Source organism: Brassicibacter mesophilus, assembly GCF_050433385.1.
GTDB lineage: Bacteria > Bacillota > Clostridia > Tissierellales > Proteiniboraceae > Brassicibacter > Brassicibacter mesophilus.
On the sequence record NZ_JBNPXI010000004.1, the window covers coordinates 1 to 57,671 of the forward strand.

At 33.7% G+C, this 57,671-nt stretch carries 54 protein-coding genes (1 of these 54 running past the window's edge); 53 read left to right on the plus strand and 1 reads right to left on the minus strand.

Features of this window, described 5'->3' with window-relative positions:
- From HNR33_RS06670 to spoIID, 31 genes are all read left to right on the plus strand, one after another.
- A partial coding sequence (locus HNR33_RS06670; RefSeq protein WP_429081503.1) for an acetyl-CoA C-acyltransferase occupies positions 1-516 on the plus strand: 516 nt, incomplete at its 5' end.
- A gap of 20 nt (positions 517-536) precedes the next feature.
- Positions 537-1,190 carry an acetate CoA-transferase subunit alpha gene (atoD, locus tag HNR33_RS06675; RefSeq protein ID WP_429081505.1) on the plus strand — a complete coding sequence of 218 codons (654 nt, stop codon included), beginning with the start codon at positions 537-539 and terminating at the stop codon, positions 1,188-1,190.
- Positions 1,190-1,849 (plus strand): CoA transferase subunit B, encoded by a 660-nt coding sequence (locus tag HNR33_RS06680; RefSeq protein ID WP_429081508.1) that lies wholly within the window; start codon positions 1,190-1,192, stop codon positions 1,847-1,849. Before atoD ends, HNR33_RS06680 begins: the two co-directional genes overlap by 1 nt.
- Before the next feature lie 82 nt (positions 1,850-1,931).
- Entirely contained in the window at positions 1,932-3,281 is a 1,350-nt protein-coding gene (locus HNR33_RS06685) for a TIGR00366 family protein (protein ID WP_429081509.1), read from the plus strand.
- A gap of 254 nt (positions 3,282-3,535) precedes the next feature.
- On the plus strand, positions 3,536-3,760 hold the full coding sequence (locus tag HNR33_RS06690) for an AtpZ/AtpI family protein (protein WP_429081512.1): 225 nt from the start codon (positions 3,536-3,538) through the stop codon (positions 3,758-3,760).
- Between the two features lie 4 nt (positions 3,761-3,764).
- Positions 3,765-4,163 (plus strand): ATP synthase subunit I, encoded by a 399-nt coding sequence (locus HNR33_RS06695; protein WP_429081515.1) that lies wholly within the window; start codon positions 3,765-3,767, stop codon positions 4,161-4,163.
- A 50-nt stretch (positions 4,164-4,213) separates the two neighbouring features.
- A complete protein-coding gene (gene atpB / locus HNR33_RS06700) occupies positions 4,214-4,891 on the plus strand; it encodes a F0F1 ATP synthase subunit A (RefSeq protein ID WP_429081518.1) in 678 nt (225 codons plus the stop codon).
- Between the two features lie 81 nt (positions 4,892-4,972).
- Positions 4,973-5,242: an ATP synthase F0 subunit C gene (gene atpE / locus HNR33_RS06705; RefSeq protein WP_429081520.1), complete on the plus strand. Its 270-nt coding sequence runs from the start codon at positions 4,973-4,975 to the stop codon at positions 5,240-5,242.
- A gap of 248 nt (positions 5,243-5,490) precedes the next feature.
- A complete protein-coding gene (locus tag HNR33_RS06710; RefSeq protein ID WP_429081522.1) occupies positions 5,491-6,003 on the plus strand; it encodes a F0F1 ATP synthase subunit B in 513 nt (170 codons plus the stop codon).
- The gene (locus tag HNR33_RS06715) at positions 5,991-6,542 is read left to right on the plus strand and encodes a F0F1 ATP synthase subunit delta (protein WP_429081523.1); all 552 of its coding nucleotides are present in this window, start codon (positions 5,991-5,993) and stop codon (positions 6,540-6,542) included. Before HNR33_RS06710 ends, HNR33_RS06715 begins: the two co-directional genes overlap by 13 nt.
- 13 nt (positions 6,543-6,555) lie before the next feature.
- Entirely contained in the window at positions 6,556-8,058 is a 1,503-nt protein-coding gene (gene atpA, locus HNR33_RS06720; protein ID WP_429081525.1) for a F0F1 ATP synthase subunit alpha, read from the plus strand.
- A 44-nt stretch (positions 8,059-8,102) separates the two neighbouring features.
- Positions 8,103-8,960 (plus strand): ATP synthase F1 subunit gamma, encoded by an 858-nt coding sequence (gene atpG / locus HNR33_RS06725; RefSeq protein WP_429081527.1) that lies wholly within the window; start codon positions 8,103-8,105, stop codon positions 8,958-8,960.
- A 34-nt stretch (positions 8,961-8,994) separates the two neighbouring features.
- Positions 8,995-10,392, plus strand: a complete 1,398-nt coding sequence (atpD, locus tag HNR33_RS06730) for a F0F1 ATP synthase subunit beta (RefSeq protein ID WP_429081529.1) — start codon at positions 8,995-8,997, stop codon at positions 10,390-10,392.
- A gap of 164 nt (positions 10,393-10,556) precedes the next feature.
- Positions 10,557-10,955 (plus strand): F0F1 ATP synthase subunit epsilon, encoded by a 399-nt coding sequence (locus HNR33_RS06735; RefSeq protein WP_429081531.1) that lies wholly within the window; start codon positions 10,557-10,559, stop codon positions 10,953-10,955.
- Between the two features lie 212 nt (positions 10,956-11,167).
- A complete protein-coding gene (locus HNR33_RS06740) occupies positions 11,168-11,932 on the plus strand; it encodes a YwmB family TATA-box binding protein (RefSeq protein WP_429081534.1) in 765 nt (254 codons plus the stop codon).
- A gap of 76 nt (positions 11,933-12,008) precedes the next feature.
- The gene (murA, locus tag HNR33_RS06745) at positions 12,009-13,265 is read left to right on the plus strand and encodes a UDP-N-acetylglucosamine 1-carboxyvinyltransferase (RefSeq protein ID WP_429081536.1); all 1,257 of its coding nucleotides are present in this window, start codon (positions 12,009-12,011) and stop codon (positions 13,263-13,265) included.
- A gap of 179 nt (positions 13,266-13,444) precedes the next feature.
- On the plus strand, positions 13,445-15,253 hold the full coding sequence (locus HNR33_RS06750; RefSeq protein ID WP_429081538.1) for a 5'-nucleotidase C-terminal domain-containing protein: 1,809 nt from the start codon (positions 13,445-13,447) through the stop codon (positions 15,251-15,253).
- 257 nt (positions 15,254-15,510) lie between these two features.
- Positions 15,511-16,908 (plus strand): sigma-54 interaction domain-containing protein, encoded by a 1,398-nt coding sequence (locus tag HNR33_RS06755; protein ID WP_429081540.1) that lies wholly within the window; start codon positions 15,511-15,513, stop codon positions 16,906-16,908.
- Positions 16,909-17,105: 197 nt separating this feature from the next.
- Positions 17,106-18,014: a glycyl-radical enzyme activating protein gene (locus tag HNR33_RS06760; RefSeq protein WP_429081898.1), complete on the plus strand. Its 909-nt coding sequence runs from the start codon at positions 17,106-17,108 to the stop codon at positions 18,012-18,014.
- A 4-nt stretch (positions 18,015-18,018) separates the two neighbouring features.
- Complete coding sequence (hypD, locus tag HNR33_RS06765; protein WP_429081542.1) at positions 18,019-20,379, plus strand: trans-4-hydroxy-L-proline dehydratase; 2,361 nt, start codon at positions 18,019-18,021, stop codon at positions 20,377-20,379.
- A gap of 298 nt (positions 20,380-20,677) precedes the next feature.
- Positions 20,678-21,610 carry an ABC transporter permease gene (locus tag HNR33_RS06770; RefSeq protein WP_429081545.1) on the plus strand — a complete coding sequence of 311 codons (933 nt, stop codon included), beginning with the start codon at positions 20,678-20,680 and terminating at the stop codon, positions 21,608-21,610.
- Between the two features lie 12 nt (positions 21,611-21,622).
- Complete coding sequence (locus HNR33_RS06775; protein WP_429081547.1) at positions 21,623-22,561, plus strand: ABC transporter permease; 939 nt, start codon at positions 21,623-21,625, stop codon at positions 22,559-22,561.
- Between the two features lie 18 nt (positions 22,562-22,579).
- Positions 22,580-23,599 (plus strand): ABC transporter ATP-binding protein, encoded by a 1,020-nt coding sequence (locus tag HNR33_RS06780; protein WP_429081549.1) that lies wholly within the window; start codon positions 22,580-22,582, stop codon positions 23,597-23,599.
- Positions 23,599-24,555 carry an ABC transporter ATP-binding protein gene (locus HNR33_RS06785; RefSeq protein ID WP_429081551.1) on the plus strand — a complete coding sequence of 319 codons (957 nt, stop codon included), beginning with the start codon at positions 23,599-23,601 and terminating at the stop codon, positions 24,553-24,555. The genes HNR33_RS06780 and HNR33_RS06785 overlap by 1 nt, the downstream gene beginning before the upstream one ends.
- A 72-nt stretch (positions 24,556-24,627) precedes the next feature.
- Positions 24,628-26,373, plus strand: a complete 1,746-nt coding sequence (locus HNR33_RS06790) for a peptide ABC transporter substrate-binding protein (protein WP_429081553.1) — start codon at positions 24,628-24,630, stop codon at positions 26,371-26,373.
- A 109-nt stretch (positions 26,374-26,482) separates the two neighbouring features.
- Positions 26,483-29,953: an immune inhibitor A domain-containing protein gene (locus HNR33_RS06795; RefSeq protein WP_429081554.1), complete on the plus strand. Its 3,471-nt coding sequence runs from the start codon at positions 26,483-26,485 to the stop codon at positions 29,951-29,953.
- A gap of 232 nt (positions 29,954-30,185) precedes the next feature.
- Complete coding sequence (gene modA / locus HNR33_RS06800; protein WP_429081555.1) at positions 30,186-31,004, plus strand: molybdate ABC transporter substrate-binding protein; 819 nt, start codon at positions 30,186-30,188, stop codon at positions 31,002-31,004.
- A gap of 15 nt (positions 31,005-31,019) precedes the next feature.
- Positions 31,020-31,802 (plus strand): ABC transporter permease, encoded by a 783-nt coding sequence (locus HNR33_RS06805; protein ID WP_429081557.1) that lies wholly within the window; start codon positions 31,020-31,022, stop codon positions 31,800-31,802.
- A 27-nt stretch (positions 31,803-31,829) separates the two neighbouring features.
- Positions 31,830-32,543: an ABC transporter ATP-binding protein gene (locus tag HNR33_RS06810; protein WP_429081559.1), complete on the plus strand. Its 714-nt coding sequence runs from the start codon at positions 31,830-31,832 to the stop codon at positions 32,541-32,543.
- 4 nt (positions 32,544-32,547) lie between these two features.
- Positions 32,548-33,276: a Rossmann-like domain-containing protein gene (locus tag HNR33_RS06815; protein ID WP_429081560.1), complete on the plus strand. Its 729-nt coding sequence runs from the start codon at positions 32,548-32,550 to the stop codon at positions 33,274-33,276.
- Between the two features lie 118 nt (positions 33,277-33,394).
- A complete protein-coding gene (gene spoIID, locus HNR33_RS06820) occupies positions 33,395-34,465 on the plus strand; it encodes a stage II sporulation protein D (RefSeq protein WP_429081563.1) in 1,071 nt (356 codons plus the stop codon).
- Positions 34,466-34,596: 131 nt separating this feature from the next.
- On the opposite strand, the gene HNR33_RS06825 is transcribed toward spoIID, so the two are convergent.
- The gene (locus HNR33_RS06825; RefSeq protein WP_429081565.1) at positions 34,597-35,004 is read right to left on the minus strand and encodes a hypothetical protein; all 408 of its coding nucleotides are present in this window, start codon (positions 35,002-35,004) and stop codon (positions 34,597-34,599) included.
- A gap of 173 nt (positions 35,005-35,177) precedes the next feature.
- Here HNR33_RS06825 and HNR33_RS06830 point away from each other — a divergent pair, with 173 nt between their 5' ends.
- From HNR33_RS06830 to HNR33_RS06935, 22 genes are all read left to right on the plus strand, one after another.
- Positions 35,178-35,987 carry a peptidoglycan DD-metalloendopeptidase family protein gene (locus HNR33_RS06830; RefSeq protein ID WP_429081567.1) on the plus strand — a complete coding sequence of 270 codons (810 nt, stop codon included), beginning with the start codon at positions 35,178-35,180 and terminating at the stop codon, positions 35,985-35,987.
- A gap of 128 nt (positions 35,988-36,115) precedes the next feature.
- Positions 36,116-36,370 carry a sporulation transcriptional regulator SpoIIID gene (spoIIID, locus tag HNR33_RS06835; RefSeq protein WP_429081570.1) on the plus strand — a complete coding sequence of 85 codons (255 nt, stop codon included), beginning with the start codon at positions 36,116-36,118 and terminating at the stop codon, positions 36,368-36,370.
- Between the two features lie 206 nt (positions 36,371-36,576).
- The gene (gene mreB, locus HNR33_RS06840; protein WP_429081573.1) at positions 36,577-37,608 is read left to right on the plus strand and encodes a rod shape-determining protein; all 1,032 of its coding nucleotides are present in this window, start codon (positions 36,577-36,579) and stop codon (positions 37,606-37,608) included.
- Between the two features lie 11 nt (positions 37,609-37,619).
- A complete protein-coding gene (locus HNR33_RS06845; RefSeq protein ID WP_429081575.1) occupies positions 37,620-38,693 on the plus strand; it encodes a flagellar hook-basal body protein in 1,074 nt (357 codons plus the stop codon).
- Positions 38,694-38,760: 67 nt separating this feature from the next.
- A complete protein-coding gene (gene flgG, locus HNR33_RS06850) occupies positions 38,761-39,558 on the plus strand; it encodes a flagellar basal-body rod protein FlgG (protein WP_429081576.1) in 798 nt (265 codons plus the stop codon).
- Positions 39,559-39,571: 13 nt separating this feature from the next.
- On the plus strand, positions 39,572-39,895 hold the full coding sequence (locus HNR33_RS06855; protein ID WP_429081579.1) for a rod-binding protein: 324 nt from the start codon (positions 39,572-39,574) through the stop codon (positions 39,893-39,895).
- 67 nt (positions 39,896-39,962) lie between these two features.
- Entirely contained in the window at positions 39,963-40,913 is a 951-nt protein-coding gene (locus HNR33_RS06860) for an AEC family transporter (protein WP_429081580.1), read from the plus strand.
- Positions 40,914-40,941: 28 nt separating this feature from the next.
- Entirely contained in the window at positions 40,942-41,373 is a 432-nt protein-coding gene (gene fabZ, locus HNR33_RS06865) for a 3-hydroxyacyl-ACP dehydratase FabZ (RefSeq protein ID WP_429081582.1), read from the plus strand.
- 101 nt (positions 41,374-41,474) lie between these two features.
- Entirely contained in the window at positions 41,475-42,788 is a 1,314-nt protein-coding gene (locus HNR33_RS06870; RefSeq protein WP_429081583.1) for a GumC family protein, read from the plus strand.
- Between the two features lie 32 nt (positions 42,789-42,820).
- Complete coding sequence (locus HNR33_RS06875) at positions 42,821-45,799, plus strand: O-antigen ligase family protein (RefSeq protein ID WP_429081584.1); 2,979 nt, start codon at positions 42,821-42,823, stop codon at positions 45,797-45,799.
- 254 nt (positions 45,800-46,053) lie between these two features.
- The gene (locus HNR33_RS06880) at positions 46,054-46,677 is read left to right on the plus strand and encodes a sugar transferase (protein WP_429081586.1); all 624 of its coding nucleotides are present in this window, start codon (positions 46,054-46,056) and stop codon (positions 46,675-46,677) included.
- A complete protein-coding gene (locus HNR33_RS06885; protein WP_429081587.1) occupies positions 46,625-47,572 on the plus strand; it encodes an NAD-dependent epimerase/dehydratase family protein in 948 nt (315 codons plus the stop codon). Before HNR33_RS06880 ends, HNR33_RS06885 begins: the two co-directional genes overlap by 53 nt.
- A gap of 14 nt (positions 47,573-47,586) precedes the next feature.
- The gene (locus tag HNR33_RS06890; RefSeq protein ID WP_429081590.1) at positions 47,587-48,684 is read left to right on the plus strand and encodes a glycosyltransferase family 4 protein; all 1,098 of its coding nucleotides are present in this window, start codon (positions 47,587-47,589) and stop codon (positions 48,682-48,684) included.
- Positions 48,685-48,761: 77 nt separating this feature from the next.
- Complete coding sequence (locus HNR33_RS06895) at positions 48,762-49,910, plus strand: ATP-grasp domain-containing protein (RefSeq protein WP_429081592.1); 1,149 nt, start codon at positions 48,762-48,764, stop codon at positions 49,908-49,910.
- A 47-nt stretch (positions 49,911-49,957) separates the two neighbouring features.
- Positions 49,958-50,635, plus strand: coding sequence for a GNAT family N-acetyltransferase (locus tag HNR33_RS06900; RefSeq protein ID WP_429081593.1), 678 nt, complete (start codon positions 49,958-49,960; stop codon positions 50,633-50,635).
- 14 nt (positions 50,636-50,649) lie between these two features.
- Positions 50,650-51,393, plus strand: a complete 744-nt coding sequence (locus HNR33_RS06905; protein ID WP_429081595.1) for a DUF2334 domain-containing protein — start codon at positions 50,650-50,652, stop codon at positions 51,391-51,393.
- The gene (locus HNR33_RS06910) at positions 51,386-52,513 is read left to right on the plus strand and encodes a glycosyltransferase family 1 protein (RefSeq protein WP_429081597.1); all 1,128 of its coding nucleotides are present in this window, start codon (positions 51,386-51,388) and stop codon (positions 52,511-52,513) included. The genes HNR33_RS06905 and HNR33_RS06910 overlap by 8 nt, the downstream gene beginning before the upstream one ends.
- Before the next feature lie 2 nt (positions 52,514-52,515).
- Entirely contained in the window at positions 52,516-53,604 is a 1,089-nt protein-coding gene (locus tag HNR33_RS06915) for a polysaccharide pyruvyl transferase family protein (RefSeq protein WP_429081600.1), read from the plus strand.
- Positions 53,605-53,632: 28 nt separating this feature from the next.
- Positions 53,633-54,832, plus strand: a complete 1,200-nt coding sequence (locus tag HNR33_RS06920; protein ID WP_429081601.1) for an O-antigen ligase family protein — start codon at positions 53,633-53,635, stop codon at positions 54,830-54,832.
- A gap of 61 nt (positions 54,833-54,893) precedes the next feature.
- The gene (locus tag HNR33_RS06925) at positions 54,894-56,078 is read left to right on the plus strand and encodes a Coenzyme F420 hydrogenase/dehydrogenase, beta subunit C-terminal domain (RefSeq protein WP_429081604.1); all 1,185 of its coding nucleotides are present in this window, start codon (positions 54,894-54,896) and stop codon (positions 56,076-56,078) included.
- A gap of 14 nt (positions 56,079-56,092) precedes the next feature.
- Positions 56,093-57,493, plus strand: a complete 1,401-nt coding sequence (locus HNR33_RS06930; RefSeq protein WP_429081606.1) for a lipopolysaccharide biosynthesis protein — start codon at positions 56,093-56,095, stop codon at positions 57,491-57,493.
- Between the two features lie 10 nt (positions 57,494-57,503).
- On the plus strand, positions 57,504-57,671 hold the 5' end (the start) of the coding sequence (locus tag HNR33_RS06935) for a glycosyltransferase family protein (RefSeq protein WP_429081609.1). The gene runs 1,110 nt beyond the window's last position; only the first 168 of its 1,278 coding nucleotides appear in the window; the start codon lies at positions 57,504-57,506; the stop codon falls past the right edge of the window.

Below are 57,671 nucleotides of genomic sequence, written 5' to 3' on the forward strand. Positions count from 1 at the left end.
CATGGAACAACAATAGAGAAGCTGACAAAACTAAGACCAGCATTCAAAAAAGATGGAACAGTAACAGCAGGAAATGCATCAGGAATAAATGACGGAGCAGCAATGCTAATAGTAATGTCAAAAGAAAAAGCAGAAGAGCTAGGACTAAAACCATTAGTAACAATAAAATCATATGCATCAGCAGCATTAGATCCAAAGATAATGGGATATGGACCAGTACCAGCAACAAAAAAAGCACTAGAAAAAGCAGGAATAACAGCAGAACAGTTAGATCTAATAGAAGCAAACGAAGCATTCGCAGCACAATCATTATCAGTAGTAAAAGATTTAGGATTAAATCCAGAAAAAGTAAACGTAAATGGTGGGGCAATAGCAATAGGGCATCCAATAGGAGCATCAGGAGCAAGAATACTAATAACACTAATATATGAAATGATGAAAAGAGATGCAAAAACAGGCTTAGCAACTCTATGTATAGGTGGAGGACAAGGAACAGCACTTATAGTAGAGAGATAAAATATACGGAGGTGTGCATTATGAACAAATTAGTATCCATCGAACAAGCAGTAGATCAAATTAAAGATGGCATGACAGTAATGATAGGTGGATTCCTAGGAGTAGGAAATCCGCACAAGGTTATTGATGCATTAGTAGCAAAAGGAGTAAAAGACTTAACAATTATCGCTAATGATACAGCATTCCCAGAAATAGGTATAGGCAAGCTTGTAGTAAATAAGCAAGCTAAAAAAATAATAGCGTCACATATAGGTACAAATCCTGAAACAGGAAGACAGATGAATGAAAAAGAAACAGAAGTAGTGCTAGTACCTCAAGGTACTCTAGCTGAGCAAGTAAGAGCTGGTGGAGCAGGATTAGGTGGATTCTTAACACCAACAGGAATAGGAACAGTAGTAGAAGAAGGAAAACAAAAAATCGAAATAGATGGGAAAGAATACTTGCTAGAGCTTCCATTAAAAGCAGATATTGCATTAGTAGCAGGTTCAATAGTAGATAAAAAAGGAAATGTATATTATAGCAAATCAACAAGAAACTTTAATCCACTAGTAGCTATGGCTGCAGATGTTGTAATAGTAGAGGCTGAAAAAGTAGTGGAAGTAGGAGAACTAGATCCTAACAATGTTATGACTCCTGGCATTTTTGTAGACTATATAGTAAGGGGTGAAGAATAATGGATAAAGGTCAAATAAGAGAAGTTATAGCTAAAAGAGTAGCACAAGAATTAAAAGATGGTGATGTAGTTAACCTAGGTATTGGATTGCCAACATTAGTAGCTAACTATATACCAGAAGGAATGGATATTACATTTCAATCAGAAAATGGTTTCGTAGGCTTAGGACCTGCACCAGAGGCAGGAAAAGAAGACAAAGATATATCGAATGCAGGTGGACAGCCAGTTACTATATTACCAGGTGGAGCATTCTTTGACAGTGCGACGTCATTTGCAATAATCAGAGGAAGACACGTAGATGCAACAGTACTAGGTGCTCTTCAAGTAGATGAAAAAGGAAATCTTGCTAACTGGATGATTCCAGGCAAGATGGTACCAGGTATGGGTGGCGCTATGGATCTTGTAGTAGGAGCTAAAAAGGTTATAGTTGCAATGGAGCATACAGCAAAAGGAAATCCAAAGATATTAAAAGAGTGTAAGCTTCCACTTACAGCAGCAGGTCAAGTGGATTTGATAATAACAGAGATGGGAGTTATAGAAGTAACAGATAAAGGACTAGTTTTAACCGAGCTTGGTCCAGAAGCTACAGTAGAAGATGTAAAAGCAGCTACAGAAGCAGAATTAATAGTATCTGAAAATCTTAAAAAGATGGAGTTGTAATATCATTTTAGATTTAGTGTTGCTGAGGGGCGCATGCCTTTCAGCGACACTAAATAAAACAGGACTTTAAAGGAGGGAAACTATGTTTAAAAAATTCACTAATGGTTGCGTTACTATAGTACAAAAGTATTTACCAGATCCGTTCTTATTTGCTGTTTTTCTAACTCTTTTTGTTTTTGTAATGGGTATATTTGCTACATCCCAAAGTCCAATACAAATGGTAACACACTGGGGAGATGGTTTTTGGAGCTTATTACAATTTTCAATGCAAATGGCGTTAGTATTAGTTACTGGACATACATTAGCAAGTGCTCCAATCATCAAAAAAGGACTATCAAAACTTGCATCATTTAGTAAAACACCTACACAAGCAATCTTAGCAGTTTCTCTAGTTTCTGCAATCGCTTGCTGGATTAACTGGGGATTTGGGCTAGTTATTGGTGCATTATATGCAAGAGAAATTGCAAAACAAGTAAAAGGTGTAGATTATAGACTTTTAATAGCAGCTGCATACTCAGGCTTTCTTGTATGGCACGGTGGAATATCAGGCTCAATACCACTTACGATAGCTACACAGAGTCCTGATCTTGCAAAAGTAACTTCTGGGGCTATTACAACAGCTATACCAACTACTCAAACAATATTTTCATCAACAAATCTTATAATATCTGCTCTAATAATATTTACACTACCATTTGTAAATAAGGCAATGCACCCTGAAGCAAGTAAAGTGGTTTCAATAGATCTAAAGCTTCTTGAAGAGGAAGAAGAAGTGACACTTGCAAGAGATCAGATGACTCCTGCTGAGAAAGTAGAAAATAGTCCAATACTTTCAATTATAATAGGAGCATTAGGATTTGTTTATATTATATATCATTTCATGAATAAAGGCTTTGACTTGAATCTTAATATAGTTAACTTCATTTTCTTGTTTACTGGAATTATACTTCATGGAACACCTAAGAGATTCCTTGGTGCATTAGGGAATGCTGCAAAAGGAACTGCTGGAATCATACTTCAATTCCCATTTTATGCAGGTATAATGGGTATGATGGTTGGGAAAAATGCGGTAGGATTATCGCTTGCAGGACAAATGTCAAATATGTTCGTATCCATCTCTACACCAAGAACCTTTCCATTATTCACTTTCTTAAGTGCAGGACTAGTTAATTTCTTTGTACCTTCAGGTGGTGGCCAATGGGCAGTACAAGCTCCTATAATGATGCCTGCAGGGCTTGAACTAGGGGTGCCAGCTGCAAAAACAGCTTTAGCTATATCATGGGGAGATGCGTGGACAAACATGATTCAACCATTCTGGGCTTTGCCAGCACTTGGTATAGCAGGACTTGGTGCGAGAGATATCATGGGATTCTGTATAATTGACTTAATCTATACTGGAGTTATAATAGCTTTAGGGTTAGCATTCCTATAATAATCTTTGCTCACAAAAAATGGGGCTATAGTCACAATAGCTCCATTTTTTCATTTGTAAAATATTCATAACTATACACTTATATTTGCTTTTAGATGAAAATTAGTTCATAATATATAGGGTACGATATAAATAAATATAACGACTATACAAAATATTTGGATTATATAGTATGTATTTATGGGGAAAAATTAATATGTATCCAAATAAACTGTAAATTTATACTATTGAAAAAAATTCGTGGAGTGATAAAATTGAAGGTAAAAGATAAGTCGAAAATACTCGAAAACCTTGTACTTGTTTCACAAATAGGTATTTCCATGACAGTTCCAATCCTAGGAGGAATAATTTTAGGTAAATATTTAGATGATTTATTAGGGACTAAAGTAGTGTTTTTAGCCATATTTTCAATTTTTGGAATCATAACATCGTTTATAAGTCTTTTTAAGATTACTACTAGAGGAACTAAAAGGAAGTGAGTCTATGAGCCTTGAAGGAAACTATCAAAATAGGATAATAAAACGAATAATTATATTAGTACTAATAGTGTCAGGAATAATTTTCATGACACTTTCAAATCCTAAGCAGTATGTATATGGATTAGTATTTGGAGCTTCAATAAATATACTTAATTTTAGACTTATGTCACTCACCCTTGAAAAATCCGTGAAGATGTCTCCACAAAAGGTCATGCCTTATGTTGCAGGCAACTACATGATTAGATATATTATTTATGGAATAGTTTTGGGTATTTCAGCTATTGCAGATTATATCAGTTTATATACAGTAATTTTAGGTTTTTTTATGGTGAAAATTGTTATAATTTCTGATACACTATATGATATGGTAAAAAATAAGTCAAAAAGAAAAACAGATAGTTAAATTTTTAATTAGTAATACAAAATTTTATAACTAACGAAAGGAGGTTAAATATGGAAAAGGGTATTATTTTTACAATGTTTGGTGAACAGATATATATACATGATTCAGTCGTCAATTCATGGGTTATAGTCATCCTTCTCTCAATATTTGCACTTGTAGTAAATAGCAAAGTGAAGAAGGCCAAAGTTGACGAAAAGCCATCAGGATTACTTAATGTTATGGAAATTTTTGTTGAAGCTATAGAATCATTAGTTAAATCTACAATGGGTCCAAACAGATTAGGTTTTGCGCCTTACATAGGTACTTTAGCAATATACCTAGCAGTTGCAAACCTATTTGGGCTAATAGGCTTCACACCTCCCACATCAGACTACAACGTTACACTTGCTTTAGCGATAATGACCTTCGTACTAACTCAATACTATGGTTTAAAAACAAGAGGGTTGGGAGGATATATTAAAGGATTTTTTGATCCAGTTCCATTCCTAGCTCCACTAAATATAATAGGAGAATTGGCAAACCCTGTTTCATTGTCATTCCGTCTTTTTGGTAACATACTAAGTGGAGTTATAATAATGGGATTGATTTATCAAGCACTAGGATTTATTTCACCACTTGTAACACCTGTGTTCCACGCATACTTTGACGTGTTTGCAGGCTTGATCCAAACATTTATATTCATAATGCTTACAATGGTATTTATATCAGGTGCTATGGCGGATGAATAAAAATTCATTAAAGAAGTAACCTCGAACCAATATTTTGGTTCCATATAAAAAATAAAAAACAATATTAAAGGAGGATATAAAATGATACAAGGAATTACAAACGAAGCTTTTATATTAGGATGTTCAGCAATAGGTGCAGGATTAGCAATGATCGCAGGTATAGGACCTGGAATTGGACAGGGATACGCTGCTGGTAAAGCTGCAGAAGCAGTTGGTAGACAACCAGAAGCACAAGGTGATGTTATCAAGACTATGATCCTTGGTCAAGCGGTTGCAGAGACAACTGGTATCTACGGATTAGTTATAGCTATCATCTTGCTATTCGTAAGACCATTATTAGGAGCTCTATAGGAGAGATTAGGAAATGTAAAGAGGTGGGTACACCACCCATCTCTTGTTTCTCCCATGACTTACAAATCTAAGCTTCCGCTATTAAGTGGAAGTTAAGATTTGGATAGTCCTTGGATAGGTTCAATTGCGATTTAGATGGAAGAAAGATTCCATCTGAATCAAGTTTCACTTTATGCATAATTATGATGTAAATATATGGGAAACCATTTAAGGATATATACCTCACAGCAAAAGAAAGGAGGCTAATCATGACCCCAACAGTAAATGTATTACCGGATCTGTATAACTTTTCATTGCAGATAATAGCCACAATATTACTATTTGTTATTCTTAGACACTTCTTGTTTAAGCCAGTGTCAGACATGTTAAATGCCAGAAAAGAAGGTATAGAAAAGGACATTAATGAGGCTAAATCTCAAAGAGAAGAAGCTATGAATCTTAAAAATGAATATGAGGTTAAGATACAAGAAGCGAAAGACGAGGCAAGAACAATAGTCGAAGCGTCAAAGAAAAGAGGAGACCAGCTAAGGGAAGAAATAGTATCAGAAGCTAAGAAAGAAGCAGAAGGTGTTTTAGTAAAAGCTAAAAATGAAATCGAAAGAGAAAGAGAGAGAACTATGGAGGACTTAAAGTCTGAGGTAGTTACGATAGCTATGTTAGCAGCTACAAAGGTAGTAGAGAAGAACTTGGATGACGATGCTCATAAGGATATGATAAACAAGTTCATTGATGAGGTAGGGGAAGCGAAATGGCAAAATTAATTGGAAAAAGATACGCTGAAGCATTATTTGAAGCAGCAACTGAGCTAGATAAACTAGATCAGTTTAAGCAAGAGATAAAAGCGGTATCTGATGTTTTTGAAAATGAGCCACAATTAAAGACTATCTTTGAGCATCCTAAGCTTTCAAAAAATGAGAAAAAAGACATAATCAAATCTATTTTTGGTGGCAAGGTTTCACAAGAAATATTGAACCTATGCTACATCGTTGTAGATAAGAGTAGAGAAAAACATATGAAGGATATTAGTGAACAATATATAAAGCTATCTAACAAAAAGATGGGTATAGTTGAAGCTCAAGCTGTAACAGCAGTGCCTATGGATGAAGAAGAAAAACTTAAGCTTCAAAGCAAATTATCAGAAAAATTGGGCAAAAAGGTTCTTCTTTCAAACATCGTAGACGAGAAACTCATGGGTGGAGTACTTGTGAAAATAGAAGACAAAGTTATAGACTCAAGTATAAAAGGTAGACTCGAAGATATCTATAAGAATCTTAACAATGTAAGAGTAAGAATAGGATAGGGGTGAAGAACTAATGAATCTAAGACCTGAAGAAATCAGTTCTATCATAAAAGAACAGATTAAAAGGTACGAAAAAAAGCTAGACGTAGTAGATGTAGGTACAGTTATCCAGGTTGGTGACGGTATCGCGAGAATTCACGGCTTAGAGAACTGTATGGCTGGTGAGCTTTTAGAGTTCCCAGGTGAAGTATACGGTATGGCACTTAACCTTGAAGAAGATAACGTTGGTTGCGTTCTTCTAGGTTCAGATGACAATATAAAAGAAGGCGACATTGTAAAAAGAACAGAAAGAATAGTTGAAGTTCCAGTTGGAGATGCATTAATCGGAAGAGTTGTAAATTCATTAGGTCAAGCAATAGATGGCAAAGGACCTATAAATACAGATAAATTCAGGCCAGTAGAAGCAAATGCTCCTGGTGTTATTGAAAGAAAATCAGTTTCTGTTCCACTACAAACAGGTATTAAAGCAATAGACTCAATGATTCCTATCGGAAGAGGACAGAGAGAGCTTATAATCGGTGACAGACAAACTGGTAAAACAGCTATAGCAATAGATACTATCATTAACCAAAAAGGTCAAGATGTTATATGTATCTATGTAGCTATAGGCCAAAAAAGATCAACTGTTGCTCAAATAGTTAATACACTTGAAGCAAAAGGAGCTATGGATTACACAATCATAGTATCTGCAACAGCAAGTGAGCTTGCACCACTTCAATACATCGCACCTTATGCTGGAGTTGCAATGGCAGAAGAATTCATGTACAACGGAAAAGATGTATTAATAATATATGATGACTTGTCTAAGCACGCCGTTGCATATCGTGCAATGTCATTGTTACTTCGTCGTCCACCAGGACGTGAGGCTTATCCAGGAGATGTATTCTATCTACACTCAAGACTTCTAGAGAGAGCCGCAAGATTAGATGAAAAATACGGCGGTGGTTCAATCACTGCACTTCCAATAATAGAAACACTTGCAGGAGATATATCTGCATATATCCCTACAAATGTTATATCAATAACAGACGGTCAGATATTCCTAGAGTCAGAGCTATTCTTCTCAGGACAAAGACCAGCAGTTAACTCTGGATTATCAGTATCTCGTGTTGGTGGTTCAGCACAGATAAAAGCTATGAAAAAGGTATCTGGAGGACTTAAGCTAGAGCTTGCACAATATAGAGAGCTTGCAGCATTTGCACAGTTCGGTTCAGAGCTTGACAAAGAAACTCAAGAGAGACTAGCTCAAGGTGAAAGAATAATGGAGATACTTAAGCAGCCACAATATCAGCCAATGTCGGTAGAGAAACAAATTATGATAATATATGCTGTATCTAAAAAGTATCTATCTGATATCCCACTAGAGAGAGTAAAAGAATTTGAAAATGAATTCTTAAGCTTTATGGAAGCTAACTATCCTCAAGTAGGAAAGAAAATAGTTGAAGAAAAGCAACTTACAGAAGACATAGAAGCTGAACTAGTAAAAGGTATAGAAGAGTTTAAGAAGAGCTTCTAGTCTGATAAAAGACTATTATCCTAAAGAGGAAGAGAGGTGAAAGCATGGCTCAATCAATGGGAGACATTAAAAGAAGAATTCGTAGTGTAAGCAGTACAAAGCAGATAACAAAAGCTATGGAACTTGTTTCATCAGCTAAGCTTAGAAAAGCTAGGGAAAAGCTTGAAAGAACAAGACCATACTATGAGACTATAGTAAGAAGTATACAAGAAATACTGTCTTCAACAACAGGAATAAGACACCCATTCCTAACGAAGCGTGAAGTTAAAAATAGAGCATATATAGTATTGACTGGAGATAGAGGTCTTGCAGGAGGCTATAACGGTAATGCTATAAAACTAGCAGAAAGTCAAATAACTGACAAAGAAAACACAACTATCATAGCAGTAGGACAAAAGGGTAGAGATCACTTCAAAAAAAGAGGATACAAAATAGCAGGAGAATATCTTCACATAGCAGAAGATCCTCAGTTTCTAGATGCACAAAGCATAGGAAATCTAGTTGTAGAGTTGTATAAAAAAGGAGAAGTAGATGAGGTAAGTCTTGTATATACACGATTTAAGAGTGTTATATCTCAAGAACCAAAAGTTATCAAGCTTCTTCCAGCAGAAAGCATAAAAGAAGGCGATGAAAAGAAGAAGACTACTCTTATTGAATATGAACCATCTCCAGAAGAGGTGCTTGATTATTTGATACCGAAATATATCCAAAGTGCTATATACGGTGCGCTTATAGAGTCTTCAGCAAGTGAGCAAGGAGCAAGAAGAACAGCTATGGAGTCGGCTACAGATAATGCTGAAGAAATGATAGATGATTTGAAGCTTGTATATAATAGAGCTCGTCAGGCTTCTATAACTCAAGAGATATCGGAAATAGTAGGTGGAGCAGAAGCGCTTAAATAATTAAGAATTACGCAAAAGCAAAGGAGTGAAATAAATGGCCGAAAAAAACATAGGTAAAGTTGTCCAAATAATCGGACCTGTGTTAGATATAAGGTTTAGCGAAGAGAACCTGCCAAAGCTTCTAAACGCTATAGAAGTACAAGGCAAAGACAATAAAATAGTTGTAGAAGTAGCCCAACACATCGGCGATGATACAGTTAGATGTATAGCCATGTCATCAACAGATGGTCTAATCAGAGGCATGGATGCAATAGATACAGGAAAAGCTATCAGTGTTCCTGTAGGGAAAGGTACATTAGGAAGATTATTCAATGTACTTGGTGAAACAATAGATGAGCTTGGAGAAGCAAACACAAATGATAACATGCCAATCCATAGACCTGCTCCATCGTTTGACGAACAGGAAACAGCCACAGAGATATTTGAAACAGGTATCAAGGTTATTGACCTTATCGCACCATATGCTAAGGGTGGTAAAATAGGTCTATTTGGAGGAGCTGGGGTTGGTAAAACAGTTCTTATACAGGAGCTTATAAACAATATAGCAAAAGAGCACGGTGGACTTTCAGTATTTTCTGGTGTTGGTGAAAGAACCAGAGAAGGAAATGACCTTTACCATGAAATGAAGGATTCAGGAGTTATTGACAAGACAGCACTAGTGTTTGGTCAGATGAACGAGCCACCTGGAGCGAGAATGAGAGTTGCGTTAACAGGACTTACAATGGCTGAATATTTCAGAGATAAAGAAGGTCAGGACGTACTTCTATTCATAGACAACATATTCAGATTTACACAAGCGGGTTCAGAGGTTTCTGCCCTTCTTGGACGTATGCCTAGTGCCGTTGGCTATCAGCCTACACTAGCTACAGAGATGGGACAGCTTCAAGAGAGAATCACATCTACAAAAAGAGGCTCTATAACATCAGTTCAGGCTGTATATGTGCCTGCCGATGACTTAACTGACCCTGCACCAGCTACAACATTTGCTCACTTGGATGCTCAAACGGTTCTTTCACGTCAGATATCAGAGCTTGGTATCTATCCAGCGGTTGACCCACTAGATTCTTCATCAAGAATACTAGATCCATTAGTAGTTGGAGAAGAGCACTATAAAGTAGCTCGTGGAGTTCAAGAGATACTTCAAAGATATAAAGAGCTTCAAGATATCATCGCTATACTTGGTATGGACGAATTGTCTGAAGATGATAAAATAACTGTTGCTCGTGCAAGAAAGATTCAGCGTTTCCTATCCCAGCCATTTACAGTAGCTGAGCAGTTTACAGGTATGACAGGTAAGTACGTGCCACTTAAGGAAACAGTAAGAAGCTTTAAAGAAATACTAGAAGGAAAGCATGATGACCTTCCAGAAGCAGCATTCTTCTTCGTTGGAGCAATAGAAGAAGCAGTAGAAAAAGCTAAAAACATGAAGTAACAATGTCACGCTTACCCTATAGCTCAAAGTGAAACTCATTCAGATGGAATCTTTACTCCATCTGAAGCTTAGTTGAACCAATCCAGGGGCTATACAACTCTTATCTTCCACTTATAAAAGTGGAAGTTTTGAGTTGTTAGCCATCGGACAAAGGGAGGTGCAATATGTCAGAATTTACATTAGAGATAGTAACTCCTGATAGAAAATTCTTTGAAGATCAAGTTGAGATGGTCATAGTCAGAGGAGTAGAAGGAGATATAGGTATATTAAAAAACCACATACCACTAGTAACTCCACTTGATATAGGTAGAATAAAGATAACACAAGCAGGCAAAGTAAAAGAAGCGGCATTAGCAGGTGGATATATAGAGGTATCAAAAGAAAAAGCTACAATAATTACTGACTCAGCAGAGTGGCCTGATGAAATAGACGTAGAAAGAGCTGTGGAAGCCAAGAAAAGAGCTGAAGAAAGACTTAAGAAAAGAGAAAATATCGATACAATAAGAGCAGAAGTAGCTTTAAGAAAGGCACTAAATAGAATTAATGTAGCACAAAATAAATAAAACACTAGGGGGACCAGACTTGGTCTCCTTTTGTTTTCGTATTTTCGTCTGTAAATTTAATTTTAAAAAAATATAAAAAAATGAGTGTATAAAACATGCCCTCTGTGGTCAATACTTGATAGTGAGGAAAGGGTAATGCGGTAGAATTGTTTTGTCCCCCTTTACAGTTTTACTTGCACCTTTCCTCGATTTATTATAACGGAGGGTTAAGCATGAAAGCTTTAAAGAACATTATTTCAATCGCACTCATAATATTATTATCCATATTGAACTATGTATCAGCAGATGAGATGAATTTAAAAAACGAGGATTTAATTGTACAAGCCTTTAAAAGAACAGAAGCAGATTTTTATCAGCTAGACCTTAATTTTAATGGGAAAATTTACGAAGAATATATAGGTATTGACGAGATAGAAAAGCTAGGATGTGATATAATAAGAGAGTTGAATATAACAGAGGTCAAAAAAGAAATTGACAGTGTGCACAATGACTTCGGAGAAACAAGTCAAATGACTATATACGGGAAAGATAGTACCGAAGCATTGATAACTATAATATTGTATTCATTCTATGACAAATATAATGATAAAGGTGAGACAAATCTAGCTGTAGACTTTGTTCACGACCATAGTTATAAGCAATTTAGAGAAATTTCAAGTAAAATCAACGGATTATATGATAATCACAACATAAAAGCAGAAATTACCTGTTGCATTATAGGTACATTTGAGGGAAAATTATATAGTGATGTTAGAATCAAAAAAATTACAGAAGTTCTTCAAATAGTAAATGGCAGTAAAATAGAAGGATTATTTGATGATTCACTTATTAGTGTTTCTGCATACTCACCAGATATAGATACATTTATCTTTACAGGAAATAAAAAGATGAATTTAAATATAGCAATGAGTTATAATGAGTATGAGGGGAAAACTTATATTTGGATTGGATCCCCAATAATAGCAATAGGATACTAAATTAGATAAAAAAACGAGAGCGTGAAGGTACGGTCTCGTGAGTTAAAAACACAGACACGAAAAGGGAGGAACAGCTGTGCCGAAGATTATAGTCGAAAAAAGCCCCCCATTAAAAGGGAATATAAGGATAAGCGGAGCAAAAAACTCAACACTTCCTATAATAGCGGCTTCACTTTTAGCAACTGAAACATGCTTTTTGGAAGACATACCAGCACTTGACGATGTAGACGTAATCAGTGAGGTATTGGCATCTTTAGGTGGAGACGTAAAAAGAGTAAGCAAAGAAAAGCTTGAAATAAACTCTTCTAAAATAAGTAGCATTGAAGCACCATATGAACTGATGAGAAAAATGAGGGCTTCTTTTTTAGTGATGGGACCTTTATTAGCCAGGATGGGTAAAGCAAGAATTTCACTGCCTGGAGGATGTGCAATTGGAACTAGACCAATAGATCTGCACTTAAAAGGATTTAAAGCTTTAGGAGCAGAGATTGAACTAGGTCATGGATACGTTGAGGCATCAGCACAGAAATTAATAGGAGATAGAATATATCTAGATTTTCCTAGTGTAGGAGCTACAGAAAATATCATGATGGCTGCAACTATGGCTGAAGGAGAAACTATCATTGAAAATGCGGCAATGGAGCCAGAGATAGTGGATTTAGCTAACTATTTGAACAAAATGGGTGCAAATGTAAAAGGAGCAGGAACAAGTGCTATAAGAATAAGAGGAGTAGAAAAACTAGGTGGAGCAAGACACTCTGTTATCCCAGATAGAATAGAAGCTGGGACATATATGATAGCAGCAGCTATGACAGGTGGAGACGTACTCGTTGAAAATGTTATAACAAGTCATATAAAACCTATCATTGCAAAGCTTATAGAAGCAGGTGTAGAGATAATCGAGCAAGGAGAAAATGTAAGAGTTATAGCAAAAGAGCCTATTAAGTCAGTAGACATCAAAACATTACCTTATCCTGGATTTCCTACAGATATGCAGTCGCAGTTTATGGCACTGATGAGTATAGCTAAGGGAACAAGTGTAATGATAGAAACAGTATTTGAGAACAGATTCATGCACGTAGATGAGCTTAAAAGAATGGGTGCAGACATAAAAATAGATGGAAGAAGTGCAATCATACAAGGAACTAATAATTTAATGGGAGCGCCTGTAAAAGCAACTGATTTAAGAGCAGGGGCAGCACTTATACTTGCAGGATTAGTTTCAGAGGGAATAACAGAAATAACTGATATCTATCATATAGATAGAGGGTATACTGACATAGAGCAAAAGCTTTCAGCACTAGGAGCTAAAATAAGAAGAGTAGAAGATTAATGAGTTAGGGGACGGTCCTCTGACTCATTTTTATTTTCGAGTCATGAGATTATATCTTGATTGGTCTAATTGTCTTACTCAAGCAAACGATTGCATAATTTCTTCAATTTAGAAGGATTTACTAATTATATGTAGAATATTCTATATAAGTAAAAATACTTATAAGGAGGATTTACGGTATGAATTTTAAGACAAAAAGAACTTTTAGTCTGTTAGTAATGCTTACAATGGTACTTGGGCTAGTATTTGCTCCTATATCAGGTGCCTATGCAGAGGAAACAGCAAACAATACTGTAGACATTGTTTCTTTTAATGATTTTCACGGCAATGTAACTGATTCAGGCAAAGATATTGGTATGGCGAAAATGATAGCTTATTCAAAGACACTTTTAGAAAAAAATCCTAATACTATATTTGTATCAGGCGGAGACAGCTATCAGGGTACTGCTATGTCAAACCTTACATACGGTGCACCTGTAACTGCCATGATGAAGGCAATGAATGTTGTTGCCTCAGCAGTAGGTAACCATGAGTTTGACTGGGGAGTAGACCATATTAAAAAGTGGTCAGAAGAAGGTGGTTTTGACTTTTTAGCTACAAACATTATAGATACAAAAACTGGTGAAGCGGTAGAATGGGCAAAACCATACAAAATAGTAGAGAAAAATGGAATTAAGATAGCTTTTTTAGGATTAGCTCATCAAGACACAACTACTCTTACTAAAGCACAATATGTAGAAGGACTAGAATTTAGTGACCCAGTAGAGGCAGCAAAAACTTGGGTAAAATATTTGAAAGACGGAAAAGCAGCAGAAGGTGCTCCAGACGTTATAATAGCACTTACTCATATTGATTCTTCACAAGATAAAGAGACTAAGGAAATCACAGGTAATGTTACTGATTTAACAGCTGTAGAAGGTATAGACGCAATAATATCAGCTCACAGCCATAAACCAGTAGCTGGAGAAGTAAATGGTATTCCAATAGTTCAAGGTTACAAGAATGGTCGTGCCCTTGCAGTGTTATCTATAGAACTAGATAAAGATAACAAGGTAGTAGATATAGTAGCTAAGGTTGATGATTTATCTAGTAAAACAAATGATATAGTGCCAGATCCTGAGGGAGTTAAGCTATACGATACTTTTAAAGCAGAAGCAGCACCAATATTAGAAGAAGTAATAGGTGAAGCAGCTGCAGATTTTACTCATGAAAGTAAGGTAGATAATGTTACACTACTAGGAAGATGGTCATCTGAAGTTATGAAGGAAAAGACAGGAGTTCAAGTAGCTATACAAAATGGCGGAGGACTTAGAAGAACTCTAGAAAAAGGTGTTATTACAATGGGAGATATGTATGAAATCATGCCATTTGATAACACACTAGTAACTATGGAGCTTAAAGGATCTGACTTAAAGAAAGCTATAGATCATGGTATAAGCAATCCAGAAGTAGGAAACGGACAATTTGCAGGACTTATCGTAGAGTTTGATAAGAATGCAGAATTTGAAAATAGAATTACAAAGATTACTCTTGAAGATGGTACACCAATAGATATGGAAGCGTATTACACAGTAGTTACTAATGATTTCCTTCTAACAGGTGGAGATAAATACGACTTTTCAAATGCTAAAAACGTGGTAGACACATTTATACCAATCAGAGATGTATTAGTAGAAGCTATAAAAGAAGCTAAGGTAATTACACCAGTTGCTGTAGATTACCTAAAAGAAGCTGTGGTTGAAGAGCCAGCAGTGGAAGAACCAGTAGTGGAAGCTCCGGTAGTAGAGGCGCCAGTGGTTGAGACTCCAGTAGTAGAACAACCAACAGCAGAAGCTCCAACACAAACATATGTAGTGAACCCTGGCGATGTATTATGGAAAATAGCTAAGCAATTTGGTTTAGCATGGGAAAAGGTAGCTGAATTTAATGGCTTAAAAAATCCTCACTTAATATTCCCAGGTCAAAAAATTCTTATACCAGCAAATTAAAATAATAAGTTAGGAATTTAAACGAATCAAATAGTTGTCACAATTTGAAAACATTGTATAAGTAGAGAAATTACATGAGAACAGTCCTTCAGTATGAGGGACTGTTTTTTTGCATAAAAACCTTGTCAATATTATTTACTATTTACTTAGAAATAGAGTTAAGAGTTTATAAGTCAATAAAGCAAATATAAGATGGCAAATTATTCTGAAATATTGTACAATTTACATATGGCATTGAATAGAAAAGGGTGGGTTATATGGATTATAAAAAGATTATTGAATTGATGATAAATCATCTTGAGGAGGGTGTAATAGTAGTAGATTCATATCTAAATATTATCTATTTCAATGAACCATCCATAAATATTTCAGGATTTGACCCTCGAGAAGCAATAGGAAAGAATATTTTCGAGGTTTTCCCAAATATCAACAAAGAAAGCAGTACCTTTTGTAAAGTAATAGATACAGGTAAGCCCATAATTGATTATGTCCAGAATTATGTGAACTGTAGAGGCAAAAGCGTTTCCATTGTTACCTCAATAATACCAATAATAAAAGGAAATAAAGTAGAAGGTGCTATAGAAATTTTTAAAGACTTTACACATGTAAGAGAATTGTCAGAGAAGATACTTATGCTTCAAAGTACATTGCATGGAAAGGGTACACGAGAGAATAAGTTTTTGCCAAATGGTACTCAATATAGTTTTGCAGATGTAATCGGTAATAGTGAATCTATAGTCAAATTGAAGACAAAAGCTCATAAAGTTGCGAATAGCGACTCACCAGTGTTTGTTTATGGGGAAACGGGAACCGGAAAGGAGCTTATGGTCCAAAGCTTGCATAATTTAAGTAATAGGAGAGATAAACCATTTATTGCTCAGAACTGCGGAGCATTACCAGAAAACCTGCTTGAAAGTATCCTTTTCGGGACAGTGCAAGGCAGCTTCACAGGAGCTAAGGATAAGCAAGGATTATTCGAACTAGCCGATGGAGGAACATTATTTTTAGATGAGTTAAATTCTATGAACCTAGAGCTACAGTCAAAGCTTCTCCGCGTAATAGAGGATGGAGTTATTAGAAGAGTGGGAAGTGTTAAAACAAAGGTTGTAGACGTAAGAATAATTGCAGCTTCAAACATAGAGCCTAGAAAGCTGGTTGAGCAACGAATACTACGAGAAGACTTATACTATAGATTAAATGTAATATATTTTCGCATACCGCCTCTTAGAGAAAGAAAAGAGGACATACCTTTACTGGTAGATTATTTTGTTAACACCTGTAATAATAAAATGCATAAATCTGTTAAAGGTGTAGATAAAAAAGTCATAGAATATTTTTATAATAACGATTGGTCAGGTAATGTAAGAGAGTTACAGAATATTATTGAGTCAGTTATGAACTTTGTAGAGGGGGAATTCATAACCTTAGAGGATTTACAGACCCATACTGAATCTTGTACTAACGATAGAAATGCAAAAACACCAGAACCACAGATACCAAGAGGAAAAAGCTTAAAGGACGCTGTAGAAAAATATGAAAAGAATTTAATAAAAGCAGCTCTTGAAGAAGCTGGTCAAAATTGCGCAAAGGCAGCTCGGGCCCTTAAAATTCCTAAACAAACTCTTCATGGCAAAATGAAAAGATACGAATTATAATATTTAATATTTACATAGAAAATGTCTCAAAAACCAGACGTTTAATAAAATAGTTAAGCCTAAGGTATCAAGAATGATACTTAGGCTTAATTACTTTTATTTATCAAGCAAGAACTGCTCCCACTTGTGTAAAGTTAAATTTTGGCATAATAATTGCTATTGAAATATATAACATATTAAGGAATAAGGCAGAGGTGATGATTTTGGAAGGTAAAGTATTTAATATCATGAAATATTCTATACATGATGGGCCTGGAATTAGAACAACAGTTTTCTTAAAAGGCTGCCCTCTAAGCTGTTGGTGGTGTCACAATCCTGAAAGTCAAGAAACAAAAGAGCAGCTTATGCTATTCCCAAATCGTTGCATTGGATGTAAAGTCTGTATAGAGATATGTGAGTATGATGCCATAAAAGAAACAAATGGTATAATTTGTACAGACAAAAAAAAGTGTATAAATTGTGGCGACTGTACTGTAGAGTGTTATGCAGAAGCTAGGGAGATGGCAGGAAGGACTATGACTGCTAGTGATGTACTAGCCCAAGTATTAGGAGATAAGGATTTTTATCAGCAGTCTAAGGGTGGTGTAACATTTTCTGGAGGAGAACCTTTGATGCAGTCTAGTTTTCTAATCATGCTTCTAGGCGAATTGAAAAAGCTGGGGATACATACAACAGTTGATACTAGTGGTTTCACATCAAGACAAACAATAGAAGAAGTAAGTCCGCTAGTTGATTTATTCCTATATGACTTAAAGCATATGGATCCTGTTAAGCATGAAAAGTACACTGGAGTACCAAACCAAATAATATTAGAAAATCTTAGATATATTATCAGTATAGGGAAAGAGGTAATTATCAGAATACCTATTATACCAGGAATAAACGATAGCAAAGAAGATTTAGAGGCTTTTAGAGACTTTATCAAAACCCTGCATAACGTAAAAGAAGTAGCCTTGTTACCTTATCACAAAATCGGCCAGGAAAAATACAATAGACTTGGAAAGTCATATAAGATGTTAGATGTTCAAGAACCCACTCAGGAAGCGATGGAGCTTGCTGTTCAAATAATCAAAAACTGTGGTGCAAATGTCAAGATAGGGGGATAACTTCATGAATGAAAGAGTAAAAATTTTGAGACAAAAGAGCTTAGATGCTGTTCCTACTATATCTGTGGAAAGAGCACAAATAGTAACAAATGCTTACAAGAAATATTATGGAAAGGTTTCAATTCCTGTTCTAAGAGCATTAACATTTAAAGAACTTATGGAGAAAAAGACTATATGCATAAATGGAGGAGAGCTTATTGTAGGAGAAAGAGGTCCACGGCCTAAAGCTACTCCAACGTATCCAGAACTGTGCTGCCATACAGTAGAAGATTTTGATACTATTGATAAAAGAGAAAAAGTATTTTTTAGAGTAAACGACTTGTCAAAAAAGATTCAAGAAGAAGAGATAATACCTTTCTGGAAAGGTAAATCAATGAGGGACTTACTTTTTGCTCAAATGTCAGAAGATTGGAAAGATTGCTACGATGCAGGAATCTTTACCGAGTTTATGGAGCAAAGAGCCCCTGGGCATACAGTAGGAGATGAAAAAATATTTAACAAAGGTTTTTTAGAGTTTAAAAGAGAAATACGGCAAGAAATTGAAAAGCTTGATTTCATCAATGATTTAGATGCGTATGACAAAAATGAACAGCTTAAAGCAATGGAAATATGCTGTGATGCCATAATTACTTTTGGCAAAAGACATGCAAAAGAAGCAAAAAAACTTGCTGAGCTAGAAGAAAATCCAGAGAGAAAAAAAGAGCTAATGGAAATATTTGAAATATGCAACCACGTTCCAGCCAATAGTCCAAGAGATTTTCGGGAAGCACTTCAGGCCTACTGGTTTGTACATCTTGCTGTAATAACTGAGCTTAACACATGGGATGCATTTAACCCAGGCAGACTCGATCAACATCTTTACCCATATTATAAAAAGGGAATAGAAGAAGGAACCTTAACTGCAGAGAAAGCAAAAGAGCTTTTACAGCTTTTCTGGGTTAAATTTAATAACCAGCCAGCTCCTCCTAAAGTAGGCGTAACACTGAAAGAGAGTGGCACCTATACAGACTTTGCAAATATAAATTGCGGGGGATTAAAAATAGATGGCAGTGATGGAGTAAATGACATCAGCTATATGATGCTTGAAGTAATAGATGAAATGAGACTTTTACAGCCAAGCTCAAATATTCAGCTAAGTAGAAAAAGTCCAGACCACTTCCTTAAAAAAGCCAGTGAAATAATAAAAAAAGGATGGGGACAGCCATCAATATTCAATGCTGACTCTGTAATAGAGGAAATGTTAAGGCAAGGTAAGTCTATTGAAGATGCAAGATGTGGAGGTACTAGTGGCTGTGTAGAAACAGGAGCCTTTGGAAAAGAAAGCTTTATACTAACAGGTTACTTTAATTTAGTAAAAGTATTAGAAATAACCTTAAACAATGGTTTAGATCCTATGACTGACAAGAAAATAGGTCTAGATACAGGAAAACCAAGAGAATTTGAAAGCTTTCAAGAGCTTATGTATGCATTTAAAGAGCAAATACATCACTTTATAGAAATAAAGATGCGAGGAAATAATATTATTGAAAAACTATATATGAAGTATATGCCTTCACCATTTTTATCAATTATAATAGACGATTGTATAGAAAATGCCAAGGACTATAATGCTGGTGGGGCAAGGTATAACACAATGTATATACAGGGTGTAGGTATAGGTACACTAACAGATAGCTTAAGTGCAATAAAATATCACGTATATGATAATAAGACATTGACTTTAGACGACCTTTTAGATGCTCTGAAGAACAATTTTGAAGGAAAGGAACGTATTAGACAGCTACTCTTAAACAAGACACCAAGGTATGGAACCGATAATGACTATGCAGACGACTTGATGAGAGAAGCCTTTAATGCCTTTTATGATGCAGTAAATGGAAGGCCAGCTGTAAAAGGCGGGACCTATAGGATAAATATGCTTCCTACTACCTGTCATGTGTATTTTGGTTCTGTAACGGGAGCAACACCAGATGGAAGAAAAGCTTTCACACCTCAGTCAGAGGGTATATCACCAGTTCAGGGCACTGACAAATTAGGACCAACAGCAGTCATTAAATCTGCATCAAAAATGGATCACCTAAGAACTGGAGGAACTCTATTGAACCAAAAATTCTCACCATCATTACTAAACAATGACGAAGGAATAGAAAACCTAATGCATCTTGTTAGAGCGTATTTTAAACTAGACGGACATCATATACAGTTCAATGTCATAAATGCTGATACCCTAAGAAAAGCACAGAAAAATCCTGAGCAGCATAAGGATTTAATAGTAAGAGTTGCAGGTTATAGTGATTATTTCAATGATTTGACCGAGGAGCTGCAAAATGAAATCATAGCAAGAACAGAACACAAAGGATTTTGATGACTAGGGCTTGATTAGGTGGAAGGCACTAATTTATTAGAATAGAGATTAGCAGTCCTTTTTTTGAGACACAATATGTACCAGTTTTGGTACATATTGTGTCTTTTGTTCGTAAAATCCTCAGAATTCTTGAATTTAATATTGGCAAGGATATTGCAAATAAATTATAGGAAAACGATTTCAAAAATTAATACATTTTAAAGGGGGATACTATGAAATAAGTTTTTGAAGTAATTTTTTTAACAATTATAAAGTTATGCAACTGACTAATTATACTTTAACTATAGGGGGGAAGAGGATGGCAAAATTTATATTAAAGAGGCTTACTTACGGTATTTTTACTATATTCATAATAATTACAATAACCTTCTTTTTAATTCATGCAGTTCCTGGAGATCCAATGGGGGCTGGTGCAAAACATTTGCCAGAAAATGCTTTGAATGCATTTGAAGCAAAGTATGGACTGGATAAGCCAGTAATTGTACAGTACGGCATGTATCTCAAAAGATTAATTCTTAAGGGAGATTTAGGAGATTCATTAGTATATGTAGGAAGATCAGTAAATGAAAGCATAAAGAAATACGCTCCTATTTCAGCTGTAATAGGAGGCCAAGCTTTCGTGTTTGAGATTATTCTCGGACTAGGGCTGGGAATTATTGCTGCTCTGAAAAGAGGTAAGTGGTTAGATCAACTAATAATGTTTTTGGTAATACTCGGAATATGTATACCGGGGTTTGTTTTTGCATCTTTACTTCAGTATGTTTTTGGAGTTAAAGCAGGGATACTCCCTATTTTCGGATGGGGAGAATATAGGCATACTATATTGCCTTCTTTGGCATTAGCATTAGGAGGTATAGCATCTTACACAAAATACATGAGAAATAGTACCCTTGGAGTAATAGGAGAGGACTACATATTAACTGCTGAAGCAAAAGGGCTTAAGTCTATAACTATAATCTGGAAGCATGTAATAAGGAATGCTATTATTCCGATTATTACTTTAATAGGACCTCACATTTTATTTATCTTTACAGGAGCTTTTGTAATAGAGTCAATCTTTGGAATACCCGGATTGGGAGCTTATTTTGTACTATCTGTAAATGATAGCGACTATACTATGATTTTAGGACTAACTATTTTTGTAGCGATTTTGTATATTCTTTCTCTCATATTAGTTGACATATTATATGGGATAGCAGATCCAAGAATAAGAGTAGGAAAGAAAAAGTAAGGAGGTTATACCATGATTGAAGCTATAGAGCAAGACATAAAAGTTACAGAAGATAAATTCGTAATCATAGGCTGTGAAGATCAAGACTCAGAAAAGATATCGCGGCCTAGTATTACTTATTGGCAGGATGCATGGAGAAGATTTAAAAGTAATAAAGTTGCTATAGGTGCAGCAATATTGCTTGCATTAATTATATTATTGACTATATTTGGTCCAGCTATTTCTAGCTATAAATTTGATACTATGAATCCCGATGCTACTAATTTACCTCCTAGCAGTGATCATTGGTTTGGAACAGATGATATGGGAAGAGACATTTTTACTAGAGTATGTATGGGAGGAAGGGTTTCTATAATAATTGGACTCTTATGTACTTTGGTAATGATTACTCTTGGAGTTATTTATGGTGGTGTAGCAGGATATCTTGGAGGAACAGTTGATGATGTCATGATGAGAATAGTGGAAATAATAGGAAGTGTACCATATCTGGTTTTAGTTATACTCATATCATTGATACTTGGAAGAGGAATGTTTGCTTTAGTTATTGCTATGACTATAACATCATGGGGTGGAGTTGCACGATTAGTAAGAGGCCAAGTCTTACAGCTAAGAGAAAAAGAATATATTCTTGCTGAACAAGCACTAGGAGCTAGTCCAAGCAGAATTATCCTAAAACACTTACTGCCTAATACATTTAGCTTAGTAATAGTTCAAATATTATTTGCAGTTCCAGGTTTTATATTTAGCGAGGCTTTTTTAAGCTATATAGGATTAGGAATTCAGCCTCCTGATACTAGCTGGGGGGCTTTGGCATCAGGGGCTCAACAATTTTTGATGTTTTATCCTTATCAATTGTTTTTCCCTTGTTTATTTATAAGCTTGACTATGCTTTCATTTAACCTTATGGGTGATGGATTGAATGATGCACTTGATCCAAGATTACGCCAGTAGATTGAGGGGGAGAACTGAATGGAGAAAATATTAGACGTAAAAGATTTAAGAGTGTCTTTTAAGACATATGCTGGAGAAGTTCAAGCAGTAAGAGGGGTAAGCTTTCATTTAAATAAAGGTGAGGTTTTAGCTATTGTAGGGGAATCAGGATGCGGAAAAACAGTTACTTCTAAAGCTATTATAAAATTATTACACACTCCTCCTGCTGAAATTAAAAAAGGTTCACAAATAATATTTCAAGACAAAGATATATTGAAAATGGATAAAAGGGCAATAAGAAGTATTAGAGGATCTGAAATATCTATGATATTTCAAGATCCAATGACATCTCTTAACCCAACTATGAAGGTAGGTAAGCAAATAGCAGAAAGCCTTATTACACATAGAGGACTGAATAAAAAAGAAGCATTGAAAAAAGCGGTAGAAATGCTAGAGACTGTTAATATCCCAAATGCAAAAGAACGTGCTAATCAATACCCACATGAATTTTCAGGTGGAATGAGACAGCGTGCTATGATTGCTATTGCACTAGCGTGTAATCCTAAAATACTTATTGCGGATGAACCAACTACAGCTCTTGATGTTACTATTCAAGCGCAAATAATGGATTTGATAAAAGAACTACAAAGAAATCTTGATATGGCTGTTATACTAGTAACTCATGATCTAGGTGTTGTAGCAGGTTCCGCTGATAGGATTCAAGTTATGTATGCAGGCAAAATAGTCGAGGAAGGAACTACAGAGGAGATATTTTTTAATCCTCAGCACCCTTACACTTGGGCATTATTAATGTCAGTGCCAACTATAGAAATGGGCAACAAAGAATTATTATATTCAATTAAGGGAACGCCTCCTGACTTGACAAATCCTCCTAGGGGATGTTCGTTCGCACCTAGGTGTGAATATTGTATGCCTATTTGTAATGAATTAAGTCCACAGATTACAAAAGTAAGCGAAACTCAACAGGTTTCATGCTGGTTAAAGCATGTAATGGCTCCTAAAGTAGAAACTCCAAGAGTTGTAAAGGAGGGTATCTAATGTCTAATAATGCTTTAGTTGAGGTTAAGAACTTAAAAAAATATTTTAAAGTAGGCAGAAAATCTATATTAAAAGCAGTTGATGACGTAAATTTTACTATAGAAAAAGGAAAAACATTGGGTTTAGTTGGAGAATCTGGATGCGGTAAAACTACTTGTGGTAGGACAGTTTTAGGGCTTTATGAAGCTACTTCGGGGGAAATTTTATTTGATGGATCAAATGTTCATGATTTAAACAAAGCTAACAAGAAAAAATTTGCTAAAAGAGCACAAATAATATTTCAAGATCCATATGCATCATTAAATCCTAGGATGACAGTTGGAGACATAGTTGCCTCTGGTATAGATATACATAATCTATACAAAGGCAAAGACAGAATGGATAAGATATATGAAATGTTAAACTTAGTAGGGTTAAATAAAGAACATGCATCAAGATTTTCTCACGAGTTTTCTGGAGGACAAAGACAGAGAATTGGTATAGCAAGAGCACTTGCTATAGAGCCAGAATTTATTGTTTGCGATGAACCCATATCTGCTTTAGATGTCTCCATACAAGCACAAATAGTAAACTTGCTGATTAAGCTCCAAAAAGATTTAGGCTTAACTTATCTTTTTATAGCTCATGACCTTTCTATGGTAAGACACATATCTGATAATGTAGGTGTAATGTATCTAGGACAAATAGTTGAGATAGCAAGCAGTGAAGAACTATATCAACATCCTTTACATCCATACACGAAAGCGTTGATGACAGCTATACCTATTCCTAATCCAAGGATAGAGAGGGATAAGACACGTGTGAAATTAGAAGGAGAAGTACCTAGTCCTATTAATCCTAAACCTGGTTGTAGGTTTGCAGCAAGATGTAAATATGTAAAAAAAGAATGTCATGAAGTTTTACCTGAACTAAAAGAGATAGAAAGTGGTCATTTTGTTGCTTGTCATATATTTTAATTTTAAAATTTATTATGTTTTTAACAGCCAAATAATAGCTGTTAATAAATAAAAAAACAGGGGGTAAAAATTATGAGTGGTAAAAAAATCATAGTATTTTTTCTAGTAGCTATTATGATTATGACCACATTACTAGCTGGATGTGGTAGTCAAAATGTATCAAATGATGTACCTAAAGGTACAGAAGAATCTTCATCAGGTTCAAATAGTGAAGGAGAGTCTACAGCTGATGAAGATACACCTAAAATGGATGAAAAACAGTATTTAAATTTACTAGGATATGAGCCCAAAATACTTGATTCAGGAAGATCAAGCACAGATACTTCTTGGGATGCATTTGGGCCTATAATCCAAGGATTAACTAGGGTAGAGGGAACTACCGAAGGTATCGATAATATTAAGCCAGGAATGGCAAAAAAATGGGAACATAATGAAGATGGGACAGAGTGGACTTTTTACTTAAGAGATGCAAAATGGAGCGATGGAGTTCCAGTAACAGCACATGATTTTGAATTCTCAATTAAAAGACTCTTAAATCCAGAAACAGGGTCTCCATATTCTTGGCTATTGCTTCCAGTAATAAAAGGAGCTGATGAATTTAATAGTGGCAAAGCAGGTCCAGAAGCTGTTGGGGTTAAAGCTATTGATGAAAAAACATTAAAGTTTGAATTAGTAGGACCAACACCATATTTTCTACAATTAACTTATTTTCCAGTATTAAAACCTATAAGAGAAGATATAATTGAAAAATATGGAGAAGCTTATGGAACAGAAGCAGATAAAATAGTTTGTAATGGACCATTTATATTAGAGGAATGGCAGCATCGTAGTAAATTAGTATATAAAAAGAATCCAGATTATTGGGATGCGGAAAATGTCTATATAGAAGAAATGGTATGGCATCATATGGAAGAAACAAATGCTCGTATGCAGGCACTACTTATTGGCGATATAGATTCTGCACGTGTTGTTGAGAAAGAGTGGAAAGAAAAATTTGATGCTACAGGTGATTTTAACTACATTTCTAAAAAAGGTGCTGACGTAGGATATCATATGTTCAATTGTAAAGATAAATATTTTAAAAATGCAAAGGTTAGAAAAGCTTTTTCGGCAGCTATAGATAGAGATGCATATGTAAGAGATATAACAAAAGGCACAGCTTTGCCAGGATGGTTCTATGTACCAGATTCATTAATGATTGGTGAAGAAAATTATCAAGATAAAGTAGGAAATCCTCAGTATGTAAAGAAACTATTTGATGAAGTTAAAGATCCAAAGACATTACTAATAGAAGGACTTAAAGAATTAGGAGAAGATCCTGATCCAGCTAAAATGGAAGTTAGTATGATGTTTAGAGGTACAGATGAAAATACCAAGAAAACAGGAGAATGGTATCAGCAGCAATTTAAAGAAAAGTTAGGTGTAAATCTAAAGATAGATCTTTTAAAATATAACATTGCATATGACAAACAAGAAAAAGATGAATATCAGATATTTGATACTGGATGGTTTGCAGATTACAATGATCCTAGTAACTTCCTAGATTTTTGGCACTCGCAAGAAGGGTACTACAATATTGGATGGCAAAATGAAGAATTTGATAACATAATCAAAGAAGCTCAAGCTACACTTGACAATGAAAGAAGAGCAGAGTTATTTAAGAGAGCTGAGGAAATATTAGTATATGAAGATTGTATTATAGCTCCATATGATCATGGTCAAACATCAACTTATAGAAGAAAATACGTTAAGGAATTGTATAATCCGCTATTTGGTCAGCAAGACTTCATAGGGGTATATATTTCAGGAAGAAAATAAATATTAGGGGAGAGGGATGCAAATCCCTTTCCCCCTTCCTTAACAATAAGGCATTTTGTTAAGTACAGTATTGTGCAATAAATATAAGCACTTTTAGAGGGGGATGTCCATGAAAAGAAACAGAGTGTTCAATTTAATATTGTCAATTTTCATAATATTAGGAACATTATCACCTAGTGTTTCTGCTGCTTCGCACTTTGAAGAATTAGGGCAAAGAGCTATTGCACCTGTAGAAAAAGAGGAATTTGATGGGGAAGTTTTTGTTTCAAAGCCATTAGTAATCCTTATGGATTACAAGGATTATAATCACGAACAATTAACAGAGTTTGAAGATTGGACTATAAATGGTTTTGATGGAGCACATTTCACACCAGAATTCTTTGAACAAATGTTTTTTGGGAATAATACTTATACTGGATCTGATGGAAGAGAATTCATAACTATTAACAAATTTTATAAAGAATCATCAGGAGGAAGCTTTTCTGTAGAAGGAGGAGTAGCTGGCTGGTATACTTCTGAACATAATGCTAAATATTATGGTGGAAGTCAATCTGATGCCACATACCTAGTTATGGAGGCTATAGAAAAGGCAGCAGCAGACTCTAATATAGACTTGTCACAATTTGATATTGAAGATAAATGGGATCATGATAAAGATGGGAATTACTACGAATCGGATGGAATAATAGATACATTGATTATAGTACATGCTGGTAAAGGTGAAGAATGGGGAAATTCGCTGGGGGAAGATGCTATATGGCCATTTAGAGCAGGATTAACATGGTATAATACTACAAATTATGAAATGTATGAAGTAACAGATGGACAGGGAAGAAAGTGGTTAGCAGATGATTTTGTAGTAATTGAGCAAGATTTGCCATTAGATTTATTAGCACATGAATATGGTCATGTTTTAGGACTGCCTGATTTATATTCAACTGGAGGAAGCTACCCACCTGTTGAAAATTGGTCACTTATGGGGGGCAGTTATACAGGAATAATACCTGGAACATTTCCAAATGACTATGGTGCATGGTGTAAGCGATATTTGCAGGATAAATTTTCACAAATGTTTGAAAACGATGGCGAAAATAACTTTAAAGCTAATTGGCAGAACAAAGTAGCCTATGATATAGATGAAATTGATTCAGAGGGAGTAGATGTAATCTTAGATCAAACAAGCATAAAAGGTAAGAATAAAGATACTGTAAGAATTGATTTACCACAAAAAGAAACAATTATTACTACACCTCCTAGTGGTGAATATGCATATTTTAGTGGCAAGGGTGATAATCTACTAAATTATATGACTACGGTAGTAGATATGGTATATGCACCTAATACTACAGTAGTTGACTATGTATATGCATCTGATGTCAAATTATCATTTAAAACTTGGTATGATATAGACCCAGGCTTTGATTTCTGTTCAGTACAAGTTAGAGAAAATGATAAAGAAGAGTGGACTGCAATAGAAGGTAATATAACTACAACAGAGGTAGATGATTGGGTAAAAGAAAATGAATCAGAAGAAGAAATAAGAGAAAGAAATCCAGGATACGGCATAACTAATGATTCAGGTGGCCAGTGGGTTGATGCAGAATTTGACTTAAGTCAATATACAGGGAAGAAAATAGAACTAAGATTCCGTTGGCGTACAGATAGCAACACGCCTGAACAAGGCATATATATTGATGATATTAAAATAACAGCAAATGGAGAAGAAATACTGTTTGATGATGCAGATGGAGAAGAGAAATTCACCTTAGAAGGATTCGAAAAAAATGATGGAAAAGTTTCATCGCAACACTACTATTTATTAGAGTGGCGCAACAATACTGGTGATATAGATAAGCTTTATACAAGTTGGAGTGAAACCCAAGTTTATGATCCAGGACTTGTTATATGGTATATAGATGAAATGTGGATTGGCGGTGGGCAAAGACCAGACCAAAATACAGCAGAACATCCAGGGCGTTGCTTTGCTGGCGTGGTAGATGCAGGACAAGAACCAGTGGTGTATGAATATACTTCAGGAGATGGTGGCGTAGATAGAGTTGGATATCAAATGTATGACGCTGCATTTAGCTTAAGAGAAAATTCTGGCTATTATATATCAGGCAGTAACTATGAGGTGTGGGACTCAGATATAACTCCAAAGCCAATGTTTGATGACAGCAGAGACTATAGAAGTTTAAAAGCTTACCCAGAAGCAGGCCTTATCTTGCCTGAGTATGATCTAAGGATTTTTGTTGCAGAAGAAAGCAAGGATAGGAGTACAGCTAGAATTCATATAATGAGATCAGACATAGAGTCTACTTACTCAAATGATCGAGAAGAAGCTATGAAAATTGACAGTGTCGACATTGATGGCGAAAATATAATAGTTGAAGCTACAGGCATAGATGTAGAGTTAAGTGAGAAAGCTTATATAGGATATACTCATGAAGAGACAGATGAAAATAAAGAAATGAAGTTAACATTAGAAGATGGAAAATACAAAGCTCCATTATTTTCTCTCAATGCAGAAAGCGATGGGTTATGGAAAGTTAGCTTCATTATCTTAGAAGATACAGAAGGAAATGCAAGAGCTTTCTATAATTCAAAGTTGTATTCGGGCTATGGAATAGACTTAAGTGGTGGGGATTTTGAAAAATCAGAAGGACAATATCCAGCTAAACTAGCAGATATAAAAATACAATCAACTAAATCAAAGATAACAAAAGGAGCAAGCTTGCAATTAAAATTAACTGGAACAATGGATGATGGCTCAACTGCAACAGAAGAAGATTTATCAGGAGTTAAATGGAGCAGCTCAGATTCAAAGACTGCAACAGTTGACCAAAATGGACTAGTTAAAGGAATATTAGAAGGTACATTAACAGTTACTGCAAAAATTGGAGGTTTGGAAGACAGAATTGAGATAAAAGTAGTTCGAAAAAGCTATGATAAAGAAGATAAAAAAGATAAAGAAAATAAAAAAGAAGAAGTTGATGCCAAAGCTGAAACAAGAAGTGATGAAGAGAGTATAGAGTTTGAAGATGTTGGACCAGATTTTGAATGGGCAAAAGAGGCAATAAATGAATTAGCAAAAAGAAACATAATTGAAGGAGCAGGTAATAATAACTTTAAACCGAAAGACAATATAACAAGAGCAGCATTTGCAAAAATAATAGTAAAAGCATTTGGTCTTGAGAGCACTGAAAATATAACAATATTTAAAGATGTATCAGAAAGGGACTGGTATAGCGAGTTTGTATATATAGCAGCAAGCAAAGGGTTAATAGTTGGGCATAACAATGAGTTTAGGCCTAACGATGAGATAACAAGAGAAGAAATGGCAGTAATCATAGCTAGAACATTACAATGTGTAATGCCAGGTCAATACACAGGAGCTACCTTAGACTTTGAAGACGATGAAGCAATATCAGATTGGGCAAAAGAATCTCTATCAATAGTATCGTCAAATGGAATCATTGAGGGAATAGAAAACGGAAGGTTTGCACCAAAAGAATTAGCAACTAGAGCTCAAGCTGCAGTAATAGTTTATAGATTACTCAAAATTGCTAAATTACTATAGGCTCCATATTATAGGTAACATACACTTAACTTATTAACTTTTGATTTTTTCTTCCCCAAGAAGAGGAAGTCTCTGAATAGAGGCTTCTTTTTCTTTTTATACATTTCAAACTATTGACAAATAAAACAACATGCGTTATATTAATAAAAGTATAACGCGTTAAACGATAAATAAATGCTTTAATTTTTGCCATTGTTATACTACACAAAATATAGCGTATGAGGTGAAATACATGAAAAAGACTAAGAAAGTGATTTGTTGTTTTATGATCATAGCACTATTATTCAGTTTAGCAGCATGTAACACAGACACTCCGAAATCAGATAATACTGCTTTAAAAGAGTCTCCAAGTACAGATACAAGTGAAATAAAAACTTTGCTAGTCTATTGTGGAGCAGGATTAAAAAAGCCTATGACAGAAATAGCAGGAATATTTGAAAAAGAGTACAATGTAAAAATCGACTATACGTTTGCAGGTTCTGCACAGCTATTATCACAAGCAGAGTTAAGTAAAAAAGGAGATATATTCATTGTAGGCTCTATGGATTCATACAATGTAGCACTTGAAAAAGAGTTAGTATTTAAAGGAAAGCCAGTTGCATATCATATTCCTGTCATTGGTGTGCCAAAAGGAAATCCGGCTAATATCAAAACCTTAGAAGACATGACTAAACCAGGTATCAAGGTTATCCTTGGAGATGAAAAGGCTAATGCAATAGGTAAAGCAGCTCAAAGAATAATAAAAAGCTCTAAACTGGAAGGTATCAACACTAATGTAGTCGCAAAAACTGCTACAGTAAACGAACTAGGTGTTCATCTTAGCATGAAAGATGTAGATGCATCTATTGTCACATTAGATTTAGCAGTAAACAATGATGATGTAGAATACATAGAAATACCAGAAGACATAAACTCTATAGAGACAATACCAGTAGGGACATTAAAAAACTCCCAAGACACCGAGTTATCAAATAAATTTGTAGATTTCGTATCATCGGAAGAAGGAAAAACAATTTTCGAAAAGCATGGATTCCCACCAGTAAAAAAATAATGAAGGCTGGTTGACATGAATAGGAGATTAAATAGCATATTTACTATTTTTATCATAACAATATTATCAATAGTAACACTATTTACATTTACCCCTCTTGCACTGATCATAGTAAGAGGGGTAGTAAATCTAAAATCTGCCCTACAGTCTAATGAGATAATATTTTCAATCAATTTAAGCTTTAAAACAGCTATTATATCCACGGTAATATGTTTATTTTTTGCATTGCCGACTTCATATGGTTTATCAAGATATGAATTTCCACTCAAAAAAGCTATTTCAACAATGATATATTTACCAATGTCATTTCCACATCTAGTATCTGGGATAGCTTTGCTACTGATTTTTGCTAACACAAGCATTGGAGCTTTTTTGTCTAAATGGGGCTTAGATTTTGTATTTACGGTCAATGGCATAATAGCAGCACAAATTTTTGTAAACATGCCATACATGGTAAAGATGTTGAAAAACAGCTTTGACAATGTAAATTCTAAAACAGAGTTTATAGCACGAACGTTAGGGTGTAACAAATGGCAATCATTTTTTCATATAACACTTCCATTGATAAAAAAAGGAATGATATCAGCTATTGTCATGACGTGGTCGAGAGCGTTAGGAGAATTTGGAGCTGTAATGATGCTTGCAGGAGCTACTAGATTTAGGACTGAAACTTTACCTATTGCTATATTTTTAAACATATCAACTGGAGATTTAGATATAGCAATAGCTATAGCCACTATACTAATAATTATCTCAACTACTTCAATTTTGATATTTGAGGTACTAGATAAAGAATAATACAATATATATTAAAGAGGTCTTATCATGCTTAATATAAAGAATTTAAAGTTGAAACTAGGAGAATTTCAGCTTAATAATATATGCTTAGACGTAAAATTAAATGAATACTTTATACTTCTAGGTCCCAGTGGCTCAGGCAAAACGGTACTATTAGAGACTATAGCGGGACTGTATAAACCAGCCGGTGGCGAAATACTGTTTAATGCTTCAAACCTGTCAAATCTAGTTCCAGAACAGAGGAATATAGGGTTTGTATATCAGCAGTATGAACTATTTCCACATATGACTGTGGAACAAAATATTGCCTTTGGCTTAAAGATTAGAAAGATAGATAAATATATTATAAAAAGCAAGCTAGATGAATTAGCAGAACTATTTAATATTGGACATTTGCTCAAACGCAGTCCACAAAATTTAAGTGGGGGCGAAAAGCAAAGAATAGCATTAGCAAGAGCACTGATAATATCACCAGATATACTGCTATTAGATGAGCCCTTAAGTGCACTAGATCCATTAAATAGAGACATGCTTAGAAATGAGCTTAAGAAAATTCATGAAAGCTTTAAAGCTACAATAATACATGTAACACATGATTTGAACGAAGCTTTGTATCTTGCAGACAGAATAGGAATAATGTATAACGGGGAACTATTACAAGTGGGTTCAAAAGAAGAAATAATTCAAAATCCAAGCTGTGACTATATTTTAAAGTTTTTAAATATTAATCAAAGGAGATGACTAAATGGAGTTTTATAGGAGCATAAAAGAAACGCTAAATGGAATAGTCATTAAAAACGATCTAATGGACGAGGCGGTAAAAATAACTACTAGAGTACTAAAGCCAATAGAAGCCATAGGAGAAACAGAAAGAAAATATTATCCCCTATTAAAGGGTAAAGAATTCTTGATAAATGCAGAACTAAAAGGATGTGTTGGTCAAGCGTTTACAGATGAACCTACTGATTACAGTGGGAGTATCAAAGATGTTATGTCATTAGACTTAGAATTTAACAGAAATAAAGCCATATTCATAGCATCACTCAATGCTATCTTTAGATACCTAGATATGATAGATAAAACAGTTCACTGTAAAAATGAACAACCAGAGATATGTGCAAAGAAGATAAAAGAATATATAAAGGACAAATATGGTGATGTGAAAATAGGACTCGTAGGTTTTCAGCCAGCTATACTAGACAACATTAGAACTGAATTCTCAGTAAGAGTATTAGACTTAGATGCAGACAACATAGGAAAAGAAAAGTATGGAATAGTAGTAGAAGACGGCAGTATAGCATTTAAAGATGTAATAGAATGGGCAGATATAATATTAGCAACAGGAAGTACAATTGGCAATGGAACTATAGTCAACTTCTTAAACCTAGATAAACCAGTACTGTTTTTTGGCACAACAATCGCAGGAGTAGCACAGATAAAGGGACTAGACAGAGTCTGTTTCTGTGCAGAATAATTTATTAACTTTGAGTCAAGGGGTTTTCTCTTGACTCAACTTCTTTTTTGAGAAAAATTTCCTTTCATATAACCTGTACTTCCTGAATAGAATGTAATTAGCATAATTTAAATTAAATATGAATAAAAAAGAACGTCTATGCGGTGAAGATATTGTAAGTATGTATAAAACAAAAGGAGAAATAAGGGGGAAGGACATGAAGGAAATAGGAGTATACATTATCTTTATATTATTTATCACCATATTGATTCCGTTTGGGTTAGTTAAAGGATGTGATGGTATAGAAGATAAGGATGAACCAGTAAAAAGGATAGAAGTAGAAGAAAATAATGATGCTTTAAAAATATATAATTCAAAAACAAATGAAATAGAGGAGATAGAATTAGAAGAATACATAAAAGGCGTAGTAGCTGCAGAGATGCCAGCAGCATTTGATATAGAAGCACTGAAAGCACAAGCAGTAGCAGCAAGAACATATGCAGTTAGTAGAATAGAACGGTTTGGAGATGGTCATCCAGATCATCCTCAGTCACCGCTTTGTACAGGTATCCATTGTCAAGCATGGCTTTCCTTAGATGAGCTTAAGCAGGCTCATGGTGATAAGTGGGCGAATGAATACTGGCCTAAAATAAGAGAGGCAGTAGATAGCACAAAAGGCGAAGTATTGATGTTCGATGAGGAATTAATAGAGCCATTATTCCACTCCACAAGCGGAGGCATGACGGAAGACTCAGAGGATGTATTTGTATCAGCAAAACCTTATCTAAGAGCAGTTGAGAGTCCATACGAGGAAGATGCACCAAAATTCAAAGATTCAATGAAAATATCTTTTAACGATTTTGTAAAAAAGGTAAATAGTAAGTATCCAAATACAAATATAACTAAGTCTAATATTACACAAATGATAAAAGTAGCAGAAAAGAGTGAAACAGGAAGAATAAAACAGCTGATGATAGGTGACGATCTAGTTAGTGGTAGAGACTTTAGAACATTGTTTAATCTCAATTCAACAAACTTTAAAATCAATATGATAGGAGATCAAATACAAATAGAAACAATAGGCAATGGTCACGGAGTAGGTATGAGTCAATGGGGTGCTAATGGAATGGCCAAAAACGGCAACTCCTACGAACAGATACTAAAGCACTATTATACAGGTGTAGAAATAGAGAATATAGACGAAAAATAAAAAAAGCTTCTATTAAAGCATTAATATATTAAGGTAGCCTTTTTTGAAACTCATTTAACGGAAGGTTTATATTAAGGAAAGCTAGCACTTTCCTATGAGTTATAAAGTGAGTCACGGGACGATCCCGTGACTCACTTTGCTGCTTTTAGTACTTGTAGTCTAATCTCTTGATTTTCAACTTTATCAGATAAGTTTTCTAGCTTTTCTCTTATATCGTTAATGCCCTCAATACTTTGCTTGTAGCCATCGTATAAGGCCTTGATGTCATTCTTTATTTCAACTTCCATTCTAGTCATATTGTTTTCTAGCTTTCTTACATCATCTTTAGTAGCCATGATTTTCTTCATGTCCTGCATCTCGGATTGCATTCCCTGTATATCAGTTTTCATGCCTTGCATCTCGGATTGCATTCCCTGCATATCAGTTTTCATGCCATGCATTTCAGTATAGACTTTTTGAAACTCAGACTTCATATCTTTCTTCATGTCCTGCATTTCAATATACATCTTTTCCATTAGGTCAAAGATTTTTTCTTCCACAACCATCAACCCCAATATAGTTTATTAAGTATCAACACTATTTTATCACTAGCTATATGCTTATGCAAATGAAAACTGAGATATAGTATATTTTTTTAAAAATTTTAAAAAAAATTATAATACATGTATTAAATACTAAATTTTGGTCACAATAACTAATGGAGGTGAGGCACATGGACGAGTTAAATGGAGGTCCAAACCAAAATAATGACAAAAAGCCTCTGTGGAGCAGAGCTTCAAAGGGCTTGAAAAAATTAGTAGATAAAGATGGCTTTTATATTATCTTATTCATTTGCATATGCATAGTAGCAACAACCGCAGTATGGGTTTCAAAAAATAATATAGATAAGTCAAGAGAATATGGCCTTAACGAGTACCCGGATATACAACAAGATATTGAAGACAGCGAAGAAGCAGCTGTAGATAAAGAACCGGATGTAGCACTCGTTGAGATAGATGAAGAAACTAAAGATACAAAAGATAACGGGGCGGCGGCCTCAGAAGAACAGAAGACAAAATCTATACCAGCGTCAACTAGCTTAGCACAACAGAGTAAACAGACCGAGCAAAAAGCTATGATGATCCCGCTGATGGGGAAAGTAAGTTTAGATTATGCAGAAGATAAACTAGTTTACTCAAAGACTCTTGAGCAATGGACAACACACAATGGGATAGATATAGAAGCCAAAGAAGGAAGCGTAGTAAAAGCAGCACTAGATGGTGTAGTAAGTCAGATTAAGAAAGATGAAACCATAGGAATAATAATAACAATAGACCATGCCAATGGATTGCAGACAAAATATGGCAATCTTTCCACGGATGAAATGGTTAAGATAGGTCAAGAAGTGAAAAAAGGAGACGCAATAAGCGGCGTTGGGAAAGGTACAGGATATGAAATGGTAGAAGGGCCTCATCTGCATTTTGAGGTTTTACAAGATGGGAAAAACATAGACCCAAAAGCATTTCTTCCAAAGTTTAAATAAGAAATAAACTGCATAAGAATTTATTTAATGTTAGAGCATAAGAGTTCTAATATATGGTTTATCAGCATAAGTATTTAGAAAAAGACTCTAATTATTTTGGAAAATACCGTCAAAGGGGGTTAAATTTTGTGAAAGACTATATAGAGGAAAGAGCACTTGAAATCGCAAATTATATAATAAATGAAAGAGCTACAGTACGACAAACTGCCAGTGTTTTTGGTGTAAGTAAGAGCACAGTACATAAGGATGTAACAGAACGCCTTCCTAGGATAAACCCTCTTGTTGCAGGCAAGGTTAAAAATGTACTAGACATGAACAAAGCCGAAAGACATATCAGAGGCGGAAAAGCAACAAAGATGAAGTACAAAGCAATTAATCACTAATGAACTTTAAGATAATTTAATATATAATTAAACAAAAAATATTATTTCTCGGCTAGAGAGATAATATTTTTTGTTTTGTAATAAAAAAATAGAGGAATTTTGGAAAATTTATAGAACTATTCCATATGCGAAAGTTGTGTACATATGTCGATAATTAAAATAACTTAAATAATATATCATAATAATATGGAAAGCGAGGTTGAATTATGTTTTCATTTAGATCAGACATGGGAATAGATTTAGGTACTGCTAGTATATTAGTATACATAAAGGGCAAGGGAATAGTACTACAAGAGCCATCAGTAGTTGCAATAGACAAAAACACAAACAAGCTATTAGCAGTAGGAGAAGAAGCTAGAAGGATGCTCGGAAGAACTCCAGGAAATATAGTTGCTATAAGACCGTTACGAGATGGGGTTATATCTGATTATGAAGTGACAGAAAGAATGTTAAAATATTTCATAGAGAAGGCAGCAGGCAAAATGTTATTCAAGCCTAGAATCATAGTTTGCGTGCCAAGCGGAGTAACAGAGGTAGAAAAGAGGGCAGTATTAGATGCTAGTAATCAAGCAGGAGCAAGAAAGACCTATTTAATAGAAGAGCCTATAGCAGCAGCTATAGGAGCGGGACTGGACATAACAGAGCCTAATGGGCACATGATAGTAGATATCGGAGGAGGAACTACTGACGTAGCAGTAATATCATTAGGTGGTATAGTAGTTAGCAAATCGTTAAAAGTAGCAGGAGATACATTTGATGAAGCAATCGTAAGATATATAAGAAAGAAGCACAATGTAATGATAGGAGAAAGAAGTGCAGAGGAACTAAAAATAAACATAGGAACTGCATTCCCTAGGGCCAAAGACATAGCTATGGATATAAGAGGAAGAAACCTAGTAACTGGACTTCCTAAAACAATAAAAGTTACATCCGATGAGATGCTAGAGGCATTAGAAGAGCCTGTAACTTCAATAGCCGATACAGTACATGCAGTGCTAGAGAAAACTCCGCCAGAGCTAGCTGCAGATATAGGAAACACAGGCATGGTAATGACAGGTGGAGGTTCACTATTATGGGGGCTAGATAAGCTTATAAGTAAGCGTACAGGAATACCTGTGCACATTGCTGAAGATCCAATATCATGTGTAGCTATAGGAACAGGAAAGGCACTTGAGTGGGTAGATGTATTAGAAAATAACGTATTATCAGATGATCAAAGAAAAAGAAGCTATGAGTAGGAGTGAGATAAATGAATAATTCTTTGTATATAGCAGCATCAGCATTACGTACCAACCAGCAAACAATAGACGTCATATCAAACAACTTAGCTAACACTAATACAACAGGATATAAAAAAGACCTAGTTATATCAGAGGCGTTTCCTGAAGTATTGTTGAGTAAAATAAACGATAGAATTGATATGGACAACCACAGACCGTTTAAAGGCATAAATGTAGAGCAAAATGAAGATATTTTTTCTTTATCTACAGATTCAGGGTACTTTAAAGTAAAGACACCTGCAGGCAATGGATACAGCAGAAGTCTTCAATTTACAGTAGATGACAACGGATATCTTAAGACATTCTACAGAACAATAGATGATGATATAAAGTCTGATGGAGAAAACTTTGTTCTAGGGAAAAATGGACCTATAAGAGTAGAAGACAAGAACATAGAAATAGATGCTCAAGGCAATGTCATATCTAATGGTCAGATAATAGACAATCTGATGATATTCCCTCCATTTAGCGTAATAGGTACAACAAGCGGCGGAGTTAGATTAGATAGGATTTCCACAGATTTTACTGAAGGTACAACATTAGAGACTGGAAATAGCTTAGACTTTGCACTAAGAGGAGATGGATTCTTCAAGGTCCAAACAGACAATGGGGAGATGTACACAAGAGACGGTTCATTTTCACTCAACAACAGAGGAGAACTAGTTACAAAGGAAGGATACTTTGTATTAGGAAAATATGGTTCGATAGTACTAGACGATAATAGTTTCACCATAAGCAGCAATGGTGATATAATAAAAGAAGGACAAGTAGTAGATAGTCTTGATATAGTACAAATAGGAAATAAAGAGTATCTAAGAAAGCAAGGAAATAATCTTTACAAGATGCTTGACAATGTAGAGCCAGAAGAAAACCAATTTGATGGACAAGTACTAAGAGGCTATCTAGAAAGTACAAACGTAGATACTATAAAAGAAATGGTAAACATGATAACAGCCTTAAGAAGCTACGAATCGAGTCAAAGAGTAATCAAATCTCAAGATGAGCTCCTAGGCAAAGTAGTAAACGAATTAGGAAGAGTATAAGAAATGATATAGAGACATTTTTATGCTTGTCCACATACATATAGCTTAGAGATAAGGAGGAGTATTTGTGATACGCTCACTATGGACAGCAGCAACGGGAATGAAATCACAGCAGCTTAACATTGACACAATATCGAACAATCTGGCAAATGTTAATACAACATCATATAAAACACAGAGGGTAGAATTCAAAGATCTTTTATACTCTACAATCAAAAGATCAAATTTAAACGATGATCAGGGAAGACCTGTAAATCTAGAAGTAGGACATGGTGTGATGCCTGTAGCGACTACAAAAGACTTCCGTAAAGGCAGTCTAATAGAAACACAGAATGATCTAGACGTTGCAATAGACGGAGAAGGCTTTTTTGCAGTATCAATGCCAAACGGACAAATGAGATATACCAGGGACGGAAGCTTTAAGCTTAGTCAAGATGGAGATGAGCAAACACTAGTGACATCTGAAGGATATTTTGTTCTAAGCGAAGATGATAATGAAATAATAATAGAAACCGGAATGCATGATATAAGCATAGATCAAATGGGATACATATTAGCTAAAGACGAAGACGGAGAAATAGTTGAATTAGGCAGATTAAAATTTGTTAATTTTCCAAATCCAGGTGGACTCATAAACGATGGACAAAACCTATATGCTACTACAGTTGCATCAGGAGAAGAAGGAGCAGTAGATGCAGAGGATATGGACAGCAAAATAATACAAGGATATCTTGAAGCATCAAATGTTCAGGTAGTAGATGAAATGGTTAAGATGATAACAGCTCAAAGAGCATATGAGATAAGCTCGAAAACAATCCAAACATCTGATGAAATGCTTCAGATGGCAAATAATCTAAGAAGATAGGAAGAGTGGTTTTATGCCTATTATAAGTAACACAACAAATACAATAATAAATACTGATCAAATGAGAGAAAATAGCATAAAAAGATCAGCAGAGCATGCCAAAGATACAAACAATGATAAAGAACTGTTGAAAGCTTGCCAAGACTTCGAAGAAATATTCGTTCATATGCTTTTAAAAGAAATGCGTTCAACTATCCCAGAAGATGGGTTGATGGAGAAAAGCACAGCTAGAGAAATATTCGAAGATATGTATGACCAAGAGCTTGCAAATTCTATGTCAAAAAATAATGGAATAGGTATAGCAAAAATGTTATATAATCAAATGAAAACAAAATAAAAATGTGATATCATATTAGGGAAGGTCTTAGACCTTCCTTTTATAATGTAATCAAGGAGGATATTTAATGTCGCTCACACCAGTACTCACACAAACAGCAATACTATTTATTTTAATACTAATAGGATTTATAATAAAAAAACTAAACGTAATATCAGATGAACTGGTAAAAGGATTATCAGGTTTTACAGTAAATGTAACACTTCCTCTGATGATAATCGCATCCATGAATAAAGAATTTTCAATGGAAATGCTTTCTAACAGCTTATTAATACTTGCAGCTGGATCATTAGGATTTATAGTTCCAATTATTCTGGCATCAGCGTTTTCAAAGCTGTTTCACATAGAGGAACCACAAAAAGGAGTATATAAGTTTTTAATAATATTCTCGAACACTGCATTTATGGGATTTCCTATAGTAAATGCTATGTACGGAAGCGAAGGGATATTTTATGCTGCTATATTCAACATATTGTTCAACGTATTAGTCTGGACTCTTGGAGTAGAAATAATGATAAAACATCAATTAGAGGGCAAAGATAAAGCACCTAGCACTATAAGTTCAACGCTAAAGAAGCTAATAAATCCAGGGATATTTTCAGTTATCATAGGTTTTCTAATATTTATATCGCCAATAAAGCTTCCAACACTTATAGTGAGTCCGCTAAAATTAATAGGAGACACGACAACTCCACTAGCAATGCTATTAGTAGGAGCATTGCTTACTGAAGTGAAGCTGGGAGATATGTTTAAAAACTACAAGCTATTCATAGTGTCAGCTATAAGGCTTGTCATTTTGCCAATAGTATTAGTTCTCATATTTTCAAGATTCAATTTACCTCCAATAGTTTCGGGAATAGTAGTAATACTAAGTAGTATGCCATCAGCAGCTATCGCAACAATATTCGCAAAGAACTACGACTCAGATTACAAGCTTGCATCATTAGGAGTGTTTATAACAACACTGCTAAATATGTTTACAGTACCATTGACACTATACTTGATAACGACAATTTAATAATATACAATAAAAGGAGACGATGATAATGTTAACTAACATAGAGATACAGAAAATAATCCCACATAGATATCCATTTTTACTCGTAGATAAAATAATAGAACTAGAAGAAGGTAAAAAAGCAATAGGAATCAAAAACGTTACAATAAACGAACCATTTTTCCAAGGACACTTTCCAGGCAATCCTTTGATGCCAGGAGTACTAATAGTAGAAGCGATGGCACAAGTAGGTGCAGTTGCAGTTATGACACTAGAAGAAAACAAAGACAAGCTAGCAGTATTTACAGGTATAGATAGTATTAGATTCAAGAAACAAGTGCGTCCTGGGGATATTCTAAGAATGGAAGTAGAGCTTATAGCTATGAGAAGAGGCATAGGCAAAGCTGATGCAGTAGCATATGTAGATGGTGAAGTAGCTTGCAAAGGAACATTAATGTTTGGAATAATTGGAAAAGAATAAAAAGAAGGAATTTAATGTTAGATGTAGAACTGTATCTACTTGGAGAAGCAATGAGCTAGTATCGGCTTAAATAGATTAATAGGTGAAAGTGAGGAAAACATATGCAACAGCCAGTAAATCAACAGTATTATGATTATGACGAGATATCTCTGCGTGAACTAATAGAGACTTTAATAAATGGCTGGAAGTTAATCGCTGTAATAACTGCGATTAGCTTACTAGTATCAGGAGTGTTTAGTTTCTTTATAATGGACCCAACATATGAAGCAAAATCAATACTTATGGCATCCTTTGCAACAGATAAGCTTACATCTATGCAGCAGAACGGAGAAAGTATAGAGGGAATGCTAGACTCTATATCTGCATATCCGATTATGACTATACAAACATATAAAGAGCAGATAAAGAACCCTAAAATTTTACAGCAAGTAATAGATGAACTTAAGCTAGGAGAAAAAGGAATAACCAGAAATGGCTTAAGAAACATAATTCAGCTTGAAACCATAAAAGACACAAACCTTATAGAAGTGAAGGTTACACATAGTGATCCAAAGCTTGCATCAGATATAGCTAATACTGTAGCGAAGAAATTCACTGCATTCATAACAGAACTATCAAGACAACAAGCATCGAAATCATCACAGTTTTTAAAAGGACAGCTTGAGGTTGAAAAAAAGAAGCTTGATGATGCTTCGTTAGAACTAAAAAAACAACTAGAACAGCCTAGAGGTGCTAATGAGCTTAGAGAGGAATTTAACTCAAAGCTGCAGTTATTGACAGGATATAAAACTCAGTTAGTGGAAAAAGAAGTAGAGCTTAACAAGCTTAAAGCAGGTCTTGAAGCTGCAGAAGCAGAGCTTAAGAATACTCCTCAAATATTAGTTACATATAAATCTGTAGCAGAAGATCCATTATTAGGACAAATAGTGTCAGAAAAAAATGACTCTTCAGCAACAGAAACAGCAAAGCTTACTATGAAAAATGAAGAAGTAAATGAAACTTATCTTACGCTTACATCAAAGGTATCTGAATATAAGATTGGTGTATCGGAAGCTTCAAAGGAGCTAGAAATGATTAGGTCTAAGATAGACTTAACACAGAAGGAGCTTGAAACCATACAGTCAGACCTAGTAGAGAAGGAGCATCAGTTAGCATTAGTACAAAGGAAAGTAGACTTAGCAACAGAAACATATAACGCTTTTTTAAACAAATATGAGGAAACAAGAATAGCAGAAAGTACAGAAATAGGAGATTCTACTATTAATTTAGTTTCACAGGCCCCAATACCAGAGGTTCCAGTAGGACCTAGAAAGATGCTAAACCTAGCTATAGCTGGAGTACTAGGTGCTATGGTAGGAGTATTTATAGCATTCTTTAGAGCGTATTGGCAAAAGTCAGCAATAGAAGCAAAATAGGCAGTCTAAACAAAAGTGCGGAGGTTACACATATGTCTTCAAAAACAGCAACATTAAAGCAGGGTACTATACTAACAACTGAAAATATCATATTTACTGGATTATGTATATTACTATTTTTAGCTCCATTTTTCAGAGGATTATACTTTGATCCGGAGCTATTACCAGCACATATATTTTCATTTACATTAGCATTAGTATGGATGATTTATAAATATAAAGATAAGAGCTATAAGCTTATAAAGACACCTATAGACATACTTGCTATAGGTGTAGTTTTCATGTATTTTATCTCTATATTCTATGGAGTAAATACAAGACTAGCAATAGGTGAGTTTTTAAAATATGCAAACTATTTTGTTATATTTCTATTAGCTAGAGATCTAGCAACAGATGAGAGACGTAAAAGATGGTTGTTAAATACTATTATACTAAGTGGTGTAGGAGTATGTCTAGTTGGTATAGGATCTGCCATAGGAACGTGGAGCTATAACGGGGCAATCGTAAGCGGAAGAATTAACTCTACATTCCAATACCCTAACACATTGGCTTCATACCTAGGTGCACTATTTGTACTATCTATAGGATTAGTTGTTTCAGAAGAGAGAAAACTTATTAAAGCTCTATACAGTGCTTGTTCGTCAATAATGTTATTTACATTCATACTTACGTATTCAAGAGGTATGTGGCTTATATTACCTTTTATACTTTTATTATTTATCATTTTTATACCAAATAAAAGGAAACTTGAAGCTATTATTAATTTAATAATAAATGGAGGAATTAGCATCCCACTAGCCTTCTTGTTTTCACAAAAGCTTGAAGGTGGTAGCACTATTCTTTGGATGATAGTCATATTTTCAGCAATAGCTACTGGAGTATTAACATATGCTTTATCTATGATACAGAATAGATTAAGAAATGTTTCTATTAAGAAATTGATGATAGCTTTTTCAATAATATTTATTCTTTGTGGAGTATTTGTAGCTTATGCTATAAATTCTACTATTTCATTAACTTTAGCTAATACTAGTACTGAAAATAAGTGGACAAGTGTATATAGAAATATTGAAAAAATACTTCCGAATATAGAGTATGAGTTAATAGTAAAATATAACGGTGAAAACAATAATGAGAAACTAAGTGTAGGTAGAATAAGAATATATAGTGTAGATGCAGAAGGTAAGCTAGAAAAGATAGAATTTGTTGATATAACAGATCCTCATACGAATGAATTAAACATACCATTTACTTCGCTCGACAGTACAGAAGCTGTAAGAGTGAACTTTGATAATTATTATACAGATACTTCTATTACTTATAGTGAAGCTAGTATTATAAATAAGAATACCAATGAAATAGTTAAAGATATTCCGTTAAAATACAAGTATATACCAGAAAGCATTGTTAAAAGATTTGAAAGTATAAGCTTAGAAAATCACAGTGCTCAAGCAAGAATAGCATTTTATAGAGATTCATTTAAAGTAATAAAAGATTACCCTATACTAGGAACTGGTGGTGGAGGATGGGTAACACTATACCAGATGTATCAATCGTATCTATACTGGACTAAATTGGCTCATAACTATTTTTTACAGATGTGGGTAGAAGTAGGTATTATAGGATTAGGTATATTTGTTAGTTTAGTACTAGGATTAGTGTATATAGCCTACAAAAAATATAGAAATATTGAAAATGAAGATGAAAGAACAGTATTAGTATCTGTTGTTGTTGCAGTAGCAGCAATTCTAGGACATGCTTTTATGGACTTTGACTTATCACTATCAGCTCTGACTTTTATTTTATGGATGCTGATGGGTGTGTTATATAGTGGATTTAGTATAGTTAGAGATATTGATACTAGTAATTCAAAAAATAAAAAAATAAAGCAAAATAGTAATATATGTAATGTTGTAGTATCACTTATTATGCTAATTCTAATCATAGGTTCGTCATCACTACTTTTAGCAAACAAAAACGCAGAGAAAGCACTAGCTGCTAGTAAAAAGCAAAAAATTGATGAAGCTATCAATTATTTTGAAAAAGCTTCAAAGTTTGATAAATATAACGCAGAGTATAAGACGGATTTATCTACATTTTATAAAGTGAAATTTCAACTTACTCAAGATAAAGAGTATGTAAAGAAATCTCTAGAGTTAACAGAAAAAGCCATAAGATTAGCTCCGTACAGTTCCCAGCTTAACTCTATAGCTAGTTCTGTATATATGAGTATAGGTAAAATTGATGACGCATTGGAATTAGTTGAAAAAGCTATTGAGCTACAACCTATGAGGACTCAGAATTATGTCCAAAAATGTGATGCATATCTAGCTGCATTTAACTATTATGCTGCTCAAAAGAAAGATTTAAATAAGGCAGAAGAGATTATTGAAGAGGCTTATAAAGTGAAAGAAGAGATAAAGGCTGTTAATGACATCGCATTAAAACCACTTAAATATAATGAGGATTTAGTTTATAAAATAGGGTTTATACAGTTTAATTATGAGAATTTGAAGAATAGAGAGTATAAGCTTGAAAAAGGTTATGCTTTAGACTTTGCTTATTATTTTGATTTAGATATTGATAGCAATGAAAAGATTGACAAACTCAGAATATGGAATTCTAAGGAAGGAAATATCCAATATGAGTTAATAAATGAAGAGGAAGATAGTTATATAAGAATAACTAATGATGGTGAATCATATGGCCTAGTTTATCCTTCTGGGTTAAAGCTTGAACCAGATACTGAATATAATGTTTATTTTAAAGTAAGAGGTAATGTGAAGGATACTACATTTAACTTCTATGTGTATGATGGTAAGGCTGAAAATGAAGTACAAGGTGTTTTGAAATGTGTTAAACTGAATGATGATTGGCAAATATATAAGTTAAATATAAAGACTGATTCAGATATCGAATCAGGCACTCAGTATTTGAGGCTTCAACACAATGGCAAAGACTTAGGATACATAGATATAGAGGAAACTGTCATATTTAAGAAAATAAAGTAGAAATTGAAATTTGTCGAATAGTATAAAAAAGGTAATAACGATAAACCTTGATGATACTTGGACAAAAGTTTATAATATTAATGAAATTTATTTTGACAAAATATAAGCACTTTAGAGCTTATATATTCGATCAAATATATAAGCTTAGAGTATTTATTTTTTAGGTTATGTATGGGACTTTGCCCTAGATGATTATAAAAAGATTGTGTATGCTAGAGTAGCGATAGTCTAGCTAACGGGGAGGATTACTTGAAATGAGATACTTGAAAATAAAAAGATTATTAGATATCATACTATCTTTACTAAGTCTTATCATTTTATCTCCTGTTTTCTTGATTGCAATTATGGCGATTAAGCTTGACTCGAAGGGTCCTGTTTTCTTTAAACAGAAGAGGGTTGGGATACATAAGAGTTATTTTCATATTTTAAAGTTTAGAACTATGCTTATTGATACGCCAAAGGATACACCTACGCATCTTCTTGAAAATCCAAATCAATGGATTACAAAGGTCGGGAAGTTTTTAAGAAAGACAAGTCTGGACGAACTTCCGCAGATCATCAATATCTTTAAGGGTGAGATGAGTATTATCGGGCCAAGGCCAGCTCTTTGGAATCAGTATGATTTGATTGAAGAGAGAGACAAATACGGTGCCAATGACATACCTGTAGGCCTTACTGGATTGGCACAGATTAATGGTAGGGATGAACTGTCCATTGAAGTAAAGGCAAAACTGGATGGAGAGTATGCTGAGAAGATAGGATTTTTCATGGATGTGAAATGCTTCTTTGGGACAATTGTGAGCGTACTGAAGTCAGACGGTGTCGTTGAAGGAAGTACTGGAAGTAAATCTAAACGAGAAGAATCCACAAAACAGTAGGGGTGAACAGATGTTATTAGTAACAGGTATTTCAGGCCATACAGGAAAATATTTCTTGCAAGAACTCATTAATAATAAATACGTAGGGTCAATCCGCTGCATCGTTAGAGAAACATCTGATACATCAATGTTGGATAACAGTGGATTAAATATTGAAAAGGTTGTTGGGGACATTCACGATGAGGCCTTCTTAAATGGAATAATGAAAGGTGTAGACTCAATAGTACATATCGTCAACATCAGACATACGATTAGAATCTTGAATGCTGCGATAAACAATGGCGTGAAGAGAATTGTAAGTGTACATACAACTGGTATTTTCTCTAAGTTTAGAATCGCTTCTGAAGAATATTTAATCATTGAAAAAAAAATAAAAGATATCATTTCAAAAAATGAGATAAAGATGACTATTTTAAGGCCAACCATGATTTATGGAGATGTCTGCGATAGGAACATGAGTAAATTCATTAAGATGATTGATCGATTTAGAATTTTCCCAGTAATTAATCATGGTAAGAGTTTAATCCAACCGGTTAATGCTAGAGACCTAGGCAAAGCGTACTATGATGTATTAATGATGCCTGCCGAAAGAGCTAAGTCAGAATATATCCTATCAGGAGAAAAGCCCATCACAATGCTTGAAGCATTTAAGATGATAAGCAGTAACCTCGGGAAGAAAACTGTATTTGTCAGCTTCCCACTTGGTTTTGGAGTATTCTTGGCAAGAGCAATGAAAGGATTAACAATTGGCAAAGTAGATTATATAGAAAAGGTACAGCGAATGAGTGAGGATAGGAGCTTCTCACATGAAGCTGCAGCAGTAGATTTTGGCTACCAACCAGAACCTTTTGAAACTGGTATAGCAAGAGAAGTGAAAGAATACTTTGGAAGATAAGTAGGTGCGATATAATGAAGAAAAGAATTTTGATTCTATCGAATCATTTTATTACATTATATAACTTTAGAAAAGAATTAATTAAAAGATTAAATGATGAAGGTCATGAAGTATACATTTCAATGCCAAAAGCAGATGATAACAAGTTCTTCAGTGATATGGGATGCAGAATAATTGATACACCTGTAGATCGTAGAGGAATTAATCCTATTAGAGATTTTGGATTGATTTTAAATTATATAAAGATAATGAAGGAAGTCACACCAGATATCATCTTTTCTTACACAATTAAACCGAATATCTATGGTTCCATTGCTTCCAATATTACAAAGAATAAGCAGGTCAATAATATTACTGGTACAGGCGCTACTTTTCTAAAAAGAAACTTTGTAAGCGAGGTAGCAAAACTCTTATATAGGCTATCAGTTAAAAGATCTTACAAGGTGTTTTTTCAAAATAGTGGAGACAAAGATTTATTTGTAAAAAATGGCATGGTAAAGGACAACTATGCAATACTCCCAGGCTCTGGCGTTAATCTAGAGCAATTTCAAGTCAGTGAATTACCTTATGGTGTTGATACTAATTTTATTTTTATGGGAAGAGTGATGGAATTAAAAGGTATCGATCAGTATTTGGAAACTGCTAGAGTCGTGAAAGAAAAGTATCAGTATGCGAACTTTTACATTGCAGGGTTCATTGAAGAAGAAAAATACAAATCGATTATTGAGGAATATCATTCAAAAGGAATTATTGATTACATTGGGTTTCAGAAAGATATTAAATCATGGATAGAAAAATGTCACTGCACAATTCTTCCTTCTCACGGTGGAGAAGGTGTTCCAAATGTGCTACTTGAATCAGCAGCTATGGGGAGAGTATGTATTGCTTCAAAAATTAATGGCTCAAAAGATGTTATAGATGATGGAGTGACAGGATACTTGTTTGAAACCAGAAGCGCAGAAGATTTAGCAGATAAGGTTATGTCATTTCTGAAATTGAACTTTGAAGATAAAGTTAAAATGGGCTTAGCAGGAAGAGCTAAGGTTGAGAAAGAATTTGACAGGCAGATAGTTAGTGATAGGTATTTAGATGTAATTAAAAATAATGATTAGTTATTATGCTTGGTTTCTAGCTTCAAGTAAGTAGAGGAATTAATTCGGTTAGGTCATAAGGTGAAAGGAGCTATTGTGTGGAAAAAAGAATTTTAAACAAAATAATAGTGCTTGGTGGGGCCCACCATAATGGCTTAGGGATTATTAGAAGTTTAGGAGAAAACGGCATTCCGGTTTATTTCATATCAGTAAATTCAGCTAAAAATTATGTGACAAAAAGCAAATATGTTAAGAAGAGTTGGTTCGTTTCAGGCGAAGATGAAATTATAGAATTATTATTTGGGGAGTTCAATGGAGAAAGTCATTTACCAATTATTTTTCCTTCAGATGATTATTCAGCAAGATTTTTAGATAAAAACTTAAAAGAATTGAATAATAAATTTATATTTCCTCATATATGCAATACTAGTTTAAAGATATCTGAATTGATGGATAAAGATATGATGAATCATTTAGTTAAAAAATTAGGATTTAAGATTCCAAATAGTATGTTGTTAGATTTTAGTCGAGATGATAAGATTATTATCGAAGATATCATGAGCATTATTGGACTTCCTTGTATTATAAAGCCCACTAAAAGTGTTGATGGCACGAAAAGTGATATTGTTGTAATTAATGATAGAGTGAAGTTATATAGAACTTTAGTTAACTATAAAAAAAAGTACAAAGAGTTACTAGTACAACAGTATGTCAATAAAAGTGGTGAAATAGGAATTCAAGGAATATCAACATTTAATTCTAATAATGTCTTTGTCTCAGGTATTGTTGAAAAAATTAGAGTTTCAACGATAGCACCTGGAAGCACTACATATGCAAAAATAGTAGGTGATACTACTTTATTAAATGAAGATAAAATAATATCTTTAGTGAAGAGTATTGGGTTCAAAGGTATTTTTGATATAGAGTTCATGTATGATAATAGTTATGTTTATTTTATTGAAATGAACTTCCGCAATGGTGCCTATGGCTACGCTTTTACGAAAGCTGGTATTAATTTACCGGAACTATGGATTAAAGAAGCCATCGGAGAATCTATTGAAAAATGCGACAAAAAGGTAAAAAAAACAGTAAAGGTAATGAGTGAAATCGCTGATTTTAGAAACGTATTAGATAGAAAGATTAGTTTATCGAAATGGTTTTTAGAGTTTATAAAGACTGATGTTCATCTCATCTTGAATTGGAGAGACGTAAAACCTTTTCTATTTAAATTAATATATAGAATATAAATTTTTTAATCAACTTAGAAACTAAGTTTTGAAGGGAGATGACAAGAATGAAGTATAATGTACGGGTTAAAATATGGTACTATATAAAGTTGGCGGTTAAAAAACCATACTTGATACTGTCTTTTCTCTTCAAACGTCATATTGGAGTCATTTTAATTGTACCAATAAAAGAGATATTCTTAGGATCTTCGAAAAATCAGATTAAATGTATTAAGTTAACTACTAATGTTGATATGATTTATCAGTTTTATAAGTCTGTTAATCGTGATTCTGTTTCACATAGTCAAATTAATGAATGGCTAGATAAAAATTATGATTGTTTTTTAGTATATGGAGATGCGCTAAAGCCAATTGCAGGCATGTGGGTTTTTAAAAATAATTTTAAATTATCTAATACGAGTGGCAGAACTCTTGCAAGGAAACATGAGATTATGCTTGATAAGGATACCATATATGGTGCTTATGTGATAGTAAATGAAAATCATAGAGGATGTGGAATTAACCAAGAATTATTAAGTTATGTAATTAGTTATTATTTAGATACTAGTAATTATAAAAGACTGTTATTGATTACTGGTGCGACTAATGGGGCTTATATAAGAACAGTAATGAAATTAAATGGTATTTTAGTAGGAATTACGGAAGTTTACAATATTTTGGGAGTGAAAATCCGGAGAGAGTTATTCTTAGACAGCAAAGAAAAAGTATGGAATAATAATATTTAATTGTAGGTGATAGCATGTACTTATTAAGACTAGATGACGCATCAGAATTCATGGATGTAAGTAAGTGGAATAGAATAGAAGTATTATTAGACAAGTATAGTATCAAACCTATTGTTGGTATTATACCGAACAATCAAGATCCGAATATGATAGATAAATATAAAAAAGATGAAGATTTCTGGGACAAAGTGAAATGTTGGCAAGAAAAGGAATGGACAATCGCATTACACGGTTGTAACCATGTTTATGATTCAAATTGTGGAGGATTAAATCCAGTTAATTATAGATCAGAGTTTGCAGGCATATCTCTTGAGATTCAAAAAGAAAAGATCGATATGGGGATTTCGATTCTAGATAGTCATGGTATATCTACAATGATTTTTTTTGCTCCATCTCATACATTTGATATAAATACATTAGAGGCTCTTAGACTAAAAAGCGATATTAGAATTATTAGTGATACAATTGCTAACGACATCTATAAAAGTGATGGTTTTTATTTTATTCCTCAACAATCAGGAAGAGTACGGAATCTTCCATTTAAAATTACAACATTCTGTTATCATCCAAATGAAATGACTGATCAAGATTTTTATTTGCTTGAGAAATTTATTAAGGAAAATCAAACTAAATTCAGTTCGTTTTCAGATATAGAATTTAAGGACAGAAACCTAGGGATATATGACAAAATACTTAGATTCGCATATTTTATGATTAGATTACTTCGAAATATACCAAGGAGAGTAAAGAATGAATAATGCAATTAGAATACTCCATGTTTTAGGGCGACTTGATCGTGGTGGAGCAGAAACCATGGTTATGAACCTATATCGTAATATTGATCGATCGAAAGTTCAGTTTGATTTTGTAAAGCATACAGAAGATGAATGTGACTATGATGATGAAATATTAAAATTAGGCGGTAAAATTCATACAATATCAAGATATAACGGTAAAAATCACTATAAATATATGCATCAGTGGAGAACATTATTTGAAGCACATCCTGAATACAAAATAATACATGGTCATATGAGAAGTACTGCTTCAATATATTTAAAGATTGCTAAAAACTATGGAGTTACAACTATTGCTCACAGCCATAGTACTGCATCGAGAGGAAATAAATTAGAACAGATTATTAAGTACCTTCTACAACTTCCAGTTAGATATGAAGCAGATTATTTGTTTGCGTGTTCTGATGAAGCTGGTAGATGGCTTTTTGGGAAGAAATCAGTAAAGAAGTCAAATTATAGATTGTTCAAAAATGCTATAGATATTAATAAATATTTATTTAATCAAGCTACTCGAAATAAAATACGAAAAATATTAGGAATTGAGGACAAGTTTGTAATAGGCCATGTTGGCAGTTTCACATATCCTAAGAACCATAAATTTTTAGTTGAAGTTTTTAATGAAGTGAAGAGAAGAAAGAATAATTCAACGTTATTGCTTTTGGGTGATGGTGAATTAAGAGAAAATATAATAACTCAGATAGAGCGTCTAGGTATAGAAGATAATGTGATATTACTAGGTAATGTTCCAAATATTAACGAATATTTACAAGCGATGGATGTATTTGCGTTTCCATCAATTTTTGAAGGCTTAGGGATTTCTGTTATTGAAGCTCAAACGGCAGGATTACCATGTGTTGTATCCGATAATGTACCAGAGGTGGCGTTTATAACAAAAGTGGTTAGTAGAGTTCAAATGGATGTCCATTTGTGGGAAAATAAGATATTGGACTATTGTAATTATGAAAGAACAAAAATTCCAGCTATTGTATTCAGAAATGCAGGATATGACATTGAAAAGAGCTCTCAAGAATTGATTGGTTTTTATATCGAAAAATCACTATTTTATAATACGGGGGAATAGCTATGGCAAAAAAAATTGGAATTGTAACTTGGTATCACAAAGGATATAATTTTGGGAGTACTTTACAAGCATATTCAACACAGATGGTGCTGGAACAAATGGGATATGATGCAGAATTGATTAATTATTCTTCCGACAAAAGAAAACTTAAGAAAAATATTAAAGATTTTGGAAAAAAAATATATCTTAGAATAACTAAACCTAATGTTCATCGAGCTTGGGTAAAGATGGATAAGTGGATAAATTCTAATTTGAACGTGAGTGGGAACTATGATTCGTGGGAGAAATTAAAGAAAAATGCTGGTAGATATGATGCTACAATTTGTGGGAGTGATCAAATTTGGCGGAGTCACAAAGATGGTATTATTGATCCATTTTATTTTTTACAGTTTATTAGTGAAGAGAAAAGAATTGCATATGCTCCTAGCATAGCTAGAGATTACATTGATGAAAGAATAGTTGATGAGTTTACCGCTTACGTAAAAGAAATCAGGCATCTATCAATACGCGAAAAACAAGGCGCAGAGCTTTTGAAAAAAGTTACTGGAAGAGATGCCAAAGTGGTATTGGATCCCACACTATTATTAACTAAAGATCAGTGGGAAAAACAGTTAGAAAACAAGGAAAGCTACAAAAAAGATTATATTTTCTGTTATTTATTAACGAAAAATGAGCAATATTATCAAGAAGTCCTTGAAGTTGCAAAAAATGAGAAGTTAGAGGTCATAACTCCAGCAATATTTAGTAATTGTTATAACGACTCAATACCACTTGATTCATTTGATTTTTTGAACTTAATTAAAGGAGCTAAATTTGTAGTGACCGACTCTTTTCATGGAGTTGCATTTAGTATTAGTTTTAAAAAGCGATTCGCAGCTTATAAAAGATTCCCAGATTCATACAAAAAATCTCAAAATTCAAGAATATATAACATTTTGGATGAGTTGCAAATAAGAGAAAGATTGGTTGATAATAATAGTTTACAATTAATACTCAATAAAGAAATAAATTTTCAAGAAGTTGACAAATTGCTAAATAAGATGAGGCGAGATTCATTAAGGTATCTTGAAGATTCTCTTTCAAATATATAACTATAAATTATAGATAGTTGGGTGAAATATGAAGATATTAATTAAGTCTAATTTCATTTTGATTTTTATATTATTATTATTCAATGGTCGAGGAAGTTCAAATAATGTGTTTGTATTTAATCTGGATGTTGGATTTGCGTATGTTCTAGTTTTAATACTACAGATTGTGTCATTGTTTATGCTATGGACATATAGAAAAATTAGAATTGATAAAATTACGATTTTACTATCTATACAAATTTTATTATATACATTATCATTACTAATATTTCCAGACAGTATAGATAGTATGAAATATTATGTTGCTGCTTTGATATCATTAGGAACATACATGTTCTTTTTAAATTCGTCTGTAAACATAATGAATAAAAAAATGCTGCTGCTATCAGAAATGGCAATAATAATTATCAGTTTACAGATGGTATCTTTAACAATTAGAGCAATAACTAGTAATATACCATATTATTTGATGAAGAATTATATTCAGACACCTACTGGTGGTTCTAATTATGTAGGTAGCTTTTTATTAATGTTTTTAGTATTAGTAATAAATCTAGAAGAAAAAAAGATTAGGAAGTTCATTTTTATATTATTAGGAATTTTGGGTGTTGTTTTAACGAGATCAAATGGTGCTATGGTGTTATTAGTTATGATTTTTATTTTTGAATATGGTAGAAGATGTCTATCAAGTCGCAACCTACGTGATAGTATAAAATATGGCATATTAATTATTTTAAGTGGATTTATTTTATGGAAAACATTTGAATTGTTTCCAGGTTATTTTGAGCGTTTTACTCTTAGTTTTCAAAGGTTCTTTTTTGGCGGTTCAGAAGGAATAGTTGCTAGTTCAAACAATAGGGTTGATTTATATAGTAAATCTTTAAGAGAGATAGCTAAAAATCCAATTATTGGGCATGGTCTTAATTATCGAAATTATATTTTAGATATGTCAGCACATAATCTAATTCTTGATCAGTTATTAAAAGCTGGTTTGTTTAGTGCTATAGTTTTTTTAGCTTATATTTCTACACTCCTTTATAACTTTAGTAAATACCGTAAGAGTAACAAGGAAATTAAAACTTTAAGTAAAATGGTTGTTGTAGTAATGATAAATGGAATGTTTGAACAAAACTTAGGTGGTCTTAATTTTGACTTTTTCTTTTGGCTGTTTTGTGGCGTAGGAATGGCTAATGTTAATTATATTAAAGAATTAAAATATAGAACTTAAAGGAATTAAAATGAAATAGTAGTCTATTGAGCATATTTTAATAGATAGGGGTGATTTATGAATGATTATTTGTGATAAAAAAATATGTACTGGATGTGCTGCTTGTTACAGCATATGTCCGGTGAATTGTATTTCAATGGAGTATGATGAAGATGGTTTTCTTGTACCTATTGTTGATGATGAAAATTGTATAAAATGCAATAAGTGCAAAGAAATATGTCCTTCTTTAAATAAGGTACCATATAAAAACTATAAATCCCCTATTACCATAGGTTGCTGGCATAAGAATAAGGAAACTTTAAAAAAGAGTAGTTCAGGCGGTGCATTTTCTGCTATGGCTGAATATACTTTTAAGAATAATGGAGTTGTTATAGGCTGTTCAATGGGCGAAGATTTAACACCTTATCATACTATTGCTTATGATTATGAAGATTTAAAACCTATACATGGATCAAAGTATCTTCAAAGCGAGATCAAAGATATGTATATAGAAACAAAAAAATTATTGGATATGGGTGTTGACGTGCTATTTTCAGGTTGTCCTTGTCAGATAGCAGGATTGTATGCATATTTAAAGAATGATGTGTATACAAACCTAATTACTGTGGATTTGGTTTGTCATGGCGTAGGGTCAAAAAAAATATTTGATAATTATATTCAAGAAATGAATGAAAAATTTGGAGACAGTATAAAAGAGATTTCATTTAGAAGTAAAGAAAAGAACGGAAGAAATTATGTAACTAAGTTATCATTTTCAAATAGTTCACCTAAATATGTTTCTGCATTAAGAGATCCATATATGAGCTGCTACCTACAAAGAGCTATCTATCGTGATAGTTGTTACCAATGCAAATACGCTGATTTACCTAGAGTTGCAGATTTTACTGTAGGAGACTTTATCGGAATTAATCGAAAAGAGATATCTAAAAAAGATTACCGTAATGGCGTTTCAGTTATTTTATTAAACAACAAAAAAGCAGAAGAAAAATTTGAAGATTTCAAGCAATATTTGAATTGGATGGAACGACCGTTAAAAGAAGCAACATCTACTAATTCTAATATATATAAATCCAGCGTTATGCCGAGTTATAGAGAAGAAATTTTTAATAGTTTTGACTCTGTAACTACTGTTAAGAATAAATATTGTAATTTTAAATTGAGGGTTCATATAGCAAATATTATTGGAGAGGATAATATGCTATTAGTAAAAGGACTACTTCGAAAGATTAGATTTAAACAAAACTAGTATGGGGTGTTTGCTTGAAGGCGGAAATAAAATCGATAATTAATGTATTGTCAGCAAATATAATTATTATATTAATAGGAATAGTCCAGACGTTTATTCTACCATCTATACTTGTGCCTGAAGAATATGGATATTGGTCACTATATTTATTGTACACAGGATATGCTGGATTTTTGATATTGGGTTTCTGTGATGGATTTTATTTAAAATATGGTGGAGAAAAATATGAAGATTTAGATAAAAGTATATTTTCATGCTATCATTGGATTCTAGCAACTTATCTTATAACTTTATTTGCAATTTGGTATTTACTACTAACTGCATTTTTACCGCACGATAAAAGATATCTAGTTTTCATATTTATTGGTATTGGAGTTGTATTGTCTAATCAAAGAAGCTTTTTTGTTTTACTGAATCAAGCTACAGCAAGGTTCTCTATATATGCAAAAGGTCATGTGATAGAAAAAATTTCTATTTTAATCATTGCTATAATATGTATTTTTGTTAGAAATGTAAATGCTTTTTATATAATAATTGCTTCTGTAGTAGGCAAATTAATTACTTTGATATATTTCACATTTTTTTCAAAAGATATAGTACTTACAAAGCCTCATATTGACAAAAATATTGGGCTTTCAGTTATTGATAATATTAAAGTAGGATTTACATTAACTCTTTCAGGAGTTGGTGGTATGTTAATGACTGGATTCGGACGATTTGTTGTTGAGAAACAGTTGGGAATAGTGGAATTAGGATATTATTCATTGATGTTTTCAATATCAGCACTATTTACACAACTGATATATGCTTTTTCTACTGTTTTTTTTCCTGTTTTTCGTAGAGTGAAAGAAATAAGGGCTAAATATTTATTAGGTCGATTTGACCAACTAATAATTAATTTATCAGGAATTATATTAATTATATATTATCCTGCACGCTATCTATTAGAGATTATTTTTCCGCAATATCATCCTGCAATGAATCCGATGGTTTTCCTATTCCCTATAGTTATATGTCAGAGCCGTATGACATTGGTATATAATACGCTTTATAAAGTCTTAAGATACGAAAAACAGTTACTCAAAAATGTTCTCATTGCTTTAGCATTTAGTACATTAGTAACAATTGTGTTTTTTAACCTAAATAAGGACAAAGAATCAGTTGCTTTTGCAACATATTTAGGTTTTTTATTTTGGAACACTATTGCAAGATACTATTATAGGAAAAAAGAAAATATCAATAATAAATGGATAACACCAGATATATTCCTTTCATTTATATATATTCTAGCTAATTTAATTTGGGGTTATACAGTTACTTCGTTTGTAATTATATCAGTAGCAGTTATACTAGTTGTTGCGTCAAAGATTCAAGAAACTGATGAGATTATTAAAGAGTTTAGAAAAAGTATATGAAGGTGAGCGTATGAAAAAAATCATGATAATGGCAGGTTCGTACTATCCTAAACCGATGGCAAATGGTATTTGTGTGCATCAGATAGCTCTTGCGTTAAAAAAAATAGGATATGAAGTCCACATAATATGTTTCAATAAAAAAGGTGATAAAAAAGAGGAAGAGTTTGAAGGTGTTTTT

Coding starts and splice junctions, on each gene's coding strand:
- HNR33_RS06900 (WP_429081593.1), top strand. CDS start 49,958: ATGAAGTATAATGTACGGGTTAAAATATGGTACTATATAAAGTTGGCG.
- HNR33_RS06680 (WP_429081508.1), top strand. CDS start 1,190: ATGGATAAAGGTCAAATAAGAGAAGTTATAGCTAAAAGAGTAGCACAA.
- atpB (WP_429081518.1), top strand. CDS start 4,214: ATGGAAAAGGGTATTATTTTTACAATGTTTGGTGAACAGATATATATA.
- atpE (WP_429081520.1), top strand. CDS start 4,973: ATGATACAAGGAATTACAAACGAAGCTTTTATATTAGGATGTTCAGCA.
- HNR33_RS06775 (WP_429081547.1), top strand. CDS start 21,623: ATGATTGAAGCTATAGAGCAAGACATAAAAGTTACAGAAGATAAATTC.
- HNR33_RS06780 (WP_429081549.1), top strand. CDS start 22,580: ATGGAGAAAATATTAGACGTAAAAGATTTAAGAGTGTCTTTTAAGACA.
- hypD (WP_429081542.1), top strand. CDS start 18,019: ATGAATGAAAGAGTAAAAATTTTGAGACAAAAGAGCTTAGATGCTGTT.
- HNR33_RS06845 (WP_429081575.1), top strand. CDS start 37,620: ATGAATAATTCTTTGTATATAGCAGCATCAGCATTACGTACCAACCAG.
- HNR33_RS06870 (WP_429081583.1), top strand. CDS start 41,475: ATGCAACAGCCAGTAAATCAACAGTATTATGATTATGACGAGATATCT.
- HNR33_RS06830 (WP_429081567.1), top strand. CDS start 35,178: ATGGACGAGTTAAATGGAGGTCCAAACCAAAATAATGACAAAAAGCCT.
- HNR33_RS06770 (WP_429081545.1), top strand. CDS start 20,678: ATGGCAAAATTTATATTAAAGAGGCTTACTTACGGTATTTTTACTATA.
- atpA (WP_429081525.1), top strand. CDS start 6,556: ATGAATCTAAGACCTGAAGAAATCAGTTCTATCATAAAAGAACAGATT.
- modA (WP_429081555.1), top strand. CDS start 30,186: ATGAAAAAGACTAAGAAAGTGATTTGTTGTTTTATGATCATAGCACTA.
- HNR33_RS06795 (WP_429081554.1), top strand. CDS start 26,483: ATGAAAAGAAACAGAGTGTTCAATTTAATATTGTCAATTTTCATAATA.
- HNR33_RS06710 (WP_429081522.1), top strand. CDS start 5,491: ATGACCCCAACAGTAAATGTATTACCGGATCTGTATAACTTTTCATTG.
- HNR33_RS06755 (WP_429081540.1), top strand. CDS start 15,511: ATGGATTATAAAAAGATTATTGAATTGATGATAAATCATCTTGAGGAG.
- mreB (WP_429081573.1), top strand. CDS start 36,577: ATGTTTTCATTTAGATCAGACATGGGAATAGATTTAGGTACTGCTAGT.
- HNR33_RS06860 (WP_429081580.1), top strand. CDS start 39,963: ATGTCGCTCACACCAGTACTCACACAAACAGCAATACTATTTATTTTA.
- HNR33_RS06810 (WP_429081559.1), top strand. CDS start 31,830: ATGCTTAATATAAAGAATTTAAAGTTGAAACTAGGAGAATTTCAGCTT.
- HNR33_RS06805 (WP_429081557.1), top strand. CDS start 31,020: ATGAATAGGAGATTAAATAGCATATTTACTATTTTTATCATAACAATA.
- HNR33_RS06855 (WP_429081579.1), top strand. CDS start 39,572: ATGCCTATTATAAGTAACACAACAAATACAATAATAAATACTGATCAA.
- HNR33_RS06880 (WP_429081586.1), top strand. CDS start 46,054: ATGAGATACTTGAAAATAAAAAGATTATTAGATATCATACTATCTTTA.
- HNR33_RS06760 (WP_429081898.1), top strand. CDS start 17,106: ATGATTTTGGAAGGTAAAGTATTTAATATCATGAAATATTCTATACAT.
- HNR33_RS06785 (WP_429081551.1), top strand. CDS start 23,599: ATGTCTAATAATGCTTTAGTTGAGGTTAAGAACTTAAAAAAATATTTT.
- atpG (WP_429081527.1), top strand. CDS start 8,103: ATGGCTCAATCAATGGGAGACATTAAAAGAAGAATTCGTAGTGTAAGC.
- HNR33_RS06750 (WP_429081538.1), top strand. CDS start 13,445: ATGAATTTTAAGACAAAAAGAACTTTTAGTCTGTTAGTAATGCTTACA.
- HNR33_RS06685 (WP_429081509.1), top strand. CDS start 1,932: ATGTTTAAAAAATTCACTAATGGTTGCGTTACTATAGTACAAAAGTAT.
- HNR33_RS06905 (WP_429081595.1), top strand. CDS start 50,650: ATGTACTTATTAAGACTAGATGACGCATCAGAATTCATGGATGTAAGT.
- HNR33_RS06815 (WP_429081560.1), top strand. CDS start 32,548: ATGGAGTTTTATAGGAGCATAAAAGAAACGCTAAATGGAATAGTCATT.
- HNR33_RS06735 (WP_429081531.1), top strand. CDS start 10,557: ATGTCAGAATTTACATTAGAGATAGTAACTCCTGATAGAAAATTCTTT.
- HNR33_RS06715 (WP_429081523.1), top strand. CDS start 5,991: ATGGCAAAATTAATTGGAAAAAGATACGCTGAAGCATTATTTGAAGCA.
- fabZ (WP_429081582.1), top strand. CDS start 40,942: ATGTTAACTAACATAGAGATACAGAAAATAATCCCACATAGATATCCA.
- HNR33_RS06695 (WP_429081515.1), top strand. CDS start 3,765: ATGAGCCTTGAAGGAAACTATCAAAATAGGATAATAAAACGAATAATT.
- HNR33_RS06920 (WP_429081601.1), top strand. CDS start 53,633: ATGAAGATATTAATTAAGTCTAATTTCATTTTGATTTTTATATTATTA.
- spoIID (WP_429081563.1), top strand. CDS start 33,395: ATGAATAAAAAAGAACGTCTATGCGGTGAAGATATTGTAAGTATGTAT.
- atoD (WP_429081505.1), top strand. CDS start 537: ATGAACAAATTAGTATCCATCGAACAAGCAGTAGATCAAATTAAAGAT.
- HNR33_RS06915 (WP_429081600.1), top strand. CDS start 52,516: ATGGCAAAAAAAATTGGAATTGTAACTTGGTATCACAAAGGATATAAT.
- atpD (WP_429081529.1), top strand. CDS start 8,995: ATGGCCGAAAAAAACATAGGTAAAGTTGTCCAAATAATCGGACCTGTG.
- HNR33_RS06875 (WP_429081584.1), top strand. CDS start 42,821: ATGTCTTCAAAAACAGCAACATTAAAGCAGGGTACTATACTAACAACT.
- HNR33_RS06910 (WP_429081597.1), top strand. CDS start 51,386: ATGAATAATGCAATTAGAATACTCCATGTTTTAGGGCGACTTGATCGT.
- HNR33_RS06740 (WP_429081534.1), top strand. CDS start 11,168: ATGAAAGCTTTAAAGAACATTATTTCAATCGCACTCATAATATTATTA.
- HNR33_RS06925 (WP_429081604.1), top strand. CDS start 54,894: ATGATTATTTGTGATAAAAAAATATGTACTGGATGTGCTGCTTGTTAC.
- HNR33_RS06790 (WP_429081553.1), top strand. CDS start 24,628: ATGAGTGGTAAAAAAATCATAGTATTTTTTCTAGTAGCTATTATGATT.
- HNR33_RS06890 (WP_429081590.1), top strand. CDS start 47,587: ATGAAGAAAAGAATTTTGATTCTATCGAATCATTTTATTACATTATAT.